Source organism: Gemmatimonadota bacterium, from assembly GCA_009838645.1.
GTDB lineage: Bacteria > JAAXHH01 > JAAXHH01 > JAAXHH01 > JAAXHH01 > JAAXHH01.
This window is the reverse complement of sequence record VXRC01000004.1, coordinates 115,344-171,457: the sequence shown is the minus strand read 5'-3', so window position 1 is coordinate 171,457 and position 56,114 is coordinate 115,344. Positions and strand designations below refer to the sequence as shown.

At 62.8% G+C, this 56,114-nt stretch carries 34 protein-coding genes (1 of these 34 only partly in view); 10 read left to right on the top strand and 24 right to left on the bottom strand.

Features of this window, described 5'->3' with window-relative positions:
* Positions 1–294 precede the first annotated feature (294 nt).
* On the bottom strand, positions 295–537 hold the full coding sequence (locus tag F4Y38_02125) for an acyl carrier protein (GenBank protein ID MXY48074.1): 243 nt from the start codon (positions 535–537) through the stop codon (positions 295–297).
* 148 nt (positions 538–685) lie between these two features.
* Here F4Y38_02125 and F4Y38_02120 point away from each other — a divergent pair, with 148 nt between their 5' ends.
* Positions 686–2,473: a hypothetical protein gene (locus tag F4Y38_02120; GenBank protein ID MXY48073.1), complete on the top strand. Its 1,788-nt coding sequence runs from the start codon at positions 686–688 to the stop codon at positions 2,471–2,473.
* A 15-nt stretch (positions 2,474–2,488) separates the two neighbouring features.
* On the opposite strand, the gene F4Y38_02115 is transcribed toward F4Y38_02120, so the two are convergent.
* The 3 genes from F4Y38_02115 to F4Y38_02105 all read right to left on the bottom strand — a co-directional run bounded on the left by F4Y38_02115 (position 2,489) and on the right by F4Y38_02105 (position 10,402).
* Complete coding sequence (locus tag F4Y38_02115) at positions 2,489–3,430, bottom strand: alpha/beta hydrolase (protein ID MXY48072.1); 942 nt, start codon at positions 3,428–3,430, stop codon at positions 2,489–2,491.
* Between the two features lie 186 nt (positions 3,431–3,616).
* A complete protein-coding gene (locus F4Y38_02110; protein ID MXY48071.1) occupies positions 3,617–8,839 on the bottom strand; it encodes a hypothetical protein in 5,223 nt (1,740 codons plus the stop codon).
* 447 nt (positions 8,840–9,286) lie between these two features.
* Positions 9,287–10,402, bottom strand: coding sequence for an aminotransferase class V-fold PLP-dependent enzyme (locus tag F4Y38_02105; protein MXY48070.1), 1,116 nt, complete (start codon positions 10,400–10,402; stop codon positions 9,287–9,289).
* Between the two features lie 153 nt (positions 10,403–10,555).
* On the opposite strand from F4Y38_02105, the gene F4Y38_02100 reads away from it, so the two are divergent.
* A complete protein-coding gene (locus F4Y38_02100; GenBank protein ID MXY48069.1) occupies positions 10,556–11,467 on the top strand; it encodes a phytanoyl-CoA dioxygenase family protein in 912 nt (303 codons plus the stop codon).
* Entirely contained in the window at positions 11,331–14,633 is a 3,303-nt protein-coding gene (locus F4Y38_02095) for an aminotransferase class III-fold pyridoxal phosphate-dependent enzyme (protein ID MXY48068.1), read from the top strand. The genes F4Y38_02100 and F4Y38_02095 overlap by 137 nt, the downstream gene beginning before the upstream one ends.
* Before the next feature lie 108 nt (positions 14,634–14,741).
* On the opposite strand, the gene F4Y38_02090 is transcribed toward F4Y38_02095, so the two are convergent.
* The 7 genes from F4Y38_02090 to F4Y38_02060 form a co-directional block, all read right to left on the bottom strand.
* A complete protein-coding gene (locus F4Y38_02090) occupies positions 14,742–15,611 on the bottom strand; it encodes a hypothetical protein (GenBank protein MXY48067.1) in 870 nt (289 codons plus the stop codon).
* Between the two features lie 36 nt (positions 15,612–15,647).
* Complete coding sequence (locus F4Y38_02085; protein MXY48066.1) at positions 15,648–17,186, bottom strand: aldehyde dehydrogenase family protein; 1,539 nt, start codon at positions 17,184–17,186, stop codon at positions 15,648–15,650.
* Positions 17,187–17,209: 23 nt separating this feature from the next.
* Complete coding sequence (locus F4Y38_02080; GenBank protein MXY48065.1) at positions 17,210–18,070, bottom strand: aminoglycoside 6-adenylyltransferase; 861 nt, start codon at positions 18,068–18,070, stop codon at positions 17,210–17,212.
* A gap of 69 nt (positions 18,071–18,139) precedes the next feature.
* Positions 18,140–20,938 carry a VCBS repeat-containing protein gene (locus F4Y38_02075; protein MXY48064.1) on the bottom strand — a complete coding sequence of 933 codons (2,799 nt, stop codon included), beginning with the start codon at positions 20,936–20,938 and terminating at the stop codon, positions 18,140–18,142.
* A 53-nt stretch (positions 20,939–20,991) separates the two neighbouring features.
* Positions 20,992–22,245 (bottom strand): DUF790 family protein, encoded by a 1,254-nt coding sequence (locus F4Y38_02070; protein ID MXY48063.1) that lies wholly within the window; start codon positions 22,243–22,245, stop codon positions 20,992–20,994.
* Positions 22,239–23,636 (bottom strand): DEAD/DEAH box helicase, encoded by a 1,398-nt coding sequence (locus tag F4Y38_02065; GenBank protein MXY48062.1) that lies wholly within the window; start codon positions 23,634–23,636, stop codon positions 22,239–22,241. The genes F4Y38_02070 and F4Y38_02065 overlap by 7 nt, the downstream gene beginning before the upstream one ends.
* Positions 23,637–23,646: 10 nt before the next feature.
* Complete coding sequence (locus F4Y38_02060) at positions 23,647–24,864, bottom strand: aminotransferase class V-fold PLP-dependent enzyme (protein ID MXY48061.1); 1,218 nt, start codon at positions 24,862–24,864, stop codon at positions 23,647–23,649.
* Positions 24,865–25,125: 261 nt separating this feature from the next.
* Here F4Y38_02060 and F4Y38_02055 point away from each other — a divergent pair, with 261 nt between their 5' ends.
* On the top strand, positions 25,126–26,583 hold the full coding sequence (locus F4Y38_02055; protein ID MXY48060.1) for an arylsulfatase: 1,458 nt from the start codon (positions 25,126–25,128) through the stop codon (positions 26,581–26,583).
* Between the two features lie 284 nt (positions 26,584–26,867).
* Here the strand turns inward: F4Y38_02055 and F4Y38_02050 are convergent, their stop codons facing one another.
* Positions 26,868–27,104 (bottom strand): hypothetical protein, encoded by a 237-nt coding sequence (locus tag F4Y38_02050; GenBank protein MXY48059.1) that lies wholly within the window; start codon positions 27,102–27,104, stop codon positions 26,868–26,870.
* Positions 27,105–27,287: 183 nt separating this feature from the next.
* Between F4Y38_02050 and F4Y38_02045 the strand changes: the two genes are divergently transcribed.
* From F4Y38_02045 to F4Y38_02030, 4 genes are all read left to right on the top strand, one after another.
* A complete protein-coding gene (locus F4Y38_02045; GenBank protein ID MXY48058.1) occupies positions 27,288–28,376 on the top strand; it encodes a DSD1 family PLP-dependent enzyme in 1,089 nt (362 codons plus the stop codon).
* 67 nt (positions 28,377–28,443) lie between these two features.
* Entirely contained in the window at positions 28,444–29,334 is an 891-nt protein-coding gene (locus F4Y38_02040) for a TauD/TfdA family dioxygenase (protein ID MXY48057.1), read from the top strand.
* A 78-nt stretch (positions 29,335–29,412) separates the two neighbouring features.
* Entirely contained in the window at positions 29,413–30,597 is a 1,185-nt protein-coding gene (locus tag F4Y38_02035) for an RtcB family protein (GenBank protein MXY48056.1), read from the top strand.
* A 1-nt stretch (position 30,598) separates the two neighbouring features.
* Positions 30,599–31,759 carry a mandelate racemase/muconate lactonizing enzyme family protein gene (locus F4Y38_02030; protein ID MXY48055.1) on the top strand — a complete coding sequence of 387 codons (1,161 nt, stop codon included), beginning with the start codon at positions 30,599–30,601 and terminating at the stop codon, positions 31,757–31,759.
* A 57-nt stretch (positions 31,760–31,816) separates the two neighbouring features.
* On the opposite strand, the gene F4Y38_02025 is transcribed toward F4Y38_02030, so the two are convergent.
* The 4 genes from F4Y38_02025 to rlmB all read right to left on the bottom strand — a co-directional run bounded on the left by F4Y38_02025 (position 31,817) and on the right by rlmB (position 38,368).
* Complete coding sequence (locus F4Y38_02025) at positions 31,817–33,598, bottom strand: peptide ABC transporter substrate-binding protein (GenBank protein MXY48054.1); 1,782 nt, start codon at positions 33,596–33,598, stop codon at positions 31,817–31,819.
* Positions 33,599–33,638: 40 nt separating this feature from the next.
* Complete coding sequence (chrA, locus tag F4Y38_02020) at positions 33,639–34,784, bottom strand: chromate efflux transporter (GenBank protein MXY48053.1); 1,146 nt, start codon at positions 34,782–34,784, stop codon at positions 33,639–33,641.
* A 3-nt stretch (positions 34,785–34,787) separates the two neighbouring features.
* Positions 34,788–37,499 carry a pyruvate, phosphate dikinase gene (locus F4Y38_02015; protein MXY48052.1) on the bottom strand — a complete coding sequence of 904 codons (2,712 nt, stop codon included), beginning with the start codon at positions 37,497–37,499 and terminating at the stop codon, positions 34,788–34,790.
* A gap of 116 nt (positions 37,500–37,615) precedes the next feature.
* Positions 37,616–38,368: a 23S rRNA (guanosine(2251)-2'-O)-methyltransferase RlmB gene (rlmB, locus tag F4Y38_02010; GenBank protein MXY48051.1), complete on the bottom strand. Its 753-nt coding sequence runs from the start codon at positions 38,366–38,368 to the stop codon at positions 37,616–37,618.
* 326 nt (positions 38,369–38,694) lie between these two features.
* Between rlmB and F4Y38_02005 the strand changes: the two genes are divergently transcribed.
* A complete protein-coding gene (locus tag F4Y38_02005) occupies positions 38,695–40,161 on the top strand; it encodes a lipopolysaccharide biosynthesis protein (GenBank protein ID MXY48050.1) in 1,467 nt (488 codons plus the stop codon).
* Here F4Y38_02005 and F4Y38_02000 read toward each other — a convergent pair.
* The 8 genes from F4Y38_02000 to F4Y38_01965 form a co-directional block, all read right to left on the bottom strand.
* Entirely contained in the window at positions 40,106–41,632 is a 1,527-nt protein-coding gene (locus F4Y38_02000; protein ID MXY48049.1) for a CRTAC1 family protein, read from the bottom strand. The genes F4Y38_02005 and F4Y38_02000 overlap by 56 nt on opposite strands.
* A gap of 182 nt (positions 41,633–41,814) precedes the next feature.
* Positions 41,815–42,366, bottom strand: a complete 552-nt coding sequence (locus tag F4Y38_01995) for a hypothetical protein (GenBank protein MXY48048.1) — start codon at positions 42,364–42,366, stop codon at positions 41,815–41,817.
* Positions 42,366–43,493 carry a hypothetical protein gene (locus F4Y38_01990; protein ID MXY48047.1) on the bottom strand — a complete coding sequence of 376 codons (1,128 nt, stop codon included), beginning with the start codon at positions 43,491–43,493 and terminating at the stop codon, positions 42,366–42,368. The genes F4Y38_01995 and F4Y38_01990 overlap by 1 nt, the downstream gene beginning before the upstream one ends.
* A 25-nt stretch (positions 43,494–43,518) precedes the next feature.
* Entirely contained in the window at positions 43,519–45,135 is a 1,617-nt protein-coding gene (locus tag F4Y38_01985) for a tetratricopeptide repeat protein (GenBank protein ID MXY48046.1), read from the bottom strand.
* Positions 45,136–45,145: 10 nt separating this feature from the next.
* The gene (locus tag F4Y38_01980) at positions 45,146–47,053 is read right to left on the bottom strand and encodes a hypothetical protein (GenBank protein MXY48045.1); all 1,908 of its coding nucleotides are present in this window, start codon (positions 47,051–47,053) and stop codon (positions 45,146–45,148) included.
* Between the two features lie 115 nt (positions 47,054–47,168).
* Positions 47,169–48,188: a PorV/PorQ family protein gene (locus F4Y38_01975; GenBank protein MXY48044.1), complete on the bottom strand. Its 1,020-nt coding sequence runs from the start codon at positions 48,186–48,188 to the stop codon at positions 47,169–47,171.
* Positions 48,189–48,226: 38 nt separating this feature from the next.
* Positions 48,227–51,226, bottom strand: coding sequence for a T9SS type A sorting domain-containing protein (locus F4Y38_01970; GenBank protein MXY48043.1), 3,000 nt, complete (start codon positions 51,224–51,226; stop codon positions 48,227–48,229).
* A gap of 281 nt (positions 51,227–51,507) precedes the next feature.
* On the bottom strand, positions 51,508–54,570 hold the full coding sequence (locus F4Y38_01965; protein MXY48042.1) for a TonB-dependent receptor: 3,063 nt from the start codon (positions 54,568–54,570) through the stop codon (positions 51,508–51,510).
* 700 nt (positions 54,571–55,270) lie between these two features.
* On the opposite strand from F4Y38_01965, the gene thrC reads away from it, so the two are divergent.
* A protein-coding gene (gene thrC / locus F4Y38_01960; protein MXY48041.1) for a threonine synthase crosses the window boundary here: on the top strand, positions 55,271–56,114 show its 5' portion. Its footprint extends 482 nt past the window's final position; only the first 844 of its 1,326 coding nucleotides appear in the window; its start codon is at positions 55,271–55,273; its stop codon lies beyond the right edge, outside the window.

Genomic DNA, 56,114 nt, shown 5'->3' with positions numbered 1-56,114 from the left:
GCCTACGATATCGGATTGCCGATATCAGCGGGCGGACTGTTCGCGGGTGAATCCCGTCGAAGACGCGCCCTGCCCGGTTATCCGTTCCAGCGCATGAGCTACTGGATCCGCTAAGCGCCAACAGCCCGGGCCACTGTGCGAACGACACGGTTGGCTGCGCCAACGGCCCGGTCGTCTGCCCCAAACGCGCGAAACCCGTCTGCGCATTCGTTGACGATGCTGCAGACGGGCTGGTATTTCGCGCGACGGTCGAAACGCGCGACATTCGAAACGCGCGACGGTCGTAAGGAATGCTCAGGCGGCGGCGTCCAGGCGGCTGACGAGTTCCTGCACCGTCTTGACGTCAACGCAATCCTGAGGGGAGAATTCCATGTTGAAATCCTCGGCGACAAGCTTTGCGAACGCAAGAATGTCCACGGAGGAAACGCCGGCCTCAGAAAGGCTGATGTTGAGATCATCCGGCAGCGCGATGGGCTGTCCGTCGACTTCCAGGTTGTCCTCGATGAGCTTCCTGATACGATCAGCGGTCGTAGCCATGGATGTCTTCCTTTCCTTAAAAAGAGCGAACAGTTACAGTTGTATAGGATTGCGGATAATAGTATAACGGCTGGCGATTTAAAAATCAACTGAACTTTCGGAAAAATCGAACGGACGTAGTGAAGGCGGCAGCCGGGAGAACATCCAGATGAGTTCTGGTGGATCCGACATCCGTTCAGGCTTGCGGTTTCAACCGGATGAACCGCCCCCGACGACGCTGGCACTCGGCCTGGGTCTGCAACTGGCCTTGTTGAATATCGCCGCGGTGATGATCATCCCGATGATCGTCATGCGGGCCGCCGGACAATCGGAAGACGCCGTCGCGTGGGCTGTATTTGCCTCGGTCGCGATCTGCGGCGCGACCACGATGCTGCAGGTCCTTCGCTTCGGCAGGATCGGTTCGGGCCATCTCCTGGTCATGGGCACGTCGGCGGCGTACATATCGATCTGCATCGAGGCGTTGGCGGCCGGCGGTCCGGCCCTGCTCGCCGTACTCGTCGTCGTGTCCTCCCTGGTTCCGATCGCCCTTTCGTGGCGGCTTTCGCTGTTCCAGCGCATCCTCACGCCCACGGTCGCGGGCACCGTGATCATGTTGATTCCCGTCACGGTGATGCCCGTGATGGGCGATATGCTGTCGGCGGCGCCGGACGGGCGGATGTCAACCGGCGCCGTCCTCAGCGCCGCGGCCACCGTGGCCGTCATTTCCGGATTGACTCTGAAGGGTCCCGCGAAGCTGCGTCTCTGGGCGCCGATCATCGGCGTGGCCGCCGGGTCCGGGGTCGGCGGTTTTTTCGGACTGTTCAACGTGGAAAGAATCGCCGGGGCGGACTGGATCAACCTGCCGGCAGTACAATGGCCGGGGTTCGACGTGGGTTTCGGGAGCGAATTCTGGGTGCTGCTACCGGGCTTTATGCTCGTGGCGGTGGTCGTCTCGCTCCGTACGATCAGCAGTTGCGTCGCCGTCCAGCGCATTTCATGGCGGCAGTCCAGGGCGGTCGATTTCAGATCGATACAGGGCGCGATGACCGTCGACGGCGTGGGATCTTTCCTCTCCGGACTCGCGGGGACCGTCCCGGGCACGACCTACACGACCAGCGTACCGCTTATCGAACTCACCGGCGTCGCCGCCCGGATTGTGGGGCTCTTCACCGGCGCCGCTTTCCTGGTGCTCGTATTCCTGCCGAAGGTGTTCGCCCTGGTACTGGCCATTCCGGATCCGGTCTTCGCGGCGTACTTCATCGTGCTGTTGGCGATGCTCTTCATCGTCGGGCTCAGGATCGTCCTCCAGGACGGGCTCGACAAGAACAAGGGCTTCATCGTGGGCGCCGCTTTCCTGGTAGGATTCAGCCTGCAATATGAGCTGATCTATCCGGAGTTCGTCTCGCAGTTCGCGGGGGGCCTGTTCCGGAACGGCATGACCGCGGGGGGCCTGGTGGCTATTCTCCTCAACCTGGCGCTCAGTGCCACCGGACACCGACGCTACCGGATGGAGACGGCACTGGACACATCCGCCCTGGCTGAAATCCGATCGTTCCTCGGGGACTTCGCCTCCCGGTCCGGCTGGGACGCGGCCATGGCCGGACGCCTCGACGCCGTCGCCGAAGAGACCCTGCTGACGCTCACGCATCAGGAAGAGCAGAAGGAACAGGGAGCGCAGGAAGAGCAGGGAGCGCGTCAGCGGAAGAGTCTGCGGCTCGTTGCATTCAGGGAGGAAAGCGGGGCGGTGCTCGAGTTCGTCGTTGCACCGAGGGGCGAGAATTTCCAGGACAGACTCGCCACGTTACCCGACGACGCCGACGAAACGTCCATCGATCAGGAAGTCTCTCTCCGGCTCCTGCGGCACCTGGCGTCTTCCGTACGTCACCAACAGTACCACGACACGGATATCGTCACAGTACGCGTCAAGGCCACGGCGACGGCAGATCCAGCTGGTTGACAAACTCCAGCCGTCTCAGGCCGAATGCAACAGGCGGTTGCTTACGAGAAAATCCCGGAGCAGCGATACGCATTCCTCCGGCTGTTCCAGGGGAAAGAAATGCGTCGTCTCGGGCAGGAAGTCGTAGTCTACTGTCACCATGTCGCGCAGGTCCAGGGTGGGCAGGTAGGAATAGGGGAGGGTGGGGTCCGCCCCGATGACTTTCGTCGGGCAGTCGAGTTCATCAAAATCCACAAGCACCGAATAGCTTCTCGAATAATCGATGATCTGGGCCTCGTATTCCCGAGGACACCGCAGTTCGAAACCGTCCCCGCTATCGGTCTGCCGCAGTGTCGTCTTCGCCATGAGTTCGCGGACCCCGGGGACGACGCGGACGAAGCCTGGCGAGTAGCTGAGAAGCTCCACGAAGTCCTCTTCCGTCTGGAACAAATGCCCGCGTCGCCTCGTGGCGGCGGCGACCTGTTCCGCGGCCGCGTCGAATTCGACCTGGCTGACCCCCGGCTTGCAGAGGGGCGGATCGAAGAGGACCAGTCCGGAGAAATCGATCGCCGGGCCCGACGACATCAGATCCTTGAAGGTCGAGATGGACAGCAGGGTGATCAATGCCGCGACGGAGTGGTAGACGCCGACTTTCGGCTTTTGACCGAACTGATCGTCGATGGCCTCGAGGATCAGGCGCTGGTCGTGGATCAACGTCGGCACGTCGTGTTTCTGCTGATCGCCGACGGTATTCCAGCCGTGATTCCGCTGGTCGTACAGGATCAGATCATAGTCGTCGGTGAGGAGAGACCAGAAGGGATAGTAAAGGTCTATGGCGAGTCCGTTGCCGTGGCTCAGGACGAGACGCGGGCCTTGCGGATTCCCGTGCCTGCGCAGCACGGTCACGGTCTCGTCGTCCAGGCGGACTTCACACGATGCGTGAGGATCGGGTACGATCCAGGTTTTGTCTTCAGTCATTTATCCCAAAATCGCCCTTTCGCCGATGCCTTGAATCAACACCCCTTCGAAATACAAAAACCAATGGACTCGGATGTGGCGTTAACGTATCTCTCGTTTCGTTGCTCGTCAAGCGCTAAAACTCAATACGTTTGAATACTTACTTGTAAGACAAATTCACAGTACGCGAAGCGATTATCGCGTGACTCAGAAGCTCATGCGTGCAACGAGACCGATGCGATGGTCGGATGCTCCGCGCCGGTCGACCCGCGCGCCGGAAAGTTCCAGGGATCCGGTACGCGACCCGATGTCCGCGGCGCCTATGCGGGTGCCCAGCCGCAACTGACGGCGTTCATCCCCGTCGAGGTAAAGGTCGCCGAAGGGGGTGAAGAGCACGCCCGTGGGCGATGAGGCGAGGCCGTAGCCCACCTCGGCCCGCATGGAACGGGCGCGGCTGCCGCCGCGCAAGGTGGAGTTGGCCAGGGGCCGTTCGCGCCACATCATGCCGGAGTCCGCGGTTCCGGCGCCCATGCGCGGCGCCACGGACATCGAAAGACCCCGGCCGTCCGCATTCGACCTCAGAAAGGCGACGAGCGAAACGCCATTCTCCCGGTATCCCTCGGCCGAATGGACCGCAAGGAAACGGCCCCGGGCATTAAGTCCGACGCGACCGCCGGTCAGGCGGAGTCCGCCGGAGACTTCGAGGCCCTGTCCGGTCTGTCCGTCGCCTCCGTCGTAGCGTCCTGCCACCTGTGCGTAGGGCGTAATGGTGGTTCCACCCGCGAGGGCGGTCGAACGCGACCCTTCCAGGCCGACGCGTATCCGCTGCACATCAGTCGCAATGTCGCTCAGCGCGGCCGATTCACTGTCGGAGGTGGAAAGGCGGAGCAACCCCGCGTCGCCCACCAGGTCGAGCCCCAGACCACCCGAGGAGGCCAGCCGGGACCGTGCGCCCAGCATGCCCATGCGCATGGACAGGTCGCTCGTGCCATCCTCCACCTCGGCTTCGCCGGCGCCAAATCCCACGATCGACCACACTTCCGTGAAACCGGTGGGGCAGGTCCAGCGCAAGTACGGCAGCACCGCGGTAAGGCGCGATTCCAGGCTGCCGCTCGCCACGGTAACGTCGTAGTCGGACTCGCCCATCGCGCGTGAAAGGGCGATACCCGCCAACCAGCTGCGTCCCGTGGCCACGTCAAACCCGAGATACGCCGTCTTGAGGCTTCCGTCGTAACTGGCATCCACGTCGGGTTCACCCTCGAAGTTCTGCAGGTCGCCCGCGCCCCAGACGGACCATCTGAGCCCGCCGCTGCCGGTATGATCCTCCAGCGCGTAGGAGAACGAACTCGACCGCAGCAGGTAGTCTCCGGTCGCGCCGCGGCGGCGTTCCGCACCCTGGAGCAACGCCATCTCCTTCGACGCGGTCTGCCGGCCGTGGCCGGTCAGTCCGGCCAGCGCCGTGATGCCCGATGCGAGTCCGCCGATCCTTCGGCCTCCCACGGTGATCTCCCGTCCGCCACCCGCGGTAAACCTGCCGCCTATGGTGGCGGAGACGCCGGACAGCATGCTCCGCCCCATGGCCGCCAGGATGTTCGTGTAGGCCTCCCGTTCCGCCGCGACGGCCGTGACGGTCACGCTCGCGGACACGCTGACCTCCCCCGCGGCGTTTCTGGCGGTGATCGAGACCGTAGCGGTTCCTTTGCGCACACCGGTCACGGTCAACGTGGCGGCTGACATGACGGCCTCGGCCACGTTGTTATCTGACGATGTGGCCGTGTAACTCAGGCTGGTACCGCTGAACAGCGAACCCGCGTCGACCGTCTCCGAATCTCCTGCTTCCAGGGTTACCGGCGACGGACTGCCGACTGTCGCCGGGGCATCATAGGAATCGTTCACCGAAATCGTGACGGAATCGAGGTCCACATCCTTGCTGCGGGCGGTAATGACAATCGTCTCCCCCCCGGATTCGAATACGGTGTCGTCCGCGACCGTGATGGTCAGTTCCGTCGACCCCTCCGTCTCCCCGGCGGGTATCGTGATGACCAGATCTCCCGTGACGCTGTAATCGTCGGCGGTGGCCGTGCCGGACAGAGAAAGGTCGATCTCCGACGCGATCCGAATCGGCGCGCTGGTCTGCGTGGCCGTCACCGTAACCGTCTGTACCCCGCCATCCTCCGTCAGCGTGGCGGGAGATACCGTCAGGACAATCTCCGGCGGGCCATCGGGTACAGGATCGTAGATTCCCGACCCTATGATGACGTTGATCGGGAGGACGCTTCCGTCCGCCCTCGGGAATTCACGTTTGAACTGGCGGGCGTAGCCCAACTTGGGGATGTCGGCGCTGTCGGTGTCGTCCGTGGGGTCGTCGAAGTAATACTCCACGAAGCCGCCTTCCGGGTTGCTTTTCGCCGCCTCGATGACCTGCGGCAGAATGAGTTCTCCGGTCACGACGTCCCGCACGGTCGCCACCAGGGGCCGAAGCTCGAACCGGTCCGGAAATGCGCCATGAACCAGGATCGTGTTGCTGGTGAGGTCCAGGACGTAGAGGTACACCGAACCATGCCGCCAGGGTCCGTTCGGATCCCGCAAGGCAACCCTGGATTTCGTGGAAGAGGCGCGACCTTCGGTCTCGAAGAGGTTGAGAAAGTACTCACCCGCTTCCCCGACGAAGGCTTTCAGGGTTGCCCGGTCCACCACCTCGCTGGCGGTAATGGCCGGGTCGCCGTAATCGATGACTTCTTCATCCAGGTGCGATTCGTTCAGGTCGAATCCCGCGAGCAACATGACCGGGACGCCAAGGTGCTCCGAGAAGTAGCTGCCGGCATGGCCGGAGGCGCCGGGTACCCCAAAGCGGGCCGCATCGAATGCACCGTCCGGTTCTTGCGACAAGAGGTTGTTGAGTGCGGCTATTGCGGGGCCTCGGATGGCGGGATCGGTAGATTGCAGCTTGGCCAGATCGGATGGCGAGACGCCCAGCGCGGTAAGGATCGCGGTATAGATCGAGGCTTTGAGGCGCCGTCCCGACAAGGCCATCTGCTTCGCGTGAACGTACACCCTGCGGTCGAGCGTCAGTTGCACGAGGTAGGTGGAGCCGGAACGGTAAGGCCCCCCTTCCTGTCTGATGAGACATAGATTGTACAGGTACACGCCATCGCCTAATTCCACGTCCAACCGCTCTCTGGCGGCCAGCGTGAAGTCCCTCAGGCTGGCGCTGCCGTCTTCCACCTGTTGCGCCGTCACAGCCGGGTCCGGTGAAGGCGCAACGCCAGTGGGGAGTGGACAGGGATCGGGTACGACCGTCACCGGCGCGCGCCCGTAAAACCCCGACCCGATGATGACGTCTATCGGGAGGACGCTTCCGTCTGGCCTCGGGAATTCACCTTTGAACTGGCGGGCGTAGCCCACCTTGGGGATGTCGGCGCTGTCGGTATCGTCGGAGGGGTCGTCGAAGTAGTACTCCACGAAGCCGCCTTCAGGGTTGCTTTTCGCCGCTTCGATGACCTGCGGCAGAATGAGTTCTCCGGTCACGACGTCCCGCACGGTCGCTACCAGGGGCCGAAGCTCGAATCGGTCCGGAAACGCTCCATGAACCAGGATCGTGTTGCTGGTGAGGTCCAGGACGTAGAGGTACACGGAGCCGTGTCGCCAGGGCCCGTTCGGATCCCGCAGGGCAACCCTGGATCTCGTGGATGAGGCGCGACCCTCGGCCTGGAAGAGGTTGAGATAATACCTCCCTGCTTCCCCGACGAAGGCCTTCAGGGTTTCCCGGTCCACCACCTCGCTGGCGGTAATGGCCGGGTCGCCGTAATCGATGACTTCTTCGTCCAGGTGCGTTTCGTTCAAGTCGAATCCCGCGAGCAGCACGGTCGGGACGCCAAGATGCTCCGAGAAGTAGCTGCCGGCATGGCCGGAGGCGCCGGGTGCACCGAACCTGGTCCCATCGAATGCGCCGTCCGGTTCTTGCGACAAGAGGTTGTTGAGGGCGGCTAATGCGGGGCCTCGGATGGCGGGATCGGTAGATTGCAGCTTGGCCAGATCGGCTGGCGTGACGCCCAGCGAAATCAGGATCGCCGTATAGATCGAGGCTTTGAGGCGCCGTCCCGACAAGGCCATTTGCTTCGCGTGAACGTACACCCTGCGGTCGGGCGTCAGTTGCACGAGGTAGGTGGAGCCGGAACGGTAAGGGCCCCCTTCCTGCCTGATGAGACATAGATTGTACAGGTACAGGCCTTGTCCTCTTTCCAGGTTCAACCGCTCTCTGGCGGCCAGCGTGAAGTCCCTCAGGCTGGCGCTGCCGTCTTCCACCTGTTGCGCCGTTACAGTCGGATCCGGGGGAGAAGCAACGCCGGCGGGGAGTGGACAGGGATCGGGGGCGACCGTCACGGGCGCGCGCCCATATAGGCCCGATCCGATGATGAAGTCGGCCGAAACGACGCTTCCGTCCGGTCTCCGGATTTCAGCGGCGAACTCGCGGGCGTAGCCCAACTTGGGGATCTCGGCGCTGTCAGTGTCGTCCGTGGGATCGTCGAAGTAGTACTCCACGAAGCCACCTTCCGGATTGCCCTTCGCCGCCTCGATGACCTGCGGCAGAATGTACTCTCCTGTCACGGCGTCCCGGACGGTCGGTGTCAGGGGACGGTACTCGAATTCGTCCGGAAACGCCGCGTGAAACAGGATCGTGTTGCTGTTGAGGTCCAGGACGTAGAGGTAAACGGAACCGTGTCGCCAGGGTCCGTTCGGATCCCGCAAGGCGAGCCTGAATTTCGAGCTGGCGGCTGCATCACCGGACTGCATGAATTCAAGCAGGTGCTCTCCCGCTTGCGAGACGAAGGCCTTCAGAGTTTCCCGGTCCACCACCTCCATGGCGGTAATGGTCGGGTCGCCGTAGTCGATGACTTCTTCGACCAGGTGCGACGCATTGATGTCGAATCCGACCAGCAGCACGACCGGAGAACCTATGTTGGGGTCCACATAGACGGCGGTATGGCCCGAGGCGCCGGGTATGCCTGGTGACAAGCCCGGAATAGGGACGGTCGCGTCGAATGCGCCGTCCGGTTCCTGCGACAATATGCCAAGGAGAGCGTTTAAGGCTTGCCCGGCGGTAGCGGGATCGGGAGATGCCAGGTTAAGCAGAACGGTTTGGGGGACGCCCAGGGAAAGAAGGATCGATCCGTAAACCAATGGGTTGAGTTGCCGGCCCGACAAGGCCATGTCCTTCGCGTGAATGTACACTCTTCCGTCGAGCGTCAGGCTCACGATGTAGGTGGAACCGGAACGCCAGATCCCATCCTCCTGCCTGACGATACATCCGATATATACCCCTTCCTCGTGGGACGCGGCCCCACGGGCATATTCCCTGGACCGCTCCCTCACGGCGAGCGCGAAATCCTTAAGGGTGGCGCTGCCGTCTTCCACCTGCCGGGCCGTCACAGCCGGGTCCGCAGGAGGCGTTGCCCCTTCAGGCAGTGGACAGGGTATCCGCGTTTGCGCATGTGCCGGGCGCACATCGGCAAAGGCGCCGTAGATTATGAGCAGGCCAGACACCACAACGAGGGCATTCAGGGTTTTCCAAATGACATGCTGTGTCATCGGAGGTCTCCTTCGAGAGTTTGAAGTGTGTGGCAGGTAATATTTCGCATCCAGCGTAACCAATCAGATCAATCCGGTGGTCCGGGCAAGGGAAATGATTCGTTTTTTTCTCAAAAGACGATCACGTCGAAAAAAGTATCAAGTTGAAAATAGTTTTATTACGAAAGCTTGCAAGGTATTTTCCGGCCGCGGGCAGGTCTTGGACAAGACTCTTTTACCCGGTTCGGCAAGGGTTTGGACGCGCGTGGTCCTGGCCAGGCCTGGACGCACGGTGTACCGACCGGGCCGCTACCCTGTCGTAAGCACCTCCCGGCACCGTTCGGCCACGATCCGCTCCTGTCCGTCCTGCAGGTTGTGGGGGTTGATGGAGAATCCATCCTCGCCCCGTTCCTGCACGATGATCCTGGGATGGCCGTCAAGCAGGGTCTTCACCGCGTCATCCCCGGTCAGACCGGCTTCCGGGCCGATGGTGACTTTGAGCTGGGGCACGGCGTAGGTTTCCTCCGGATCGAGCCGGCTGAGGGTGACGTGGGGTATTCCGCCCAGTTCCCCTTCGATGTACCGCACCTTTTCTTCCCAGGCCGCCGCGTCCGACGCGTGGTCCCGGTTCAGATAGATCTCGAGGGCCTTGATGAACGCGAAGATTTCCTCCCGGCTGACCTTCATCGGCCGGCCGACCGTGGCGAAGGGCGTCCCGTTCACCGCGCAGGCACTGATCAGGTCCCTCCGCCCGATAATGAGGCCGGTCGACTGGGGACCCTGGAGACTCTTGCCGCCGCTGAATATGACCAGGTCGGCGCCGGCTTCCGTGAACCGGGTCAGCGTGGACACCGGCGGACATTCCGAGGCGGCGTCGACGATGACGGGCACGTCGACGGCATGGGCCATGGCCACGGCCTGTTCCAGGGGGACGGCGTTGTCGTCCCTGAAGTTCTTGCCCAGGTAGAAGACCGCCGCCGTGCGCGTGCCGTCGCCGATGGCCGCCCGCATGGCCTCTACGGGCGGACCGTCCGAGTCGTCCAGCTCGATCAGTTTCGCGCCGGTCAGCCGGATGGCCTGGTCGTAAGCGATCCGATGCGTTTTCTGGACGACCACTTCGTCTCGCATCCCGGTCGTGTCCGGTAGCTGGCGGATCCGCTCCGGGTCGGTCCCGGTCATGCAGGACGCCGTGGTGATGACCAGGCCGCAGGCGGCGCTGGCGGTGACGTAGGCCGCTTCCACGCCGAGCATTCGGGCGACCTTCTCCCCGGCTTTCTCGTGCAGTTCGTCCAGGATACAAAACTCGCGGGAAGCCACGCGCATGGTCTCCATGATTTCCGGATCCAGAAGGGCGCCCCCGTAACGCGTGGCCGTACCGATGGCGTTGATGACCGGACGCACGCCGATGTCTTCATAGATGCCCATGGCTTCGAACCCTTTCGCAATGGCCGCAATGCATGTGTCCGGTCGGAAAACCCTTGTCCCGCCGGCAGATCGCACTGCATATTTCACTGTTGTCCCAAGAAATGTTTATATAGGAAATAGACGCCGCGCAGACCCATAATCAAGGAATAAAACATGCAGTACGATGCATCCCGGCGGACTTTCGACTGCGAGCCCACGCTCACGGACTCGGACGTACTGCGCTTCTGCCGGGAAGGATACCTGCATTTCGAGGGCGTCGTCCCCGACGAGATCAACCGGCGGACGCGCGATTACCTGGACGGGAAGATCCCCGCCAATCCGAGCTACATGCCCTCCGGCATGACCGAAGACGACCTGGTCCGTATCCGGAATTCCCATGAACCGAGTTCGATCCTGCTCGAAGACTGGTTCATCGAGCACGTCCTGCTCAACCCCGTGCTGGCGGGTGCGCTTCGCTCGCTCCTCGGCCGTCACGTGGGCTTGCCGGTGCTGGTCAGCGACCACCGGGTCGCATGCCCGGAAGGCCCGCAGGGGTGGCATCACGACGCCGATCACCTCTTCGGACCGGAGGTCCATTTCGTCGAGGTGTTCTATTTCCCCCAGGACACCCCCGATGAGATGGGACCCACCGAAGTCACGCCCGGCTCCCACATCCGCACGACCCGGCGAACGCAGGAGGAGAACGGCGTCTTGTGTTCGGGTCCCGCCGGCACCATCGGCCTGCATTCGCAGAGCATCCTCCATCGCCGCGGCGCGTCCACGGCAACCGGCATGCGGCACATGCTGAAGTACAGCTACTGGCGCACGGTGCCTCCGGCGCGGGACTGGATCGCCGAACCGGATTTCGACTTCAGGCACGCCGATTACGGGGGACACGGATCCGCCCGTTACGTGGCCCACATGTTCTACTGGCTCTGCGGAAAAGGCCATGATTTCCGCCTCATCGGCGGCCAGGCGTGGCCCTGGAAATCCACCAACCAGATCGGGCCCTCGTATGGTTACGGACTTACGGAGGGATATCTCCCCGACTGGCGCGGGAACAACGACGATGACTATGCCCGGTAGCAGGTCCCCTTTGTCCGCCATCTCCGAAAACCGGCCCCGTTTCAGTCCTGAAGAGGCCGGCGAACTCGCCCGTTCCCTGTATGGCGTTTCCGGCGCGCTGCGCGCGTTGCCAAGCGAGCGCGATCAGAACTACCGGGTGACCGCCGGCAACGGGGAGGTGTTCGTCCTCAAGATCTCCGGCGCCGGCGAGCGGCGCGGCATTCTCGACCTTCAGCACGCCGCCCTGGAACACCTGGCCGCACACTTCGAAGGCGCCGACTGGCCGCGGGTATGCCGCACAGGGGACGGCGAGGCCATCACTTTGGTCAAAGGACACGGCGGACGCCGTCACCTGGTCCGGATGCTGACCTACGTCGACGGACGGCCCCTCTGCGACGTCAGGCCGCACGGTCCCGGTCTGCTGAACCACCTCGGCGCCTTCCTCGGACGGCTGACCCGCGCTTTCGTCGATTTCTCCCACGAGGAAAAGCAACAGGAGCTCATCTGGAACATGGACAACGGCCCGGACGTCGTGCGACGGTACGCCGGCCTGATCCCCGACGCCGGCCGGCGCGACCTGGTCATGGGTTTCTGCGAAGCGTACGAAAGAGCCGTAGGACCCTGGCTCGACACCCTGCCGCGTCAGTTCATCCACAACGACGCCAACGACCAGAATGTCCTGGTCAGTCTGGTCAGCCGGATTCGCCGGGTCCGCTCCGAAGACCCGGCTTCGAGCGATCTGGAAGTGGCCGGACTGATCGACTTCGGCGACATGGTGCATTCCTGCGCGCTCTTCGAACCGGCCGTGGCCGCCGCCTATGTCATGCTCTGCAAGTCAGAACCCCTCACGGCAGCCGCCCACGTCGTGGCCGGGTACCACGCCGAGCACCCGTTGACGGAACTGGAACTGAAGCTGTTGTACCACTGCGCCGTGATGCGGCTCTGTATGAGCGTGGCCATCTCGGCCCACCAGCAGGTTGCCGAACCGGAGAACGCCTACCTGTCCGTCAGCGAGAAGCACGCCTGGGACCTCCTCGAAAAACTCCAGGACGTCCCCCCATCCTTCGCGGAATACCTGTTCCGGGACGCTTGCGGACGGCCGCCCTGTCCGCAGACCCCGGGCATCGAAGCGTACCTTTCATCGAGGCGCGGCACTTTCGCACCGGTCATGGGTCCCGATGTGGACCTCTCCACCGCCCTGGTATTCGATCTCAGCGTGAGCAGCGCTGACCGGGCCCTGCTGGGAGGTTCCATCGGCGTGGACGACCTTGCCAGGGAGGTTTTCCGGCGCATGGAGGAAACCGGGGCCGAGGCGGGGATCGGCCGGTACGACGAGGCACGCCAGGTCTACACCGCCGGGCAGTTCACCCTGGATTCCGATGAAATGCCGGAACGCCGGACCATCCACCTGGGCATGGATGTCTTCCTGCCCGCCGGATCGCCGGTCTTCGCGCCGATGGAGGGAAAGGTCCACAGCTTCAGGAACAACACGCAGCCGCTGGACTACGGCCCCTGCATCATACTGGAACATGCTGCGGAAGAACGGGAAGGGACGGTGGAACCGGAAGGCACGACCGGCACGGCCGGTTCGGCGCCGACGTTCTACACGCTGTACGGGCATCTGAGCGTCGAATCGCTCAACGGACTTTTCGAAGGCAAGCGGATCGAAAAAGGTGAAAGGTTCGCAACGCTCGGCGACCCGGCGGTAAACGGCGGGTGGCCGCCCCACCTGCATTTTCAAGTCGTCACCGATTTGCTGGGCAAGAAGGGGGATTTCCCAGGTGTGGCGGGCCCCGGACAACGCAACGTCTGGCGAAGCCTGGCCCCGGACCCGAATGCCATACTCGGCGTGCCCGCCGGGGCGTTCCCGCCGGACCAGCGGACGCCGCGGGAGGTCCTGTCGTCCCGCCGCGCGCACATCGGCAGGTCCTTGAGCGTCTCCTACCGGCGTCCCCTGAAGATCGTCCGGGGCCACATGCAGTACCTTTACGACGATGAGGGCCGCGCCTTCCTCGACGCCGTGAACAACGTGCCCCACGTGGGACACAGCCATCCCCGGGTGGTCGCCGCGAGCCACCGCCAGATGGCCGTGCTGAACACCAATACCCGCTACCTGCACGACAACCTCGTGGACTATGCCGAACGCCTCTGCGCGAAGCTGCCCGAACCGCTCCGCGTGTGTTTCTTCGTGAATTCCGGTAGCGAGGCCAACGACCTCGCCCTCCGCCTGGCGCGGACCTGGTCCGGACAGCGGGACCTGCTCATCCTCGACGGCGCCTACCACGGCAACCTGACGTCCCTGGTCGACATCAGTCCGTACAAGTTCGACGGTCCGGGCGGCGAAGGCGCGCCGCCCCATGTCCACAAGGTGCCGCTGCCCGACCCCTACCGCGGGTCGTACAAGGGCTATTCGCCGGAAACAGGCGCGCGGTATGCCGACCACGTACGCGAACGGATCGATGCGCTCGCGGAACAGGACCGCGGCATCAGCGCCTTCATCGCCGAGTCCCTGCCCGGTTGCGGCGGGCAGATCGTACTGCCGGACGGCTATTTCAAAGAGGCATTCCAACACGTGCGCGAAGCGGGCGGCCTGTGCATCGCCGACGAGGTGCAGGTGGGATTCGGACGCGTGGGTTCGCACTTCTGGGGATTCGAGACCCAGGGCGCGGGTCCGGACATCGTTACCCTGGGGAAGCCCATCGGGAACGGCCACCCGCTGGGCGCGGTCGTGACCACACCCGAGATCGCGGGCGCTTTCGACAACGGCATGGAGTATTTCAACACCTTCGGCGGGAACCCGGTCTCCTGCGCCATCGGCCTGGCAGTGCTGGATGTCATCGAGGAAGAAGGACTCCAGGCCAATGCCCTGGAGGTGGGCGGCTACCTGCTGGAAGGGCTTTGCGCCCTGGCGCCGGACCACCCGATCATCGGCGACGTCCGCGGCATGGGGCTCTACGTGGGCGTGGAACTCGTGCTGGACCGCGACACGCTGGAACCGGGCGGCCTCCAGGCCTCGTACGTGGCCAACCGAATGCGGGACCACGGGGTGCTGATCAGCACCGACGGTCCCCTGCACAACGTGCTGAAGATCAAGCCTCCCCTGGTCTTCACCCGGGAGAACGCCGACTATCTCCTGCACTGTCTCGGCAAGGTGCTGGAGGAGAACTACCTGCGGTACCCGGGCTGACCGGCGTAATCGGCGTAAACGGCGTAGCCCGCGGAACCCGATTCCATCATTTAAATCGACGCCCCGGGATCGTCTGAGCCGGCCGGATACCGATCACGGCCGACGGTCCTATAGCATCACGCCCCCCACCAGATTGTTCCCAACGTAGACACCGCGGTAGAGCGTCTGGCGCAGGGGCGGCATGGAGGCGAGCAGCTCCGGATGGGGATCCCAGTTGTGCCACCTGGAGCCGACGGAGTTGTAGCAGCTGAAAATGGCGACGCGCGGATACTTCTCGCTAACCCACGGCCTTCCGCTGTGCGTCAGGGCCTCGGTGAAGAACATCAGCGATCCAGCCGGACAGGTATATGTATCCCAGATCGGCGAGTCCGGCGACTGGATGGAGGACGGCGTGGGAAAGACGGACTTGTGGCTGCCGGTTACCAGGAGCGTGCCGTTCCCCTCCTCCACCGGGTTCAACTCCCAGACCACCCGGGTCAGCGCGGAGTTGGCCTTCCCGGGAATGCAGCGGTAGAGATGGGAGTCGCCGGGGAGCCGCAGCATGCCGTTCCCGTTGTGGGGCCCGAACTCGCCGTCGCCGGCTTCCCGGTAGAACAGAGTGGCCGATTCCTGCCTGAAACCGTAGCAGATCTGGTTGGACAGGCCGGGATAGGCCAGGAATTCGTTCATGAACCCCACCACCATGGGATGATCCGTCAGGCTTTGCAGCGGGCCGCCGATCGCCGACCGCTCCCGCTCGGGTATGGACTCCGGATCGTGATGCAACTGCAGGCCGAACGCCCGCATCTCCGCGCATTCGGCCTCGGAAAGCACGCCGGGGATCAAGAGCCAGCCGTCCTTGTCGAACAGGTACTTCTGTTCGTCCGTCGGCGGGACCACGTCCCTGCCGTCGGCGTTCACCCTGGTCAGATCGGCCTGGGTCTCATCCAGGCGCGCGCCCAGGTTCTTGTCGATGATAAACGCTCCGTTGGATGACATCAGTGTTCCTCCCTGTGGTCGATTTGAGAAGCGCGGTCAGTCGTCGTCCGATACGCCGGTGTCGAACTCGATCCCCTGGGCCAGCGGGAGATCGGTGGACCAGTTGACGGTATTGGTCTGGCGGCGCATGTAGGCTTTCCAGGCGTCCGAGCCCGATTCCCGGCCGCCGCCCGTCTCCTTCTCGCCCCCGAAGGCCCCGCCGATCTCGGCGCCCGACGTGCCGATGTTCACGTTCGCGATGCCGCAGTCCGATCCCGTTGCGGAGAGAAAGCGTTCCGCCTCGCGCAGGCTGTCGGTGAAGATGGCGCTGGAAAGCCCCTGGGGCACGTCGTTGTGGAGGTCTATGGCCTCGTCCATGGTCTCATATTCCAGGATATAAAGGATCGGCGCGAAGGTCTCCTGTTTCACGATGTCCGACTGGGCGGGCATGCGGATGATGGTCGGTTCGACAAAGTGCGGTCCCAGGTCCGGACGGTGTTTCCCCCCGGTGACCACCTCGCCGCCCTCGGCCTTCGCCTGCTCGATGGCCTGCATCATGTCGTCTACGGCGTCGGCCGTGACCAGCGGTCCCATGAGCGTGCCGTCGTCGATGGGATCTCCCATCGGCACCTGCGCGTAGGCGCGGGCCAATCGATCGATCAGCTTCGTCGTCAAGCTCCTGTGCCCGATGATGCGACGCGTCGAGGTGCACCGTTGTCCCGCCGTACCCACGGCGCCGAAGACGATGCCGGGCACGGCGAGTTCGAGATCGGCGTGCTCGGTGATGACGATCGCGTTGTTGCCGCCCAGTTCGAGTATGCTGCGGCCGAACCGGGAAGCGACCCGTGCGGCCACGGTCTTTCCCGTCGCGGTCGAACCCGTGAAGGAAACGAGCGGTATGCGTTCGTCATCTAGGATGAGATTGCCCACGTCGCTGCCGCGGCCGATGGCCAGGTTGAACACGCCGTCCACCCCGTGGTCGGCCATGACCCGGTTGCACAGGTGCTGCGTGGCCACGGCCGTCAGCGGCGTCTGCCCGCTCGGCTTCCATACGGTGACGTCGCCGCACACCGAGGCCAGGGAAGCGTTCCACGACCAGACGGCCACGGGGAAATTGAAGGCGGTGATGATGCCGATCACGCCCAGGGGGTGCCACTGCTCGCTCATGCGGTGACTCGGCCGCTCGCTCGCGATGGTCAGTCCATACAACTGGCGGGAAAGGCCGACGGAGAAATCGCAGATGTCGATCATCTCCTGGACTTCGCCCATGCCCTCCACGCGGATCTTGCCCATCTCCAGGGAGACGAGTTCACCCAGCGGTTCCTTGTACGCCCGCAGGATGTTGCCCAGGTCCCTGACCATGTCGCCCCGCTTCGGCGCGGGCAGCGCTCGCCAGGTATCGAAGGTGGCGCGGGCGTGTTCGATCACCCGGTCATAGACCTCGGGCGTCGCCTGCCGAACGCCCGCGATCGGATCGCCGGTCGTCGGGTTGTACGACGTCAGGATCGGTCCCTCCCCGTGTATCCAGCCGTCCATCCCCGTACAGGCCCCGGCGTTCAAGGCTTCGATGTTCAGTTTTTCAAGCAGTGCCTTCATCTTCGATACTCCAGTGTTAGGGTTCACACGAAATCCTCGGCGTCCCGGTCCAGCCGCCTGATCTTCCCCATGTACGCCGTGACGCGCCGGTCGGTTTCGTGAGGATAGTCGAAATCCATCTCGGCGGCGACGGTAACGGCAAGACGCCGAAACAGCCGGGTCGCATTAAACAGGGCATCCCAGTTTTGATCCAGATCCGCTCCCGAATACGTGGATTCGATTTCCGCCCATGTCCCGGGGTCCAGGTAACGCTTGAACCAGCGGCCGTGTTTGTTGGTCGTAACCGACCAGTCGTTTATCATTCCGATATGCCATTCGATGACCTTCTCCAGGAAGGGCGAATGGACCTTCCTGTTCATGTGCTTTGCCCAGTAGAGTTCATCGCGCCACAGGGCCTTGGCCACGTAGATGATGTCCCACCAGAAATCGGCCACCAGTTCGTCGTATTCGTCTTTCGAAGGTCTTTGAACGTGGTAGGCGCTGTGATAGGGCAGTATGGGGTTCTTTACGATCCGGTCCTTGTCCAGCAGCACCCGGTACGGTTCGGGCTCGCCGTTGAGGTCGTGCATGGATTCAGCGTTCGCGATGCTCCAGTCGATCCGTACGCCATCGTCATAGATCACCATGCGGCCAATCCTGACGTCATCAAACAAGGTTGGCAAGGGCGGCGAGCGCGTCATCACGGATCCGAACGCTTCCAGCCAGTTATCGTCCCGCTTGTAGGGTTCCAGGTCCCTGACGTACACGATCACGTCGTAATCCGACAACAGGTCGACCGTGTCGTTTCCATCGACCCGGCCACTCGACAGGACCAGTCCCCTGATCTGATCGTCCGCTTCCGCCCAGCGTTGTATCTCATCGAAGACTTCCGACGCCTTGCGCATGCCCTGTTCTCCGGTGATCCATCCGCCGACCCGCGGTCCCCCTTGCCGAGGGACGAGGCGGCCGGGCCGTCAGCCCGTTTCCAACCGGACTTCCGTGACCCTCGGGGTGCTTCCCCCGTTTTTCGCGCCCAGCGCAAGCCGGTACTGGACCCATGGTCCCGCGCCCGTGCCCACGCCCGTGCTCGTGCCCGCGCCCGTGCCCGCGCCCCGTACCGGCTGGGGCGTTTCATACCAGGTGCCCGGTCCCCCGGCGCCGTGCCAGGCCGATCGTGCCAGTGCTTCCACCGAGTCCGCCCACCGGACCTGGGCGTGCACCCAGGTGCCCGGTCCGCATTCCGCTTCCCAGTCGATGCCGGTCACGGCCTGTCCCCGGAGTATCTCGTGTGGCGCCGAGACATAGTATTCTTCCGGACCCGCATCCAACACGTTGCCCGTCTGCACGGCGGTCATGCCGTGGGGACCCGTCGTGGGCAGCCGGGTGACCCGCCTGGCGTCGAACCCGCCGGGACCGTTCCACCAGACGGCGGAATGGCCGACGTGGTCGCCCTCGACCTTGTGATAGGCGATGGCGATGTCGACGCGGCCGTCTTCGTCGAAATCCGCGGCCACGCAGCCCGACGCGGAATGTGTGAACAGCCGGGTGCGGTCGTCGGCCGAGAATCCCCGGCCGACACGGTTCCAGTAGATGTAGGAATCGATGTCCCGCACACGGTTGTCGTGGTAGGAGCAGACGAAGAGGTCGAGCAGGCCATTCCCGTTGAAGTCCATGATGGACATGGCGTTCACCGCGTTGGACGGCAGGAGGGTACGGCGGTCCTCGCGTAGCCCGTCGGGACCGTTCCAGTAGATGTGCACGAAGGAGTCGTGGGGCGCCCCGATCGACGGCTCGTGTCCGCCGATGACCAGGTCGGGATACCCGTTCCCGCTGAGGTCCGCCGCCCGGGCGCAGGCGCCGTGCCACACGGAAAGCGCCTGGCACCGGTCCATGCTGAAGCCTTCCGGCCCGCCCCGGAGAATGAAGCTGTAATCGTCGGCGATCTGCGGCACGACCAGGTCGAGCCAGCCGTCGCCGTTCAGGTCGACGAGGAAGATCCAGCGCGGATCCTTGTACACGACGCCCTCGTATTCGAGGCGGATGCGCTCCGTTCTGCCGGCGTCGAAGCCGTCTTGTCCGCCGTAGAAGATGACGATATCCGGATTGTCGAATCCGCAAAAGACGAGGTCCAGGTATCCGTCCCGGTCCAGGTCCGCGCAACAGACCCCGTGGGCCCGCACGGTCGGCAGGCGCACGTTCGGTTCGCTTCCGAATCGCCCTTCCGCGTTGTAATACACGTAGGACCCCGGATCCTGGCGGACCGAGTTCTCGGAGGCGTTGGCCAAGATCAGGTCGGGCATCCCGTCGTCGTTCAGGTCGCATCGGAGCGCTTCCACCGCGCCCCACCCCGGCACTTCCTGGCGGCGTTCGGCGTCAAACCCGTCGGGACCACCGTGATAGACGCAGACGGGGATGTCGCCCCTCAGGTTCCGGCTGAACTGGTTGATGAAAACGGTCTGCGGAAGGGGATCGTCCGAGGCGCGGGCCAGCAGCACCCGCCGGGCGTCATGGGTCTCGAGGACGCGCGGCGGCGCCAGCCCGTCCCGGCCCCAGCGGTACGCCAGGGATTCCGATGTATAGCTTTCCGGCGTATGGGTCTGACAGATTACGATTTCGGACAGGCCGTCCCCGTCCAGGTCCCCGACGGCCGCATCGCAGGCGTAACGGCTGGGGATCGCCGTGCGGTTCTGATCGCTGTACCCGCCCTCGTTCCCGCCGTGGTACAGCCACGAACATTCCTCCCCGCCGTGGCGGTCCCGGCAGGCCACGACCAGGTCGCATCGTCCGTCGCCGGCCAGGTCGCCCGCGGCGGCGGCGAAGGCGTTCCGGCAGGAAAGCCGGACCGGCGTCCCGGCCGCCCGTCCCCCTTCGAAAGGCACGAGATAGACCGCATCGGTCCGTGCGACGAATACATGGGGCACACCCCGGATCCGGAGCACGGAGACCAGCGGCATGGCGGGATCGATCTCCTCGGGATAGCCGTCGAGGTCCTGGTCAGCCTGGTCAGCCTGGTCAGCCTGGTCAGCCTGGTCCGTCTGGTCCGGTTTTCCGGGCGGGTCGGCGTCGATGGGGACGTCGGAAGATCGTTCCGGCACGATTCCGTCCGGGCTGCCCCAGTATATCCGGACATTCCCCCGGGCGGTCCGGACGACCAGGTCGGCGAACCCGTCGCCGTCCAGATCGCAGGACGCGGCCTGGTCCGCTTCGATGTCGAGGTCCCGGTAGCCTTTCGGCTCGAATCCCAGCGCCGTCTGTGGGAACAGCCGCAGCCTGCCGCCGGAAACGAAGGCCAGGTCCGGCCTTCCGTCGCCATCGAAATCCCCCGCGGCCACCGAAGTGCAGCAAGGTGCGGGCAGGTACTGCACACGCCCTTCGCCGAGTCCGACCGGCCCCCCGTAGTACAGGAACGCGTTGAGGTCCCGCCGGATGCCGTTGTAGAACATGCCGACGACCAGGTCGTCGTATCCATCCCCGTTCAGGTCGGCGACAACCCCCGTTCTTGCCCCGTCGGAGGGCAGGAACCGGGAAGTGGTCCGTCCGAGTACGTCATGATAAAGGGTGACCGGGGGTTTTTCACCGTGGTTCTGGCTGTTGCAGAAGACGAGGTCGACGTGGCCGTCGCGGTCCAGGTCGAACTGGTGGATGCGTTGCAGCACCCCCGCCCGCGACACATAGAGGTTCTGGCCGCCATTGCCGAAGGCGCCGCGGCGGAAGGCCTCGAAACCCCGGGTAATCCATGATGATGAGACGGAAGTGGAAGGAGGGGAGGACATGGCCATAACCTATGGCACGGCGGACGTTCAAATCAACCCATTTATGCCGCTTCTCAGTGATCGAACAGGTCCAGCGTCGCCGGAGATTCTCCAGGGGTCTCCGCCGTCATGGCGTCGAGGATTCCGAGGATGTCGCGGGCAACGGGAGTCCGCCGGAATCGGTACACCTCACCCGGCAAGCCTGACGAGGAATCGTCGTCCACGGCGAGATCGTCGGAAATCGCCAGGATCAGGTTGGGAGGGCCGTGGCGCCTGAGCAGGTCGAGACGCGTCCGGACCGCCGCGGAACGCCAGAAACCGAGGAAATCCAGGTACACTTTCGTCCCTGCGGCCGGATGGGTGAAAACGTAGTCGGGAACCAGTACGTCCCGGCCTCCGAGGTCGATGATTTCCGATCCGGCCGCCATGCGCCAGACCGTTTTCAGCCGGCCGAACCGTTCTTCGAGCCAGGCCACCTCCTCGGGTATCCACTGGCCCGTGGAAGAGCCGATGGGTTTGAGTCCCGTTTCAGGCGTGAGTTTGAACACGCCTTCCCGGCGCCTGGCGCCCCAGGTGACGGTAGCGGCGATCCGCCAGTTCCCGCAGTGCAGGACCGCGGGTAGAAACTGGGCGATCTGCAGTCCGTAGCGCTGGGACGACTTGAAGAGCGCCATGGGGCCGTCGATACGAATGTGGTATTTCCCCGGACCGGTCTGCCGGATCTCGTGGAGCAGACGGAAGAACTTCAGTTTCCGGAAGAGGTCGCGGTAACGGGCCGGGGTCTCGCCCTCGACGTGCAAATCGAGCTGTGTTGCGCGAAACAGGACGGCCTGGGCCAGGGCGACATTGTACCTGCCCAGGAGCCACTCCGGGGTGCAGGATTTGAAAGACTCCAGCCGCTCGGCCGCCTTGAGGTCGGCATAGAAGGTCCGGTCGGCCTCCTTTGCTTCGATGCCGGCCGATTTCGCCGCCTCGGCCAGAACGGCCTCCCGGTCGATGCGGACCTGGTCCGTGTTCCGGTAAGCCGCCGCCGCCGATTCGAAGATCCTGCTTCGCAGTTCCACCGGGTCGACGGGCGAAGCGGCCGCGAACGTGCAGCGATCCTTCAACAGCTTGCTCAGGCCGCGATGAAACAGGAATTCCGTTCCCGCACCCGTGATATCCGCGAGTTCTTCGTCGAGTTCCTGCCGGGATCCGCCTACATGGCTGTCGAAGGCGTGGATCAGCGTTTCGGCCACGCCCAGGTGGTCCCCGCTCGCTTCGTCGATGTAGGGAAGCTGGATCTGTCCCTTGCGGAACCGGACGCGGAGCAGATCGCCCGTCAGCATGTCGCGTTCTCCTTAGCCGGCGGTTTCCGGTAGGCGCTGTGCTGCCTTCGCCGGGTACTCGCGTATTCCTCGCCCGTCTTCTCGGCCACCAGTTCGTAGAGCAATGCGTGCTTCCCCTCGACGCGGCGCAGGATCCGGCCGAGACGCTGCACATGCTCTCTCACGCTGCCGGTGCCGGAAAGTACCACGGCGACGTTGGCTTCGGGGACGTCGACCCCTTCGTTCAGCACGCGGGACGTGACCAGGAAGGGGTACCTGCCCGAGTTGAACGCCGCCAGGATGTCCTGGCGCTCCTTGACCTTAGTCTGGTGCGTGATGGCGGGGACGAGGAACCGTCGCGAGATCCGGTATACCGTTTCGTTGTCGCTGGTGAAGATGAGCATGCGGTCGCGTCGGTGCTGGCGGATCAGCCGTTCCAGGACGCGCAGCTTGGCCTGCGAACCCTGGGCAATGGCCTTCTGGGTCCGATAGGCCGTGAAAGCCCTCCGTCCCTCCTCGCTACGCGATGTCGCCGCCAGGAAACGCACCCATCCACCTGGGCCGGACAGGGCTATCCGCTGGCTGTCCAGGAACGCCCGGTAGGTGTTTCTCGCCTCCTGGTACTCCGTGCGCTCTTCCGGCGAAAGACGCACGCTGATCTTTATGGTCTCGTATCCGGAAAGGTATTCCCCGCTCAGCGAACGGATCTCCTGGCGGTAAACCGTATCGCCGATCGCGTCCCGCAGGAGGTGTTCCGCCCCGTCCTCCCGTTCGAGCGTGGCGGTCAATCCCAGCCGGTAGGGCGCCAGCGACAGGTCCGCGGTCATCAGGTAGGAGGGGCCGGGCAGGTGGTGGCATTCGTCGAAGACCACGAGTCCGAACTGATGGCCGAACCGCTCCATGTGCAGGTACGCGGAATCGTAGGTGGACACGGAGACGGGCTCGATGTCGTAGTATCCCCCGCCGATCAGCCCGACTTCGGTGTCGAACTGGCTGGAAATCACGCCGTACCACTGCTGCATCAGGTCGATGGTCGGAACGACGACCAGCGTGCCGCGCTGGACGCGGGCCATGCACATGAGCGCGACGAAAGTCTTGCCTGCGCCGGTCGGCAGTACGACGATGCCCCGGCCGCCAGCCTTCCACCAGGCGTCCACGGCCTCCTGCTGGTAGGGAAAGGGGGACCGGTCCGACTGGAAGGACAAGTCCAGCTTCCCGTAGGACCGGGCGTCGTCCTGGTGGGGGATGCCCCGGTCGTTGAGCCGGGTGATGATCTCGCGGTAATGACGCGCCGGAGCGCGGTGCAGCGCCACCCGCCGGTCGAACGCGCAGCCGGGCAGCGACAACGCGTCCACCTGGTCCCGGTCGCCGTGCACCAGGATGGTCCCGCGGTCGAATTCGAGTCTGAGCATGGGTTCCGGGTCAATCCCGTTCTTCAAACAACTCGTCCCGCCGGGTGGCGAGCACCTGCTTCAACGCGTCGACGAACCGGTCGATATCCTCGTAACAGTCGTAAAAGTGCGTGGATATGCGGAAGACGGGTAGATGGCCGGCCCGCGTGCCGGCGATCTGTATGCGATACTCCTTCCACATGAGCTCTACGACTTTGCTGAGATCGCAGCCGTCTATGGTGAAGGAAGTCAGGAATCCGGACATCTCGGGTCCGGGGGGCACGGTCATGCGGGCGCCTTCGATCTCCGTCGTGATCAGTTCGCGCAGGTACCGGGCCAAACCCAGGCAATAAGGTCTGATCCGGTCTTCCCATCCTATGCCCAGTTGAAAATCGATGGCGGCGCCCAGTCCGGCGAAGTGCGTCGTGTCGTGTGTCCCCGTCACGTCGAACCGGCGTGCGTGGGTCACAGGGAAGGTATTGTATCCCAGAATGGGCGCCGGCAGCGCGCTCAGATAGGGATCCGCGACATAGCAGATGCCCGTCCCCTTGGGCGCGAGCAGCCACTTGTGCGTACTGCTTGCATAGAAATCGCACCCCCATGCTTCGATATCGACCGGCACCATGCCGACCGCGTGCGCGCCGTCCACCACGGCCACGGCGCCGTGGTCGTGGGCCAGGGTGGTCAGTTCGTCAACGGGCGCCACAAGACCCGTGGTGCAGTAGACGTGGGAGAAGACCATGACCTGGGTACGTGGCGTGATATGGGCGGCAAAAGCGTCGACGATCTCCCCCGGGGAATCGGGCGGCGTCGGCAGGGGAACCTTCCGGATCAGCACGTGCTGCGTCCTGGCCATGTGTTCCCACATGCGCTGGACGGAAGGGTATTCCTGGTCGCTCATCAACACCTCTCCGCCGGGCTGCAGGGGCAAACCGCGGGCGGGGACGTTCATGCCCATCGTGGTGTTGAGTACCAGGGCCACGTTTTTGGCGGAAGCCCCGGTGAAATCGGCGACTTTCTCGCGGGCCGATTCGACCAGGGACCGCATGAGCCCGCCACCCTGGTTGCGCAGCGGGTTCTCCTCCACCTGCCGCAGCCAATCGATCACCTGCTCGATGACCGGTCTCGCCGATGGACCCACCGAGCCGCCCTGGAGAAAAGTCACGCCGTCCTCGAGGTAGAACTGGCGCCGAATGTCCGCCCAGAATGCCCGCTCTTCATCAGTTATGGGTTTGTCGCGCGCAGCCATGGGCGCATGCCTCCTTTGACGGGATCCCGAGGTCTCGAATATCGACGGTCCTGCCCTGCATGAAATGTGGAGGAGACCGCCCCAATGTCAAGGGGATTAACGGCTTAACGGAAGTCGTATACCGTAGTCATATACCGTGATGTGAGGAAGGCTTCCGATCTTGACAGCAAACACGGGACACGTAAGTTATGAATCCCATCCTCCCGGCTCATTGCCGGACTCCGCGTCATCCAGGAGCGCGTCATCCAGGAGCAGAAAACCATGTCCCGTCCCAACGTCATCTTCATCATGGCGGACCAGATGCGCGGCGACTGCCTGAGCTGCGACGGCCATCCGGTGGTGGAAACGCCCAACCTGGATCACCTGGCCGCCCGGGGCGCACGGTTTCGCCACGCGTACACGGCGGTCCCTTCCTGCATTCCCGCCCGTTCGACCGTGATGACCGGCATGGACCAGTGGCACACCGGCGTTCTCGGTATGGGACGGGGACAGGGACCGATACCCAACGACTTCCGCCATACCCTGGCCGACACGCTGGCGGACGCGGGATATGCCACCCACCTGGTCGGGAAGGGCCACTTCACGCCGCAGCGCGCGGACATGGGCTTTCAGTCGGCGGAACTGGACGAGTCCGGCCGCCTGATCGCCCAGGGTCTGCGGGACGAGTACCGCCGGTGGTTCGACCGGGAGAAGCGGCGCGACATCTCGCCGGACGATCACGGGGTCAACTGGAACTCGTGGATCGGGCGTCCCTGGCATACGGAGGAATACCTCCATCCGACGGCCTGGACCATGAGCCGGGCGATCCATTACATCGCGGGTCGGGATCGTACTAAACCCTTCTTTCTCAACGTCAGCTTCGCCCGGCCCCATTCGCCGTACGTGCCGCCCGCATGGTACTTCGACCTGTACCACGACCGGGAAACCCCGCCGCCGTATATCGGCGACTGGGCGGACATGCACGACGTGCCCTTCGACGCCACGGACTTGAACGCATGGCACGGGAAGCAGTCGGCCGCACGCATCCATCGCGGCAGGTCCGGGTACTACGGGGAGATTTCCTTCATCGACACCCAGATCGGCCGGCTCAAGAACTGGATGGAGCGGCACGTACCGGAGGCCTGGTCCAACACCTGGATCGTCTTCACGTCCGACCACGGGGACATGGTGGGCGACCACCATCTCTGGCGCAAGACCTATGCCTACGAGGGCAGCGCGAGGATTCCGCTGATTGTCTGCCCGCCGGCCGGCCAGGACGAAGAGGTCAAGGCACCCGTTCCGGACGGCGTGGCCGAACTCCGCGACATCATGCCCACGATCCTGGACGCGGCCGACGTGGACGTGCCGCCCACGGTGACAGGACAAAGCCTCCTCCCACTGATGCGGGGCAAAACCGAAGGCTGGCGAGACTACCTGCACGGCGAGCATTGCTGGTGCTACGCGCCTGAACAGGAGATGCAGTACGTGACGGACGGCCACCGGAAGTTCATCTGGCTGCCGCGAATCGATCAGAAGCAGTTCTTCGACCTGGACGATGACCCCGGCGAGTGCCGCAACCTGGTGAGTGACCCTGCTTATGAAAAGGAAGTAGCAATGTGGGAAGGATATCTCGTGTCGGAACTCGAGGCGCGAGACTGCGGATGGGTCGTGAACGGCCGGCTGCACTGTCCGGACGGACCGTTGGTTTCTCCGTTCAAAGACGTCCGGTACCAGGGATAACGGACTGCTCGTTGTTTCAGATCTCCAGGGCGTTCCGCTTTCCATAGTCCCGCCTCTTGTACTACGCGCCGTTACCGCTGTCGTTATTCCGCGTTCGGCGATTTGCCTTCAAGGAGACCTTCAATGCGGGATACGCGGGTACCAAGATCGTATACCTTTCCGCTCATTTCCCGAATATCCGTCTTCAAGTCCCTGAAGTAGTAAATGAAGACGCCGATCGTGATGACTTGCGGTATCCACTCCGCCCATCCAGGCATCTTGTCGCCTCTCTTCAGATATTGTGGTTATGAAGTCTGTTTTTTACTGAGCATGATATCTTCGATCCGGGCGATCCGGTGCTCCATCTTCCCGATGTCTTCCCGGATACGCGTTTCCATGTTCTGCATACGCGTTTCCATGTTCTGCATCTCGACCTTCAGTTCGACCTTCAGCTCCTGGCGTCCTGCCTTGGCTTCCCGCCAGAAGAAGATGAAGGCCGCCAGCAAAACTGCCGGTTGGATCAGAAGTCCTGCAATCTCCATGATGTCCTCCGTATATTGGCAATGGGGTCTCTGAACATCCTTGACGTATTCTCGCCGACATGGTACAAAATGTTCAGTCGGTGATAACCGACGAAATCTCGTGAGCTATGTCTTTTTTGCCCTGGTCTGCCGGAGACCCACGCCGCGTTAAGGCCCGTGCTGAACCTAGTGAGGGAACACACTTTGGACGAGATCGGAACGCGCAAGGAAGATCTGGATACCCCGGTACTCTGGGTAGACCTGGATCGTCTTGAAAACAACATCCGCACCGTGGGACAACGGTTGAAGGAAGCCGGCGTGGACTGGCGTCCGCATATCAAGGGGGTCAAGATCCCGGCTATTGCCCACAGGCTTTTGAAGGCCGGCGCCATCGGCGTCACCTGTGCCAAGCTCGGTGAGGCCGAGGTCATGGCCGCGGGCGGCGTCGAAGACATTCTCATCGCCAACCAGGTGGTCGGACCGCCGAAATACATCCGCCTGGCTCATCTCTGCAGGCAGGCGGACGTGAAGGTCGCCGTCGACAGTGACGCCACGCTGGAGGATCTGGGCCGCACCGCGATGGAAACCGGTGTCGAGGTCGGCGTGCTCGTTGAACTGAACACGGGCATGGAACGGGCCGGCGTCCGGCCCGGAGAACAGGTCGTCGAACTCGCCCGGAAGGTCCACCGGACCCCCGGCCTGCGGTTCCGGGGGGTCATGGCCTGGGAGGGACACGCCTGCGTGGATGAAGGCTCCGACTGGAAACACGGGGAGATCAGGCGGGCCGTGGGAGATCTCGTGGACTCCGCGCAGCGCTGCCGGGATGCGGGACTGCCCTGCGATATCGTGAGCGGCGGCGGGAGCGGCACGCTGTCGGTCACCCCCGACCTGAAAGGGATCACCGAGATCCAGGCGGGCGGCGCGATCTTCAACGACGTGATGTACACCCTGTGGGGGGTTCGGACCGACCCGGCCATCTTCGTGCACGTGACGGTCACCAGCCGCCCCGAACCGGACCGGCTGATCGTGGACGCCGGGTTCAAGACGGTGCCCGCGTGGTTCGGCATGCCCATGCCGGTGGGCGTCGATGACGTGGAGAGCGTGCGCATGTCCGCGGAACACGGGACCGTGACCTTCACCGGTCCGAATCACGAGATCGCCGTCGGGGACAAACTCGACCTCATGGTGGCCTACACCGACGTCACCCTGTTCCTCCACGACCACCTCTACGGGATCCGCAACGGGGTCGTCGAGACCATCTGGTCCATTGTCGGCCGTGGAAAACTGCGCTGATCCGGCGGAAGCCGCGCCAAACCGGGCGGACCCGCAGCCGGATCAATCATCAGGAAACACCTTCGTCATGACTGAAACTTCCAATTGCACTTCGCTGACCCGGTCCGGGTTCGGTGCCGAACTCGGGGACGTGGACCTTGCACGGCTCGATGAAACCATGGTCAAGGAGGCCGTGGACGCTTTTCACGCGGCGGGTGGACTGGTGGTCATCCGTAACCAGGGACATATCGACCCCGCCCATCTCCGCCGGTTCGTAACCCGGTTCGGAGCGCCCGAGGGCAACGAGAAATATGATCCGGCCTTCCTGGTTCCGGGGTTCCCCGACATCCTGCGCATCGGGAACGCGAAGGAGAACGGAAAGTACACCGCGCTCTTCATCCAGGCGGACCCGCCTCCGCTGCTGTGGCACATGGACGATTCATTCCGCCATCCACAGCCGATCGGGTCCTGCCTGTTCTGCGTCCGCACGCCCCCCGAGGGCGGGGAGACCGGCTTCGCGGGCATGACCGCGGCCTATGCGGACCTGCCGGACGACGTCAAAGCACGGATCGATTCCATCCGGACCGTCCACTCCTATAACCATCTCAACGAACTGCTCAGGAAGAAGAATCCGCACCGGCCGCTGCTCAGCAGCGCACTCCTGGAGCAGTTTCCCCCGATCGTCCGGCCCCTGGTCGCGCGGCACCCGGAGACAGACCGGAAGTCCCTCTATCTGCCCCTCTGCCACATCGAATCCGTCGAAGGGATGTCGCTCACGGAGGGATCGGCGCTGCTCAACAAACTGCAGGCCCACGCGACCGGAGAAGATTACACCTACATGCACCGGTGGCGTCCGGGCGACCTGGTGGTCTGGGACAACCGGTGCACGCTGCACGCCCCGACGCCCTTTGACGACACGCGTTACGAACGGCTCATGAACCGGCTCACCTTCAGCGGACGCCAGATTGCCGGTTTCTGAGAGGACGTGGTTGCTTTGGCAAATCACATACCCTACCGGCAGTGGGGACGGGATCTGGATGCCCAGTCGATCCAGCAGATGAAGCGGGCCTGTTCCCTGCCCGTAGCCCTTGCCGCCGCGCTGATGCCGGACGCCCACGTGGGTTACGGCCTGCCCATCGGCGGCGTGCTGGCCACGGACAACGCGGTGATACCCTATGCCGTGGGCGTCGACATCGCCTGCAGGATGAAAATGACCGTCCTGGACCTGCCACTGGGCACGCTACGGCACGACCGGGGAACGGACCGCCTGAAGAAGGCCATCTCGGCGGAGACGCGCTTCGGCGTAGGGGCCAGTTTCAAGAAACGCCGGAACCACCCGGTCCTCGACCGGAACTGGTCCGTCTCCCCCGTGACCCGGAAGGCCAGGGACAAGGCCTGGAGCCAGCTGGGCACCAGCGGGAGCGGCAACCATTTCGTCGAATTCGGCGAGCTGACGCTGAACGAGCAGTTGAAGGGACTCGATACCGGCACCTACCTCGCCCTGCTTTCCCACAGCGGAAGCCGCGGGACCGGCGCCATGGTCGCCTCCCATTACAGCAGGCTGGCCATGTCCCTGCGCCCCGAACTGTCCAAAGAACAACGGCACCTGGCCTGGCTGGGCCTGGACACCGAGCCGGGACAGGAATACTGGGCGGCCATGGAGCTCATGGGCCGCTACGCGGAGGCCAACCACGCCTGCATACACCGTCACATGGCCGGCCACCTCGGGGCGGAAGTGTTGCTGGACCTGGAGAATCACCACAATTTCGCGTGGAAAAAGAGCATTACCGTCTCCGGCCAGCGCGGCCAGCATAGCCAGCGAGGTCGTTCCAGCCAGCATGGCCAACTTGGTCGTAGTCCGGACCGGAAAGCGATCGTACACCGCAAGGGCGCCACGCCGGCAGGCCCGGGCGTGCTGGGCATCATTCCCGGCTCGATGGCGAGCCCGGCCTTCGTGGTCCGCGGGAAGGGAAACCGGGACGCCATGAACTCCGCCGCCCACGGCGCCGGCCGCGTTATGAGCCGGAAACGGGCGATCCGGAGCCTGAACTGGCAGGACGCCAACCGGCTGCTCCGGGAGAAAGGCGTCACGCTCATGTCTGCCGGTCTCGACGAAGTCCCCTTCGTATACAAGAATATCGAAGCAGTGATGGCGGCGCAGACCGACCTGGTGGAGGTGGTGGCCCGCTTCGAACCCAGGCTGGTGAAGATGGCGCCGGCCGGCGAGCGACCGGAGGATTGAGATGATGAAAGTATCGAACGTCGAAGCTTTCGCGGTACGAATCCCGAGAGAAGCCGGCCAGGAATTGCGTGAACGCGGCCCCGGTGCGCCTTCCGCCTATTTCATCCCGGAAAACAGGCACGCCTTCAAGTCCGACAGTCACGAAACCCTGGTGGTGCGCATAACGACCGAAGAGGGCCTGGTCGGTTACGGCGAAGGGCAAAGTCCCATCTTGCCGGATACGACGCGGACCATCGTGGAAGACCTGTGCCGTCCCGTTCTTATCGGCGCGGATCCCTTCGACGTGGAATTCCTGTGGCAAAAACTCTTCGACGGCATGCGGGAAAGGGGACATCCGACCGGCTTCTACGTCGACGCCCTCGCCGCGTGCGACATCGCCCTGTGGGACCTGAAAGGAAAGGCGCTGGACCTGCCGGTCCATAAACTGCTCGGAGGTAGGTTCCGGGACCGGGTCGAAATTTACTCCGGATGCGCCGGCCGCGACCCCGCCTCCGCGGCGGACCGGGCCGAAAGACTCGTGGGCGCGGGCTACCGCGGATTGAAACTGTCCCCGTCAAGGGACCGCGCCGGTACCGTCACCTTTGCCAGGGCCGTCCGCGAGCGCGTCGGTCCGGACATCTCCGTCATGGTGGACGTGCATACCGAATTCGACGTGGCCGAGGCGATCAGGCTGGGCCGGGAACTGGAAGCGCTGGACGTCTACTGGCTGGAGGCGCCGACCCTGCCCGAGGACCTGGCGGGTCACGCGGCCGTGACCCGGGCGCTGGACATGCACGTCGCCAACGGTGAGTGGTACCGCACCCGGTTCGAGATGAAGGAAGCTTTCGACCGGAGGACCTGCGACGTGGTGATGCCGGATATCGGGCGTACGGGGCTGACCGAGGGGAAACGCATCGCCGTGCTCGCGGAGACCTACAACATCCCCGTGTCACCCCACATAGGGGGCGGCGGGGTGCTTGCCACCGCCGCGACCATCCAGCTGTCCGCGGCCATCCCCAACTTCCTGGTCATGGAACACGGCCACGAATCCTTTCCCACGCGGTGCCGCTACGCGCTAAAAGCCCCGCAACCAACCGATGGCGCGTTTCCGGTGACGGACGATCCCGGCCTGGGCGTCCGGATCGACGATGAAGCACTGGAACGGTTTTCCCGTCCCGCATAGCGTGCCGCAACACTCGATCCACGGCGACTCTAGATAAAACGCTTGATTCGCACTGCATCAGTCCAGGGCGGACTTGAACCAGTCCCAGAGGCCGCGGCTGCGCGGCTGATCCTCCGCGTCACGATCCGTATCCCTGAAATACCCGTTCATCCAGGTCAGGTTGGACCAGACCTCCATGCCGAGGCGGTTGGGCTGAAGGGTAGGGCTATAGAAATCGGGTTTCCACAGGCGGTGTTCCACCGGAAACCAGAGGAAGATGCCACCCACGTCTTCCACCAGCCTGCGTTCGGCGGCATGGTAAATGGCGTACCGTTCATCGGGTGGCCCCATGAACTCGTTGCCCTCGTGAATCAGCCGTTCGAAGGTGTCGTCGTGCCAGGCGTGGCGCCCCCTGGACCGCCAGAGCCCGAGCAGATTGGCCGGATCGGGGAAGTCCTGGCTGTAGGCCACCAGGGCCAGCGTCACCTCGTGGTTGTTTAGGCCGTCGGTGAACACCTTGCGTTCGATGACTCTGACCCCGACCCGTACATTCAGCGCTTCGGCGATCATCGCCTGGATGGCCTCCGCGGGCAACCGGGTGGACTGGTAGTCGTGGGCGCGGATCCAGATATCGACCTGGGGAAACCCCTTTCCGTCGGGGTATCCGGCCTCCGCCATCAACTGCCTGGCCCGTTCGGGATCGTAGGGCAGCATATCGCGGAAGACCTCCGGTTTCGCGCCGGGGAAGCCGGGGGCCAGCATGCTGTAGGCCGCCACGCCCACGTCCTTCAGGGCGGAGTCCATCAGGGCCGTGCGGTCGATGGAGTGGGCGAAGGCTCTGCGGACGCGGAGGTCGTCGAAAGGCGGATTGTACGTGTCCATGGTCATGTAGAACGTGACGAAGTTGACCATGGAATGCAGTTCGCGGCTGAGCACCGGGTCGCTCTTGACCCTTCCCAGGGCTGCCTGTCCGGTCAGGAGGATCATATCCACCTCGCCGGCCGTATAAGCCGAAAGCATGAGCGGCACGGCCGACTGAGAGAACACCCGGATAATCACCTGGTCGAGAAGGGGCGGCATGGAACCTCGGTACATCGGGTTGGCGTCCAGGATGATGATCTCGTTCTTGCGCCATTCGGTGAGCTTGAACGGGCCGGACGAAATATGGGTCTCCGCCCGGGTCGCCCACTCGTCACCGTATTTGGCCACCGCGTGCTCCGGCGAAGCCCAACTCATGATGAGGTTGAAGGGCAGGTAGGGCACGGGTTGCTCGGTATGGACGGCCAGCGTCGTATCGTCTATCGCTTCCACGCCCAGCGAATCGACGGGCAGCTGCCGGCCGACCACGTCGCTCCAGTTCTTGATGATACGGTAGTGCCATTCGAAGTCGTAGGCATTGTCCGGATCCGCCCCCCGGCGGAAGGTAAAGACGTAGTCATGGGCGTTGAAGGGCCGGCCGTCGTCCCACTGCATCCCGGACCGCAGGTGGAAGAGCCACGTATTGCCGTCCGGTGTGGCCTCCCAGGACTTTGCGGCGGCCGGAACCAGGTCGTAGTTATGGTCCTGGCGGACCAGCGGCTCGGAAATGAGGTTGGTGGCCGGGCTGCGCCTGTAAATGGTCTTGAACCACTCCATGTACGTCCCGTCCATCTCGAAGAACCGCAGCCGCTGACGCTCCGGCGGCGCTGCGTCTTCAGGCAACTCGACGCCGATGGAGTTGACCCGCTGGGCGGAGAGTTCCGGGGCGGTGAGAAATACGAGCAAAAAGAGGAATGAGGCGATTCGTCGCATGATCAGGTACGAAGACAAAACATGAACAGGTCCAGCTATGATGGATTGATCCTTATGTAATATCCCCATTTAACCGATATAGACAAGGAATACCGGCTTCGTTATCCCGTCACCCCAGGACGGCTGCCAGCACCCCCGCCGCGGCAAAGAACGCGACCAGCGCCAGGATCGGCAGGCGCAACACCCTGAGCAGGAAAAACCCGATGATGGCGAGGGCGAGATCCAGGGACGAAAAGACGGCATTGACGAACACGGGCTGGTAGAGCGCCGCCAGCAGGAGTCCGACCACCGACGCGTTGACACCCGCCACCGCGCCCGCGGCGTCCGGCTTTCGCGCCAGGGTCTCCCAGGTGTCGTGGAAGGACAGGATCAACAGGAATCCCGGAAGGAAAATGCCGAGGACCGCGATCAACGCGCCAACCAGTGCATGATCCGGGTTCATTCCGGCGCCCAGGAACGCCGACATGGCGAACATGGGGCCCGGAATGGCCTGGGCGGCGGCGTAACCGAGCAGGAAACGATCGATGGGCAGCGCGTCGCCCACGGTCTGCTGGAGCAGCGGCAAAACGACGTGTCCGCCGCCGAATACCACGCTGCCGGCCTGGTAGAACCGGGAGAGCAGATCGAGGTCCGGCGACAGGCTTGCCAGCAGCGGAAGGCCGATGAGGAGCAGGAAGAAGAGCGTCAGCGGCAGCCAGGAGAATCGGAGCCGGCCTCCGGGCGATGCCTCCGGCGCGCGCAGAAAACGCCAGCCGACCAGCGCGCCTGCCGCCAGGACCGCGAACTGGGTCGCCATCGAAGGGGCGACCAGCAGGGCCGACGCGGTCAGAATGCACAGTGCCCCGGTGAGTCGGCGTCTGCAGAAGGTGGCGTACATGCCCAGTACGGCGTCTGCGACCACGACCACGGCCAGCAGTTTCAATCCCTTGACGAACCCGCCGAACCAGACCGTGTCCGTCACCGAGCTCCCGGCGATGGCAAGCAGGTACAGGAGCATGAAGGACGGCAGCGTGAACCCCAGGAACACGGCGACGCCGCCGGCGACGCCCGCCCGCTGGTATCCGATGGCAAAGCCGACCTGGCTGGAAGAGGGTCCGGGAAGGAATTGGCTCAGGGCCACGAGCCGGCCGTAGGAGGCTTCGTCAAGCCACTTCAACCGTTCCACGAAGGCGGTCCGGAAGTATCCCAGGTGGGCGACGGGACCGCCGAAGCTGATGCATCCCAGGGCCAGGAATCGCCAGAAGAGTTCCCACATGATTCAGGGTGCCTGGTCGGACAGCGCCGCCCGGGCCGCGGCCAGGCAGGCGATGGGCACGCGGTACGGGGAGCAGCTGACGTAGTCCAGGTCCACGCCGTGGCAGAATTCGACCGAGGCGGGATCGCCGCCGTGTTCGCCGCAGATGCCCACCTTCATGCCGTCCCGCGTGGCGCGGCCGCGCTCGACGCCGATTTTCACGAGTTCTCCGACGCCGCTGCCGTCAATGCTCACGAAGGGGTCTTCCGGCCATATCTCGGCATGCAGGTAGTCGGGGATGAACCTCGCGTCGTCGCGAGAGAGTCCGAAGGTCGTCTGCGTCAGGTCGTTCGTCCCGAAGGAGAAGAACTCCGCTTCCTCCGCGATCTCGTGGGCGGTCAGCGCCGCCCGCGGCAGTTCGATCATGGTACCGATCTGGTAGTCCACCTCCACGCCGGTCTCCGACTGCACTTCCCGGGCCGTCCGGCGGACGACCTCGGCCTGCAGGCGCAGTTCGTTGATGTGGCCGACCAGGGGGATCATGATCTCCGGAATGGCCTTGATGCCGCGTTTCACGCAGTCGCTCGCGGCTTCGAAAATCGCCCGGGCCTGCATCTCGGTGATCTCGGGGTAGGCGATACCGAGCCTGCACCCACGGTGTCCGAGCATGGGATTGGCCTCCCGCAGGTCCTCCAGCTTGCGCTGGTAACGCTCCACCGGCACGCCGGTCTGCGCGGCGAGTTGCGCGATGGCCTCGGCCTCGTGGGGCAGGAATTCGTGGAGGGGAGGGTCGAGCGTGCGGATCGTGACGGGGTAACCGTCCATGACTTCGAATATTCCGATGAAATCACTTCTCTGGATCGGAAGCAGCCTGGCCAGCGCCTTCCTGCGGCCGGCTTCGTCATCGGCCAGGATCATCTCACGGACCGAATCGATCCGGTCTTCCTCGAAGAACATGTGCTCCGTCCGGCAGAGGCCGATGCCCTCGGCGCCGAAGGCGCGCGCGGTGGCCGACTGATCGGGCTGGTCCGCGTTGGTCCGCACCTTAAGCCGTCGGTTCCGGTCAGCCCAGGCCATCAGGCTTTCGTACCGCTGATAGACCTCCGAGTTCTCGGACGACATGGATTGCTGCAACAGGACCTGCAGCACTTCGGAGGGAATGGTCGGAATGGCGCCGGCCATGACCTCCCCGGTGGATCCGTCGATGGAAATATAGTCCCCTTCGGCGATGACCTGCTCGCCGACGCGCATCTGGCGGGCGGCGTAGTCTATATCCAGTTCTCCGCAGCCGGCGACGCAGACCTTGCCCATCTGGCGGGCGACCAGGGCCGCGTGGCTCGTCATGCCGCCCCGGGCGGTCAGGATGCCCACCGCGGCGTTCATGCCGCGTATGTCTTCGGGCGACGTCTCGATGCGGACCAGGATCACCTGTTCGCCGCGGTCCGCCCAGGACTCGGCATCGGTGGCGTTGAACACCACTTTGCCCGACGCCGCACCCGGACCGGCGTTGAGGCCCCGGGCCAGCACCCGCCCCTCGTGCTCCGCGCGGCGCTTTTCCTCCACGTCGAATACGGGGCGCAGCAGCTGGTCGAGCTGGTCGGGTTCCACACGCCGCAGGGCTTCCTGCTCGTCGATCAGCCCTTCCCTGACCATGTCCACCGCGATCGTGATCGCGGAGAAACCGGTACGCTTCCCGACACGGCACTGCAGCATCCACAGTTTGCCGCGCTGGATGGTGAATTCTATATCCTGCATGTCTTTGTAATGGGATTCCAGCGTGTCGCAGATGCTTACCAGTTGATGATAGGCGTCCGGCATTTCGCCCTCGAGCTGCTCGATGGGCCGGGGGGTGCGAATGCCCGCCACGACGTCCTCGCCCTGGGCGTTGATGAGGTATTCGCCGTAGAACCGCTTCTCGCCGGTCGCGGGATCGCGGCTGAAGGCGACCCCCGTGGCGCAGTCGTCGCCCATGTTGCCGTAGACCATGGCCTGCACGTTGACGGCGGTGCCCCATTCATCAGGAATGTCGTTCAACTTCCGGTACACCACGGCCCGTTCGTTGTTCCACGAGCCGAACACGGCCCCGATAGCGCCCCAGAGCTGCTCGCGGGGATCGTCTGGAAAGTCGGCGCTCGTGCGGGCATTGATCTCGGCCTTGAACTCGTCGACCAGCGCCTTGAAGTCGGCGGCCCCGAGATCCATGTCCTCCGTGACGCCGGCGCGGGCCTTCCTGCGTTCCAATAACGCCTCGAAGGGATCGTGCTCCTCATCGTCTGCCGGACGCACGCCCATGACCACGTCGCCGTACATCTGTACGAATCGCCGGTAGCTGTCGTAGGCGAAGCGTTCGTCACCCGACTGTGCGATCAGTCCCTCGACGGTGGCATCGTTCAGGCCGAGATTAAGAATGGTGTCCATCATGCCGGGCATGGAGGAACGGGACCCGGACCGGACGGAAACCAGCAGCGGGTTTTCCGCACTGCCGAAACCGGCGTCCATGACGCTTTCAACCTGCGCCATCGCCTGTTGGATCTGTTCGTCCAGTTCCGCAGGGTACCGGTGGCCGTGGTCATAGAAATAGGTGCATATCTCCGTTGAGATGGTGAAGCCCGCGGGCACGGGAATGCCGAGGTGGCTCATCTCGGCCAGATTAGCGCCCTTGCCGCCCAGAAGCTCCCGAAAGTCCGCGGATCCATCCGCCTTGCCGCCGCCAAAGTAGTATACCTGTTTCGCCATAACGCTACCGTGCTCCTTTACTCCGTTCAGCTGCTTTTTCAGTCCCGCCCACAGGTTTTTTCGCCAAAAAACACAGGGCGGTAGCATAACGCCGCGAAGCAATCGTGTCAACCGATTTACCCGTCTTCTGTATCCCGGCGCTGGCGAAAGACCTCATACAACACGAGGGCCGACGCCACGGACGCGTTGAGCGAATCCACGTGCCCGGCGACCGGGAGCCGCACCACCTCGTCGCAGTTGCGCCGGACCAGGGGCCTCAGTCCTTTGCCCTCGCCGCCTATGACGAGCGCCACGGGGACGGTATAGTCCATTTTACTGAAAAGCGTAGGTCCGTCCGCCGCGAGGCCCACAAGCCAGACGCCCGCTTCACGAAGCGCCTGCATGACGTGGTTCATGTTCGCCACCCGCGCGACCGGCACGTGCGCGCTGGCCCCGGCGGAAGCCTTGACCGCGGCGGCGGTCAATCCCGCCGCATTTCGACGGGGAATCACGACACCGTCGACACGGACCGCGTCCGCGGTGCGAATGACGGCGCCCAGGTTGTGGGGATCCTGTATGCCGTCCAGCAGGACGAGGAAGGGAGGAGATTCGGACCGGCGGACCGAGACCAGGATATCCGCCATTTCGGCGTACTGGTGGCCGGCCACCGTGGCGACGACACCCTGGTGCCTGCCATCGGTCAGACGGTCCAGCCGGCGGCGTTCGGTGAACTGGAACACGACGCCCCGCTTCCGGGCGAGTTCCAGGATGTCGGCCACGTCCTGGCGCGCAACCCCTTCGGCGATGTAGATCCGGTTGAGGCTCCGGCCCGCCTGCAGGGCCGCCCGGACCGGGTTCCTTCCGTAGATGAATTCCGTGACTTCCGACATGGCCGCACCTGCCCGCAACGAGTATTGGACCATCCCGGGGACGGCGGCGCTGCGACGCGCTGCCACGATCATGGAATAACGTGGCGATCTCCCCCGGGCATCCGGTCAAGATAAAGCACCTCCGCCGCCGCAACGAACCTTTTTCGCCCGACGGCGTTCAATACCGAAGTCCGGCTTTACCGGCACGACAGGAGTTCCGGGCGGCCGAGCCGACCCGTAAATGCTTGACGTCCCCGGCGGCCGCCGGTACCATATCGGTGCTCAGCGCCTGGAATCCGCCCCTCCCGAGGCGGTGAGAACCCTGTCCGCCCGCAAACTCAGGATCCATGTTCCAAGGCCTCAAAAGACTCACCACCCATTCGGCGATCTACGGTCTCAGCGACGTGCTGGGCAGGTCCATGGCCTACCTGCTGGTACCGGTGTATACCCATGTCATGCCCGTAGAGGAGTTCGGCTACTACGGGCTCGTATATACCTTCATCGCGCTGACGAACGTCGTCTTCCTCTACGGCATGGATTCGGCCTTTCTCAGGTATTACGTGCTCGAGGAGGACCGCAAGCGGGATACGCTGAGCACCGGCTATCTCACCATGCTGTTCACGTCGGCCGGGCTCGCCGTGATCATCGTCCTGTTCTCCGCCCGGATCGCGCCCCTTATCTCCGTATCCGCTTCCCTGACTTCGTACGTCCAGCTGGCCGCCGCCGTCCTGGCGCTGGATGCCCTGAACGCCATCCCTTTCGCGCGGCTCCGGGGAGAGGGCAAGGCTGCGACGTTCGCCTCCCTCAAGCTGATGAAGGTGATGATCGAACTGGGCGGAAACTGCTACCTCGTCGTCGTGCTCGACATGGGACTGCAGGGCATTCTGATCAGCAACATCGCGGGGTCCGGGATAGTTTTCCTCATCCTGGCGGGCATTACCCTGCGACACATGTCCTTCTCCTGGTCCCGCGGAACGATGGGGCGGCTCTTGAGATTCGGACTACCCTACGTGCCCGCCGGCGCCTGCATCATCATCATCGAAACCATCGACCGGCTGATGTTGGAACGGATGGCTGGCACGGAGACCCTCGGCATCTACCATGCGGCCCGCAAGCTGGGCGTCGGCATGCTCGTTTTCGTCACCATGTTCAGGCAGGCCTGGCAGCCTTTCTTCCTGGAGACCTCCAGGGAGGAGAACCCCAGACCGCTGTTCGCCCGCGTGCTGACCTACTTCCTGGCCATTGCGGGCAGCGTCTTCCTGTCCCTTTCCTTCCTCATCGACGACCTGGTCCGCATCTCCATCGGTGGCTATACCCTGATCGAGGCGTCATACTGGGAAGGGATCGCCGTGGTACCGATCCTGCTCGCGGCTTACGTGCTGTATGGGATATACGTCAACCTCACCGTGGGCGTCTACCTGGAGAAGAAGACCATCCTGCTCCCCTTCATCACGGCCGCGTCGGCCCTGGTCTGCATCCTGACGAACCTCTGGCTCATCCCGGAATACGGCATGTACGGGGCGGCCACGGCCTCGGCGGCCGCCTACGCGGTGATGGTGGCCGGGTTGTATGTCGTGGGCCGGAGGTACTACCCGATACCCTACGAATACATCCGGCTGCTCAAGGTAGTCTTCGCGTGTGGATTGTTGTTTACGGTGCGCGAACTCACCGAAATCGCCTGGATCGGGGAGATCGCCTGGCCCGGGGAGATCGCCCTGGTCGCGGCCTACCCTGTGGTGTTGTGGGCGATGAGATTCTTCAACGCCGGAGAAATGGCGTTCGCGAAACGATACCTGCGCCTTCGCGGATCGTGATGAGCTGGCCGCCTTCGATTCCGGTTGCGACGTCTCTCGCGCCGCCGGGCCAGTCCACGATGACCGAGTCCGCCCCGGCGTGGGCGCCGAGTCCGAAGTGGGCCCTGAGATCGTTGGCCGCCAGATAGCTGTAGGCGCTTCGAATCTCCCGCGACTGTCGCGCGGCATCCGTGACCACGGTTACGCGCGCGCCGATCCCGTTTCGATTGCTCCGGACGCCCTCGGTGGCGACGAGCAGGCTGGCGGGAACGGTCCCGTCGTTCCGCAGCAGCAGCGGGACGTCGTTCACCGTGGTGACCAGCACGTCGACGTCGCCGTCGTTGTCCACGTCTCCGAAGGCCGCGCCGCGGTGTACGCGCTCCACCTGGAAGGGTGGACCCGCTTCAGGGCTGACGTCGGTGAAAACGCCGTCTCCCTCGTTCCGGAACAGCTGATTGGTCTGCGCGTAGGTTATCGTCGGATCGAACAGGGAGATGTTGTCGATCACGTGGCCATTCGCCGCGAAAAGGTCCAGCCACCCATCGTGGTCGAAATCCTTGAAGGCCGTGCCGAAGCCCAGGAACAGGAGCGTGGGATTGCCCACGCCCGCGCCGAAAGTCGTTTCGGTGAAGGTGCCGTTTCCGTTGTTCCGGTGCAGCGAGTTGGGTTCCAGGGAGAAATTGGTCACGTAGATATCCGGCGACCCGTTCCGGTCGTAGTCTCCCATATCCACCCCCATGCCCGCCCGGGCGACGCCGTCTTCGCCATAGGCCACGCCCGCCAGCAAGGCCATGTCGGTAAACGTGCCATCGCCGTTGTTCCGGTACAGGAAATCCGGCGTCAGGTCGTTGGCCACGAAGATATCCGTCCATCCGTCGCCGTCGTAGTCGCCTCCCACGACCCCGAGGCCCTTGCCGTCCGGATTGGCGATGCCCGCCTCCGCGGAGACGTCCGAAAACGAACCGTCGCCGTTGTTCCGGTACAGCAGGTCGGCCGCGCCTTCGTAGATGTCGGGTCCGCAGTAGGACTGGATACCGTCCCTGGAGCAGCGCCTGTTGGCCTCGAAGTCAAATTCGACGTACGCACACACGTAGAGGTCCAGGTGCCCGTCCCGGTCGTAGTCCAGGAATGCCGCACTGGTGGAGAACGTGGGGTTAGCGGGTACCATCAGATTCGCACGGGCGGTCACGTCCCTGAATGTCCCGTCCCCTTGGTTCCGGTAGAGGATGTTCGCCCCGTAGTTCGTGACGAACAGATCGTCGTCGCCGTCGTTGTCGTAATCCGCGACGGCCAGGCCCATCCCGTAACCCCCCGCGTTGTCCACGCCGGCCTGGCCGGTCACGTCCGTGAAGGATCCGTCGCCGTCGTTGCGATAGAGGATGCTGGAAAGGGGCTGGTTGGGCACGAAACCCGGGATGGCCGCGCCGTTGAGCAGGTAGACGTCGAGGTCGCCGTCCCCGTCGTAGTCGATGAACCCGCCGCCGGACGCCACCGTTTCGAGGAAGTAGTACCGGCCCGATTTGCCGTTGGTGTGCCGGAACGTGATCCCGGCCGAAGGCGCGATGTCCGTGAACTGCACGACCGGCCGGCCCGCATCAGGACGATGATCGGGCTGGCCAGGCTGACTGCAGGAAGGGGAAAGTAAAAGGAAGGAGAGAAGTACCGGCGCCCATTTCAACGGCGTTTTCTCATGAGTACGACGGTCATGGCCACGAGGGCAAGCACGCCCAGGCTGACCCCGGCGACGAGAAAGCCCGATACCGGTTCCCTGACCAGCGGAACCTCGAAGGCGACACTCGTCTTCTGTTCACCACGCACCGCAAACTCCACCTCGACGTGATGTACGCCTGGAACGCGCCGGGTCCACATGATCGGACGGTCGATGGCCTCGGCTTCGGCGCTGTGGTAATGCGTGTATACGTTGCCCTGTGGATCCGTGATCCCGATCCGGAGGACGCCCGCGTAGTACTCGCCCGACGACCTGCGCTGGACGTAGGTCACGAACCGCGCGTCGCCGCCGAGATCGTAGGCCTTGAAGGTCAGCGTGTACCCGGCGTCCATGTCCCGTGCCTCATCGACGACGGCCTGCTCGGAGAAGGTATATCCGACGAACGTGCCGCCCGCCACCTGGTCGTCGCCGGGCGCTCCGTTGCAGCCGGGGGCCGTAACCGCCAACGTGAACGCCGCCGTTAACGCCAGCAAGAAGCCTGTCATGTTACCGCGCACTAGTTGTACTCCTCAGGAAAAACGAAGTGGTACCGGACGACTCTGTCCTCCTCCAAATCCGCGAAGTAGATCCGGCCCTGCCGGTCCACGTGCATGGGAACGCCAACCTCGTCGAACTGCGCCGTCATTTCCCACTTTCCATCCGGCCTGAAGAAATCGAACCACCGATCCAGTTTCGTCATCTGCAGTCTGGGCATGCCTATCGCGTTGAGACCGACCTGTTCGAATTCCTGGTACTGGATGGAATTGACAATCCGTCCGTCGGGCAGAACGGCCAGTCCGCCGGACAAGCCCACGGGCGGCGGCCGCCGCGTGGTCGTCCAGCGCGCCATGGGTTTCATATCGAAGGAAGTGGTCCGGTTGAACTCCAGTTCCAGTCCGTTTACCCGGTCGAATTTGCGGATCCAGTAGGGGTGTCTCGCGGATACGACCACGTATCCGTCCTCCGTCGTTTCCATGGCCGCGTCGGAATACGCGATGAATTCCTTGAGCGTTCCCGAACGCCGCAGGGTCTCCATCGGATTGTAGAACTTGGTGATCGGATCTCCTTCCGGACTGTATTTGTAGATGAGATCGTGCTGCGTAATGACGAAAATGAGCACGTTGCCCTCGGCATCGATGCGTATGCGGCGAGGCTTCGTTACCTGCGTCGACCAGATGTCCGCGAAGGTGAGGTCCGGATTGAATACCGTGACCCGGTCGAGTTCGAAGTCCAGCACGAACAGTCTGCCTTCATCATCCAGCGCCATGTCTACCGGAGACTTGAACTGTAACGGTCCTACGCCTAACGACCCTACGGCCGTCTGAAAGGCACCGGACTCGTCGAATTTGGAAATCTGTTTCCGGTCCGAATCGGCAATGTAGATGTTACCGCTTCGGTCCGTGGTGATCCCGAATGCCGAAGCAAAGGACCGGCCCTCGCCTCCTTCGATCACCAGGTCTTCTTCGAGCGTGACGTCAGCAGTTTGATCGGGTGCGTGCCGGACCGGGGCGTCGCTGATGACCCTTGAAGCGCCCGCGACCACTTCCGTCCTCCCACGCCACATCCCGTCATCGTCCGCTTCCGAGCAACCCATCAGCAGTACCGCGGCCAGGAGCGGCAACGCTCCGGACTTGAACCCCTTCATCCGCTTCTCCTTCCGGTACGTCCATTCATGATCCGTTCCTTTCCTCCCTGATCTGCTCCCATCGCTGCTGCAATTGCGCGTTCTCCGGTTCGATGCGGACGGCATTCCCCATCGCTTCATCGGCTTCGCTGTAGTCCCCTCTCGCGTTCCTCACAATGGCCAGCGTTTCGTAGGCGACGGCGGTAGGTGCGATCTCAACCGCCTTGCCGGCCAGTTCGAGGGCACGGTCCAGGTCCTCCCCGTGCCGGGCGATGAGCCAGGCCAGGTTCGTATAGGCCTCCACATAGTTCGAATCCAGCAGGATCGCCTGCTGATATGCATCGCGGGCCTCGTCGAACCTGCCCAGCTCCACGTAGGCCACGCCCAGGTTGTTGAAGGCGTGAACGAAACGGGGCGACAGCTCTGTCGCTATCCTGAAGGCCCGCACGGCGTCCTCGTACCGGCCCAGGCGGGTCAGGGCCGTCGCCATGTTGTAATGCATCTCCGCCACCCGAGGATTCAGCCGTACCATGGATTCCGCCTGCGACAACGCCTCCCTGAACCCGTTAAGCTGCTGAAACGTATCGAGAAAACGCCTGGCATCGTCCTGTCTGCCCATGGCGTTCAGGGTGTTTCCTATGGCAAGATAGGGTTCGGGGTACGCCCGATTGAGATCGACCGCCCGTGAGTACGCTTCCAGGGCCTCTTCATGCCGTTGAGCGGCCGCAAAGGCCGTACCCGCATGGTAACGCAGGATAGCGGACTCGGGATCTATCACCAAGGCATCCTGGTACAGCGAAATCGCCCGTTCGGTCTGACCCGCCCTCAGCGAGGCCTGGGCAAGACCCGCGATGGCCTCCACCGATGCCTCATCGATGCGCAGGGCGTTCTGGTAGGACCGGACCGCGTCGTCGACACGGCCTTCGCTCAACGCGATCACGCCGAGCTGGCAGTAGGCCTCCGCCATGCCGGCATCCACCTGCAAAGCCCCTCGAAAGGCATCCCGCGCTTCCTGGAACTTACGCTGATCCAGCAGCACGCGACCCAACGCGAACCGGGCGTCGACGTAATCCGGATCGATGGACAGGGCATTGGTATAGGAAATGGCGGCCTCGCCCAGGGCGCCCAGTTTCTCTTCCGTAGTCCCCCGGCCGTAGTGAAACAGGCTGTTATCCGGGTCGCGGTCCGTCGCCTCGACGAACGACTTTATCGAATCGACAAGCCGACCCGTGTACTGGTAAGCCTGGCCCAGGTTGTAGTACGGTTCGGCGCGATCGGGATCCATTTCCACGACGCGGTGGAACGCATCGATCGCTTCGTCGTACCGTTCTTGCTGGGCGTAAACCAGGCCCAGGTTGAAATGGGCATCGGCGTCCCCGGGACGCAGTTCGGTGACGACCAGGAAGGCCGCTTCCGCCGTGTCCAGCTTCTCCAGCGCGACGGCGGCAAGGCCCAGGTTGAAGTAGTTGGCGGGTTCGCTCGTGTTCTCCTCGATCTGCCGTCGGAAGTACATCACGTCTTCGAGCAGAAGGGATTCGTCCTCGGGCGAAAGTTGCCTGAGTGCTTCATCCGGACGGGCGGTGGTGATGTTCGTGAGGTAGGGACCGGTGTCCGTAAGCAGGGGCGTGTAAAGCAGAAGGGCTGCGAGAAGGATATTGCGCATTCCGTACCCGTCAGTCGAAGTAGGATCTGAGACGATCGCGAAGGCTCAGTCCTTTCGAAGGCGTGGAAACTTCCAGTTGTCCGACCGGCCTTACCGTGGTGACGTCCGAAGCCACGGCCATGTCTTTCTGCGTCCACTTCTTGAGATCCGCCAGCGGCTTGAACGCTCTTCTGTAAATCAGATCGGTATGGATATCCACGCGATCGACATCCGTCGGGACTTCGAAGGAATACACGGAGCGATCCGCCTCGCGCGCCTTGATCCGCGTGTCTTCAACGATGCGGGTCGCCTGCCAGTCCATTACGTGGGTTTTGCCCGCGTCGTCACCGAAGACCAGGGCGAATCCCTTGCCCGGGTAGCCCGCGTAGTTTCCTTCGGCCAGGTCGCCTTCGCCGCCGTAGGTCGGTACGCGCTGGTCCCCCACGTAACGCAGGGTATCGCCACTCGCCAGTACGGGGGTGACGAGCAACAGCATGTTCCTGATGGTGATTCCCGACGGGATGTGATGGCCGGTATTGACGTTGCGCACGTCCACGGTCACCGTCAGCAGGCCGCCTGCAACAACGGCGTCGATGGCCAGGGTGGCGGCGTTCGGCAGGAGTTCTTCCGTGGCCCCGGGGAACCCGTGCGTCTTAACGGTGGTCGGATCCCGGTATCCGATGGGTGTCCAGAACTTCTCCGCGTCGCCGTTCACGAAAGAACCAAAGGTGAAACCATCGGAATCGGGCTCCATGTGGCAGTCCTGGCACTCGATGCCCATGGCGGAATAGGGACTCTCCTTCCATTCCCGGTACGTATCCATGAATGGAAGGCCGTGCTTGTTCTTGTGCTGGTGGCAGGCGGAGCAGTAGTCGCTGCTCGTGTATTGCGGATTGTAGCTCGCCACCATGGGCGAGGTGTTGGTTGAACCCGGCAAGGGGGTGAAGTTGATGACGTCGTCATAGGGTCCGTAGACGAAGATCGGCGGGAACTTCCCCTTGATGAGCCGGGCCTGCCTTTCCTCTTCCATAGCCACCAGGTTCAGAGTGATCGATCCGTTCACGCCCGCATGGTCATTGACCTCCACGTGCTGAATCTTGTGGCAGAAATCGCAATGTATCCCCGCAGCGTCGACCGAACCGGCCATTTTTTCGTACTCCATGCGTTCGAGCGTCTTGTAGTCCTGAACGGTCGGATAGGCCAGCGAACGGTTGTACACGACCTTCAGGTCGGTATGACCCGGCGCTTGCACGGCGGCCGACGGAGCGTGGCAATCGGCGCACTCTCCGGCTTCGTCGGGAAAATCCAGCCGGAAACCAGGTCCCACGTTTTCATTCCCGTCCGCGTCCGTACCGTCGTACAGGTTCAACGTCCACGGATTGGTCACGCCTTTCGCGTGCTGGGAAGTATTCCACTGATCGTAGAGATCTCGATGGCAGAGGTAACAGGTCGGTTCGAAATGGCAGAGGTTGCACCCCTCTTCGAAGCCCGTGTGGGATTGCGTGCGCAGTCGTTCCAACTCTTCCGGATCCTCGCGAAGATCGACCAGCGATTTGTGGGGGGTGATGAAATTATAGGCGTCGTCTTTCTCTTCGGGTACTTTTTGCAATACGATCGTCGTATATGATGTTTTGGGATCTATCATGACCCCGCCGTTCAACCAGCCTTCCTTGCCTGCCGTTACCGCGTAATGCTGCACGGGTTCTTCAATGATGTTCAGGGTAAACCTTCCCTCGGAATCGGTAAGCACGAAATCCGGCTTCCCGTGTTCCCGCACGCGGACATCCGGTATGGGATCTTTCCCATCGATGACGATGCCGCTCAACTGCAGGGCCTGGGCCCTGGCTTCCAGACCGATCATCGCTCCGGCGGCCGCGATGCATCCGATCACGAATACCCTCACCAGTTGCCTGTATCCGGCCAGTCCATTCAACTTCATTGAATTCCCCGATTCTCTCACAACATAAGAGAATCCCTCATCGAACGGACTGAGGGATTCTCCTGGTGCTTCAAACGATAATGCTTACATCCATCGGTACTTCCCGGCTTGATGTTTAGAAGCCTACGCCGACGGACACGCGATGCAGATCGTCCAGCAGTTCATACTGCGTATACGCGTAATCAACGTTGAGACTCAATTCACCCTGGCTGAACCGGAGACCGGCGCCAGCGGAAACGCCTTCATCCTGGCCGCCGCTGTATCCGGCTTTCCAGCCTACCCGGCCCGCGATGTAGTCGTTCACCCACCACTCGATACCGAGATTGAGCACGGAATCGAACTCGCGGAGCTTCCAGAGTTCGGCGCTGGTCATTAAGCTTCCCACCGGCAGTTCGTACGGTTCAATGGCAAAACCGATACGGAACGTCGTGGGCAACTGGTCGCGAGCGCTCGACTCTTCGATAAATTGCATGTCCGGACCGAAGTTCTGGAACGAGGCGCCAATACGGAAATTACGGAAATCCGTCGTATAGATGGTGCCCACGTCGACCGCAACCGCCGTACTGGTACGGTCATCGTCTCCGGCGCCGCTCGTGCCTTCCGAAACGTACTTCAGCGATCCACCGACCGCGAAGGAATCCGTCAGACGACGCGCATAGCTCGGACCGATGGCCAGGTCCGTCACGTTGAAGTTCTGGCCCTGGTTGGCGAATTGACCCGTTGGATCTCCAGAGGTGGTATAGGGTATGTCGCCCGAAAGCATCGAATGCACACTCACACCCACCGCCCCGTTATCGCCGAGATTCCAAACGAGACCTGCGCTGAACACGGTCATTTCCGCGAAATACGGTGCATAGGAAACGCCGACCGCGCCCCTGCCCTCTACGAACACCATGGTAGCCTGGTTCGTCAGTGCCGAGAACGCGCCCAGATCCGTATAGGATGTGGCGGAGGATCCAACACCCGCGACACGGGCGCTAGCATCCAGCGTCAGAAACTTCGTCGCGGCGGTTCCACCCTTGGAAACCTGAGCATGAACCGGTGCTGACAGTGCCAACAGCAGTCCGGTGACCACGCCCCAGCGAAACAATACTTTCATTAGAAAACCTCCCTGAATCGGACCGACCCGCGCCATGGCCGGTCATGGCCCATGGCGCAGGACGTAACCGAAGATTACCGCCGGACGTAGAGTTTCAGTGTTTTCGCGTAGTCCACGCCACCGATCTCGGCTTCCACCACGATGATATACAGACCGCTGGCAACCGGTACGTTGGAATCATTCTTCAGATCCCAGTCCGTCACACCGCCGATCGTCGTGGTCTGTTCACCCGGCACGGAGAACTGCTTCACCAGCAGGCCGGCCGCATCGAAGATCGTGATGCGGGACGGTACCGGAGCGTTGAAGAACTTGACGGTCTGAGACTTCGTTGCCAGATCCCACTGGGCCTGGAAGACGAAGGGGTTGGGCGCGACCGTAATCAGATCTTCGAATTCGGCCACACCGCCCACCACCTCGTTACGGATCACGGTAGTCGGGATAACGTCCTGTCCCGGTACCTGCGGTCCCACCGTCAAACCCCGGTACGGATACTGGCCGTGCCAGCGTCCGTCCGTACCGTTCGCGTTCATCGTGTAGAAACTCTCGAGTCCGTTGATCGTACGGGTGATCACGCGCTGCGTAGAACCCTGATCGGCCACGTAGTTGTCGAAATCGTGCTGTTGCGCGCTTTCGCTATCCACCGAGGCTACGTAGTACCAGTAACTGAAACCTATCAGCACGGAACGATCCTCGAACATATAACCGCTCTTGCCGACCAGCCGAGGATCGGTGGGAATACCGCCGACACTGGTAATCTGCGCATCGCCGGATCCGATGGCATCCGGATAGCGATCCGAGAAGCTGGTGGCGATGGCCGTCGTAGCGCCCAGAGCATTGTTCGCTTCGACGATCTGTGCCGAACTGGGCTTGGTTTCGATGAAATCATCCTCGAAACCAGGCAGCCTGTTGCCAGCCGGATACGGGTTCGGATAGGAAACGGATTCCGGCGGACTCAGACTGTTGGTCTGATTGCCACCGCCGCCGCCAAATTCAGCGATCTGGACATACGGACCGGAGAAGTTCGGCGCCGCGAAGCGCTTCACCAGGTCGTCGGCCACGAAGTCGTATACCCGGCCGATGTTGTAATCGGCGCCGAGGGTCAGTCCTTCATGGATGAACCGGGCGTAGGGATGGCCCTGCTTCACCGCGGCACTCGTCGGATCGGTTACGTCCGTGACCGGTGCGGCGCCGTCGCTCAGACCGAGATTCGGCGGAATCACCGTACTGTTGTAACCGACATCATGGGCTACTGTAGCGGTCGGGAACTGATCGATGAAACCGGAAGCGCGGTACACGCGGTACTTCGCGAAGTCCGCGGTACCCCGACCCGGATCGATAGCCGTTTCCGCATTGTTCGCCCACGCCAGCGCGATCGTACCGTTGGCGGTCGGGAAGACCGACAGGGTAGGAGGCGGAGGCGGGTGGAACAGCGCGCCGCTGGCTGTGCCGCGACCGAAGTTGATGGTCTGCGACATGACCGCGCCGTCGCCGTCCCGCATTACGGAACCATCGGCGTTGTACATGGGGATGGTACGGTCATTGGAGCCGTCCCAGTAGTACGTATTATTCGCCATGTTGTACTTCCGCTGCATCCAGACGTCCATAGCGCGGAGATATACGTCATAAGCGCCATCCTTGCCGGCGCCGATGAGGTCAACATGCCAGATGGTCAGGTCTTCGCCGGGCGCCTTGGTGTAGGGGCCCCAGCCCAGGGCGTTCCGGATGCAACCGGCGCCCGAGGTCTCTTCCTTCGTGTCGCTTCCGTTGTACGGATCGGGCACGATGCCCCTGAACACGCCGTCGAGATCGAAGAGTGTAAAACTGTCGTACTGACCTGACTGCACACCCTGAGCCACTCCGGGATTGCCAGGCTGGGTCAGGTTACGCGGGTCACCCCACATCAGGCCCATGCCCTCGGCCGATCCACCCGGCTGGGTCTTGGCGGTCCAGGTGCTGATATCGGTCGTTCTGCCGAGTGGCGAACCGCTGGTGAAGAGATCCGGATGCGGCGCACTGCTTCCGCCCGGAACGTTGACCTTCTTGCCCTCGAGGTACTTGGTAAGCGAACCCTCGTACCAGCCGAACACGCCTCTCAAGTCGGCGATCCACCATTCGTGGGTATTGAACAGGCCGACGGACGGCGCGTCGTAGATATCCAGCGCCGCGACGTTGTTCGTGTCACCAAGCGGATCATCGTCGCCGGAACCTTCGAGAATCATCAGGGATGCTTCGCCCACGTGCAACGGATTGAAGTTACCGTTGGTCGTATTCCACACGTAGGAATCGATACCCGGATGTCCAGGACTGTCCTCGTCGAACATGGTGACCAGGCCCGAATAGAACCGGTCGCTGTAAGGCGCCTGGTTGTAGCGGCCCGAGTTGATCAGCCCTTCCGGTACGGCGAGAGGCATCACGCGGCTGAACATGGCGGGCGGCTGCTTGTCGTCGCCACCGGTACCACCGCCGATCGCCCCGCCCGTCAGGAGGGGATTGTTCGTCCATGGAATATCGAAGTCGTAGTTGAAGATGATCAAGAAGTTCTTGACCGTGGCTCCGTTTAATTCCGGACTGTTATCGGTATTCACATCCACATCGCCGTGCGTGTTCAACACATGACGCAGCAGGATGAAGTCATTCGTATGGCCGTAGCCGTAGCTGAAGCTGTACGACTGACGCAGGATCCGAATACCGGCGTTCGTATTGAAGGTGGCTTCCGTGATAAACGGCTCGCGGTATCCACCGGGGCCCACAGTGCCGCCACCAAAACCGGGACTTTGCGAACCGCCCTGATCGGACCAGAAGCCCGCGGGTGGATTCTCACGCTGGTGAGGCGGAGCCCGGTACACGTTGTTCGTACCGACGAATGCACCTTCGGCGCGGCTTGCAGGCATACCGGCCACGGCGTCAGGCAGATAGGCCGTGATGCCGAAGGCCGACGCCCATAGCGGCGCGTCCAGCCCGCCCGCCGGGAAGGTGTACGAAGGATAGCCCATCGTCGGACTCATGGAACGACCGGACCCACGCCAACCCCAACCGGTGTAGGTATCGGTCAGTTCCGAATTCATGACGGCCATGTAAGTCTGACCACCGATATAGGCAGGCTGCCTTTCATCCACGCCGAGCTCGTGAGGTATCGGAACCAACTGAGCCGTCGCAGAGTTTGCCGGGGCGTCCGGCAAAGCCGTGAGATATGTAGCTGTCCCAAGGATTGCCGCCGAAGAAAGCACCAACGCTCCGGCTGTTACGTATCGACGCCATTTCTTCAAAATGAACCTCCTTATGCCGGCAACGTTCCGCGAACGCCGCCAACGTTGCGAGAAGACGCGCGGTAAATGCGCGCCTCCCCGCTTTGGATTTACCATGCTAAGTTGAGACCTATCCAGATATCGCGTGGTCCGTTACCCTGCGTACCGATGCCACCCAAAGGACCGCCTACGAGACCCACGGGATCGCCGCGACGTTGCCAGCGGTCACCGTTCGCGTTGTCGGAGCCACCGGTGATGGCATAGATGTTCGCCCGGTCTAAGAGGTTGTTGACCTGGGTGAACACGCCGAGCCGCACGTTGCCGAGATCGAAGTTCTTCTGGGCGTACAGGTCGGTGGTCCAGGTCCAGGGCGAACGCTGCGCAGCGGCAAGCAATCCGAGCGGATCGATCGCCTGGTCGCTCGACGTGCGGTACTGGTTACCGCTCTGCGCCTTGGTCAGCAAAGAAGCGCTGATGCCGTAGGGCAGCTCGAGCAGGAGGTTCGCGACGAGACGATGACGTCGATCGAATTGGTTGAACTCGCGGATGTAAGTATCCGGCGTCGGCGTGCCATCCACGAAGTCGGAGAAAACGAGTACCGTCTCACCGCCGCGTTCGCGGACGGTTTGCGGCGTGGTCAGATCCGACGTGAAGGCCAGGGTGTAGTTGGCACGTACCGAGAACCGGTTGGCCATCTGGCGCCGTACCGATACCTCGAGTCCGCGCGCGTCCTGGGCGAACGTCGGAAGGAGGATGGAGACCTCGCGTTGCGAACCGCCGATGAAAGCTACGTCCGGTGCGAAGAGCCAGGTAAGCGGCTGGTTGTTTACATCCCGGAAATAACCCGTGACGTCCACGTAGTAACCGGGATAGATCTCCGCCTGCAGACCCATCTCGTAATTCGTGGACTTCTGGAACGGCAGGTCCGGATTACCGTGGTTCCGCTCGAACGGCGAGGTCTGAACCAGGCCCGTGTACAGGGCCTCCAGCCGCGGACGTTGGTTGAAGATACCGTACGAATAGTGCAACGCGGCGCGATCCGTGATCGGATGGGAGATACCCAGGCGCGGCGCAAGACCCGTCTTCATCGACGGCTCCAACGTGCGGTATTCCGGATCATCATGCTCCGGACCGGGACCAGAACGCGGACGGTACGGATTGATCGCGTTGGCATTGGCGTCGAAGATGTCCAGCCGCAACCCCGCGTTCACCACGAGACTTCCGTACTCGATCCGGTCCTGCATGTACGCGAAGTACTCGACCGGATAGACGTGCGCCTGCCGGCCGGCGAGGGGCAGCGTGCTGGCGGTCGGGTCCAGATTGAGGTCGTTGAAGAGCGACACGGCGTTACCCCGGGCGGGGCCTCTCGTGCTCTCTTCATAGTCGTTCATCGTCACGCCGAAACCGCCCTTGAACTGGTGGTTCGAGTTCACCTGGCTGGTGATGGCGAAGTTGAGGTCCGTCTTGAAAGGCCGGCGACTGATGTAGTTGCCGAAATCGATCGCAGAGTAGGCCTCGTCGCCGTACAGGATGTAGGGCACCTGCGTACCGGCGCCTTCCTCGAGTGCCGAGTAACCCACGGAGTTGATGAACGCGGAAGTAAGCGCCGGCAGGGGCTCCTTGCCGTACTTGGGATTGTAGCGTTCGTTGTACTCGCGCAAGTGGCTGAAACGGATCTCGTAGAAGGTCCGCGGACTGAGCGTATGGGTATACGCCAAATTCACGTGAAACCGGCCGTTGTAGTTCTGGTTGCGGCCATCCGAATTGTACTTCCATCCGTAAGGCGTACTCCGCTGACCCTTCCTGCTGAAGAAACCCTCGTCTTCCATGAGTCCGGACATGGACAGTTTCATGCTGGTCCGTGGCCGGTAGGTCATCTTCACGAAGGTGTTCATCAGGCGGGAGTAGTCATTGGGGTTACGGCCCCAACTCTCGTTAAAACGCCCTGAAGCGAACCAGTTCAGCTTGCTGCCCAGCGGACCGCCCATGCCGAAGTCGATCTGGACCGGGCGCTTCTCCGTCCGGTTGTTCCGGGCGAACTGGTTGTACTTGTCCGGGTGGAAGGACCGGTCCACCGGCGCATCGCGATTCACCGCGACACCGCTATTCGCCTGGGCTTCCGGCAGGCCATCCGACAGATAAGACCAGAGGATGGCTTCGGGTTCGGGAATGACCCGATCGTAATCCCAGTAATAGGTGTCGCGCTTGTAGATGGCGGACCAGCTTTCCGGCGCACCGGTCATGTCCAGCACGTCGAAAGGATCCTGCATCCTGAGACCATCGTCCGCGCGGGCGGGATCGCTGTTGAAGGCGTTCGTCTTGTCGATCGCGCCCTGGATGATATCGCGCAGATCCTGCTCCGACCAGGTACCGGCCCGGTAGGCGTCGACGATATCGAGATCAGGCGGTTTGGCCCAGTTGAGGCCTTTCTGACCTAGCGTGCGGTACTCGAAGTTACCGTTATAACTGGAACCGCCTTCGCGGGTCACCACCGTGGTGATGCCGGCCAGCGCGTTCACGTATTCGGCGTTGAACGTACCCGTCTTGACCTGAAGTTCCTGGATCATGTAGGGGTTGATCGTAAACGCCTGTGCTGTGTTTAACCGCTGCCCTGTCACCGTGGCACCGTCGATCGTGGTCTGCTGATCCTGGGCGCGGCCGCCGCGGAGGTTTCCGGCGAAGCTGCCCGCGGTGGTCAAAACCACTTCGGCGATATTCACCACCGGCAGCGCCTGGATTTCTTCGGCCTGCACGATGGTCCGGGTGGAGGTCAGACTCTTCTCGACCAGGTCCCGGGTCGCCACGACCTCGACCGCCTCGGCGGATTCGAGAATCGTGGACTCCAGTTCGAAGTTGAGCGTCGTGGTGATATCGGCATCCACCTGCGTACCTATGGCACGCACCGGGACATAACCGATGACATTCACCACCAGGGTGTAGGAACCGGGCGGTACGTTCAGAATGAAGTATTCGCCCATGTCATTCGCCATTGCACCCAGAACCGTGCCCTCGACGCGGACACTGGCCGCGGGCAGCGGTTCCCGCGTCGCACCGTCGACCACGACACCGGAAATCTTACCCAGCGAAATCTGCGCCTGTGCTTCCGTCGAGATGCTGAGCACTAACGCGAAAGCGAATGCGAAGCGCAAAGCTCGTGAAATTGTTATAGACATCTAATTCACTCCTCGTTTAACAGAGCCCTTCTGATTATTGTCAGCTTGCCCCGGCCTGCTGACTGTATCGTAATGTTGCAGACTCGACTTCAGATTCCAACTGCACTTCTTTCGACACTCACCTCCCTCCAGCGATGGTATTGGGGCAATCGTATACAAACAAGTTATCTGAATACCTTCAAAGTGATATGAAACGACATACATGACGGCCGCGTGCAAGGGCATGAACACGCGACGAAACATCGATTTTGAATGTCAGTGATCCGTGTACCTATCAAATGCAAACAACGTGCCAGATTTCGAACCGCCCGCCGGCGCACACGAATCCATATCCGAAACCCCTTGGGACTCTAGGAGAAACAAGCCCATGGGTCGTAATTCGCCACCTGTATGGGGCCGTTCCGGATGACACGTAACACGAAATAAATTTCATCCTTCGATATGGGCTGAAACGAATTGCACAACACGGCCCGAATCCATTACGCTATCGTACTCATCACAACCCCCGCAGACGCCGCCAAATCTTCCTTGACTTTGTACACGGCCCCGCATAAGGTGTTGCGCTGGTAATGGTTCGGCTGTGTTTGGTAGTGCTCCATTCAGCGAGTAATAAGTATATATCCGGTCCCAATCATAGTCAACATTTTATTTCATTATTATTCAAAAATCGGCATGGCCGGGTACAAAAAGCAGGTTCTCCATGGAATACAGGTCCTGGTTTTACTGCATCGAAGGCTGCAGCGAAACCTATCCGTTGAACGAAATCATCTACCGGTGCCGGGTCTGCGGGGGCCTGCTCGACGTCGCCCATGATATGGAAAGCCTGAGGGCCCGGGGCGCCGCGGGCTGGATGAGACTGTTCGACGAGCGGTACCGGCGGACGGAGTATCCTTACGGTAGTTCGGTCTGGGGCAAGAAGGAATGGGTCTGCCCCGCGGTGGACGACCAGCACGTCGTTTCCATTTACGAGGGCGGCAGCAACCTGTTCTGGGCCGAGCGGCTTGGCGAGGAACTCGGCCTGGGCGACCTCTGGGTTAAGCAGTGCGGCAACAACCACACCGGTTCGTTCAAGGACCTGGGCATGACCGTGCTGGTCTCCATGGTCAACCAGATGATCGAGGAAGGACAGGGCATCCGGGGGATCGCGTGCGCCTCGACGGGAGATACCTCGGCGTCGCTGGCGGCCTATTGCGCCTCGGCGGGCATCCCGGCCATCGTGTTCCTGCCCCGGGACAAGGTCTCCGTGACCCAACTCATTCAGCCCATCTCCCACGGCGCGCTGACCCTGTCGCTGGATACGGATTTCGACGGATGCATGGAGATCGTCCAGCAGGTGGCCGAAAGCGAAGGCATCTACCTCGCGAATTCCATGAACTCCCTTCGCCTGGAAGGCCAGAAGACGATCGGGATCGAGATCTGCCAGCAGTTCGACTGGGAGGTGCCCGACCTGATCATCATACCCGGCGGCAACCTGGGCAACGTCTCCGCGCTGGGCAAGGGGTTCCTGATGATGGAGGAGCTCGGGCTGATCGACAAGCGGCCGC

Excerpts from the sequence above, each read along its gene's own strand:
- F4Y38_02125 (MXY48074.1), bottom strand. The coding sequence starts at position 537 with ATGGCTACGACCGCTGATCGTATCAGGAAGCTCATCGAGGACAACCTG.
- F4Y38_02120 (MXY48073.1), top strand. The coding sequence starts at position 686 with ATGAGTTCTGGTGGATCCGACATCCGTTCAGGCTTGCGGTTTCAACCG.
- F4Y38_02115 (MXY48072.1), bottom strand. The coding sequence starts at position 3,430 with ATGACTGAAGACAAAACCTGGATCGTACCCGATCCTCACGCATCGTGT.
- F4Y38_02105 (MXY48070.1), bottom strand. The coding sequence starts at position 10,402 with ATGGGCATCTATGAAGACATCGGCGTGCGTCCGGTCATCAACGCCATC.
- F4Y38_02100 (MXY48069.1), top strand. The coding sequence starts at position 10,556 with ATGCAGTACGATGCATCCCGGCGGACTTTCGACTGCGAGCCCACGCTC.
- F4Y38_02095 (MXY48068.1), top strand. The coding sequence starts at position 11,331 with ATGATTTCCGCCTCATCGGCGGCCAGGCGTGGCCCTGGAAATCCACCA.
- F4Y38_02090 (MXY48067.1), bottom strand. The coding sequence starts at position 15,611 with ATGTCATCCAACGGAGCGTTTATCATCGACAAGAACCTGGGCGCGCGC.
- F4Y38_02085 (MXY48066.1), bottom strand. The coding sequence starts at position 17,186 with ATGAAGGCACTGCTTGAAAAACTGAACATCGAAGCCTTGAACGCCGGG.
- F4Y38_02080 (MXY48065.1), bottom strand. The coding sequence starts at position 18,070 with ATGCGCAAGGCGTCGGAAGTCTTCGATGAGATACAACGCTGGGCGGAA.
- F4Y38_02075 (MXY48064.1), bottom strand. The coding sequence starts at position 20,938 with ATGTCCTCCCCTCCTTCCACTTCCGTCTCATCATCATGGATTACCCGG.
- F4Y38_02070 (MXY48063.1), bottom strand. The coding sequence starts at position 22,245 with ATGCTGACGGGCGATCTGCTCCGCGTCCGGTTCCGCAAGGGACAGATC.
- F4Y38_02065 (MXY48062.1), bottom strand. The coding sequence starts at position 23,636 with ATGCTCAGACTCGAATTCGACCGCGGGACCATCCTGGTGCACGGCGAC.
- F4Y38_02060 (MXY48061.1), bottom strand. The coding sequence starts at position 24,864 with ATGGCTGCGCGCGACAAACCCATAACTGATGAAGAGCGGGCATTCTGG.
- F4Y38_02055 (MXY48060.1), top strand. The coding sequence starts at position 25,126 with ATGTCCCGTCCCAACGTCATCTTCATCATGGCGGACCAGATGCGCGGC.
- F4Y38_02050 (MXY48059.1), bottom strand. The coding sequence starts at position 27,104 with ATGGAGATTGCAGGACTTCTGATCCAACCGGCAGTTTTGCTGGCGGCC.
- F4Y38_02040 (MXY48057.1), top strand. The coding sequence starts at position 28,444 with ATGACTGAAACTTCCAATTGCACTTCGCTGACCCGGTCCGGGTTCGGT.
- F4Y38_02035 (MXY48056.1), top strand. The coding sequence starts at position 29,413 with ATGAAGCGGGCCTGTTCCCTGCCCGTAGCCCTTGCCGCCGCGCTGATG.
- F4Y38_02030 (MXY48055.1), top strand. The coding sequence starts at position 30,599 with ATGATGAAAGTATCGAACGTCGAAGCTTTCGCGGTACGAATCCCGAGA.
- F4Y38_02025 (MXY48054.1), bottom strand. The coding sequence starts at position 33,598 with ATGGGGATATTACATAAGGATCAATCCATCATAGCTGGACCTGTTCAT.
- chrA (MXY48053.1), bottom strand. The coding sequence starts at position 34,784 with ATGTGGGAACTCTTCTGGCGATTCCTGGCCCTGGGATGCATCAGCTTC.
- F4Y38_02015 (MXY48052.1), bottom strand. The coding sequence starts at position 37,499 with ATGGCGAAACAGGTATACTACTTTGGCGGCGGCAAGGCGGATGGATCC.
- rlmB (MXY48051.1), bottom strand. The coding sequence starts at position 38,368 with ATGTCGGAAGTCACGGAATTCATCTACGGAAGGAACCCGGTCCGGGCG.
- F4Y38_02005 (MXY48050.1), top strand. The coding sequence starts at position 38,695 with ATGTTCCAAGGCCTCAAAAGACTCACCACCCATTCGGCGATCTACGGT.
- F4Y38_01990 (MXY48047.1), bottom strand. The coding sequence starts at position 43,493 with ATGAAGGGGTTCAAGTCCGGAGCGTTGCCGCTCCTGGCCGCGGTACTG.
- F4Y38_01985 (MXY48046.1), bottom strand. The coding sequence starts at position 45,135 with ATGCGCAATATCCTTCTCGCAGCCCTTCTGCTTTACACGCCCCTGCTT.
- F4Y38_01980 (MXY48045.1), bottom strand. The coding sequence starts at position 47,053 with ATGAAGTTGAATGGACTGGCCGGATACAGGCAACTGGTGAGGGTATTC.
- F4Y38_01975 (MXY48044.1), bottom strand. The coding sequence starts at position 48,188 with ATGGCGCGGGTCGGTCCGATTCAGGGAGGTTTTCTAATGAAAGTATTG.
- F4Y38_01970 (MXY48043.1), bottom strand. The coding sequence starts at position 51,226 with ATGGCCGTCATGAATTCGGAACTGACCGATACCTACACCGGTTGGGGT.
- F4Y38_01965 (MXY48042.1), bottom strand. The coding sequence starts at position 54,570 with ATGTCTATAACAATTTCACGAGCTTTGCGCTTCGCATTCGCTTTCGCG.